At 64.9% G+C, this 49,876-nt stretch carries 41 protein-coding genes; 19 read left to right on the forward strand and 22 right to left on the reverse strand.

Annotated elements, in window-relative coordinates; translation table 11 throughout:
* Positions 1–801: LysR substrate-binding domain-containing protein (locus ISS20_RS06560; protein WP_291434912.1), on the forward strand; the 801-nt coding region annotated here is incomplete at its 5' end.
* Positions 802–919: 118 nt separating this feature from the next.
* On the opposite strand, the gene ISS20_RS06565 is transcribed toward ISS20_RS06560, so the two are convergent.
* Positions 920–1,762: a PhzF family phenazine biosynthesis protein gene (locus tag ISS20_RS06565; protein ID WP_291434914.1), complete on the reverse strand. Its 843-nt coding sequence runs from the start codon at positions 1,760–1,762 to the stop codon at positions 920–922.
* A gap of 52 nt (positions 1,763–1,814) precedes the next feature.
* Positions 1,815–2,441 carry a CDP-diacylglycerol--serine O-phosphatidyltransferase gene (gene pssA, locus ISS20_RS06570; protein ID WP_291434916.1) on the reverse strand — a complete coding sequence of 209 codons (627 nt, stop codon included), beginning with the start codon at positions 2,439–2,441 and terminating at the stop codon, positions 1,815–1,817.
* Positions 2,442–2,698: 257 nt separating this feature from the next.
* On the opposite strand from pssA, the gene ISS20_RS06575 reads away from it, so the two are divergent.
* On the forward strand, positions 2,699–4,654 hold the full coding sequence (locus ISS20_RS06575) for an acyl-CoA synthetase (protein ID WP_291434918.1): 1,956 nt from the start codon (positions 2,699–2,701) through the stop codon (positions 4,652–4,654).
* Between the two features lie 97 nt (positions 4,655–4,751).
* Positions 4,752–5,756 (forward strand): tripartite tricarboxylate transporter substrate binding protein, encoded by a 1,005-nt coding sequence (locus ISS20_RS06580; RefSeq protein WP_291434920.1) that lies wholly within the window; start codon positions 4,752–4,754, stop codon positions 5,754–5,756.
* A 331-nt stretch (positions 5,757–6,087) separates the two neighbouring features.
* Here the strand turns inward: ISS20_RS06580 and ISS20_RS06585 are convergent, their stop codons facing one another.
* Complete coding sequence (locus ISS20_RS06585) at positions 6,088–8,607, reverse strand: EAL domain-containing protein (protein WP_291434922.1); 2,520 nt, start codon at positions 8,605–8,607, stop codon at positions 6,088–6,090.
* Between the two features lie 368 nt (positions 8,608–8,975).
* Here ISS20_RS06585 and ISS20_RS06590 point away from each other — a divergent pair, with 368 nt between their 5' ends.
* Both ISS20_RS06590 and ISS20_RS06595 read left to right on the forward strand, forming a co-directional pair.
* Positions 8,976–13,850, forward strand: a complete 4,875-nt coding sequence (locus ISS20_RS06590) for a PAS domain S-box protein (RefSeq protein ID WP_291434923.1) — start codon at positions 8,976–8,978, stop codon at positions 13,848–13,850.
* Between the two features lie 99 nt (positions 13,851–13,949).
* The gene (locus ISS20_RS06595) at positions 13,950–14,939 is read left to right on the forward strand and encodes a diguanylate cyclase (protein ID WP_291434925.1); all 990 of its coding nucleotides are present in this window, start codon (positions 13,950–13,952) and stop codon (positions 14,937–14,939) included.
* Between the two features lie 81 nt (positions 14,940–15,020).
* On the opposite strand, the gene ISS20_RS06600 is transcribed toward ISS20_RS06595, so the two are convergent.
* The gene (locus tag ISS20_RS06600) at positions 15,021–17,084 is read right to left on the reverse strand and encodes an acetoacetate--CoA ligase (protein ID WP_291434927.1); all 2,064 of its coding nucleotides are present in this window, start codon (positions 17,082–17,084) and stop codon (positions 15,021–15,023) included.
* Positions 17,085–17,314: 230 nt separating this feature from the next.
* Between ISS20_RS06600 and ISS20_RS06605 the strand changes: the two genes are divergently transcribed.
* Together ISS20_RS06605 and ubiM are read left to right on the forward strand one after the other, a co-directional pair.
* Positions 17,315–17,746, forward strand: a complete 432-nt coding sequence (locus tag ISS20_RS06605; protein WP_291434929.1) for a hypothetical protein — start codon at positions 17,315–17,317, stop codon at positions 17,744–17,746.
* 179 nt (positions 17,747–17,925) lie between these two features.
* On the forward strand, positions 17,926–19,206 hold the full coding sequence (ubiM, locus tag ISS20_RS06610; RefSeq protein WP_291434931.1) for a 5-demethoxyubiquinol-8 5-hydroxylase UbiM: 1,281 nt from the start codon (positions 17,926–17,928) through the stop codon (positions 19,204–19,206).
* 100 nt (positions 19,207–19,306) lie between these two features.
* Here ubiM and ISS20_RS06615 read toward each other — a convergent pair whose 3' ends face one another.
* Entirely contained in the window at positions 19,307–20,221 is a 915-nt protein-coding gene (locus ISS20_RS06615) for a class I SAM-dependent methyltransferase (protein ID WP_291434933.1), read from the reverse strand.
* Between the two features lie 459 nt (positions 20,222–20,680).
* Positions 20,681–21,433, reverse strand: a complete 753-nt coding sequence (locus tag ISS20_RS06620) for a zf-TFIIB domain-containing protein (RefSeq protein WP_291434934.1) — start codon at positions 21,431–21,433, stop codon at positions 20,681–20,683.
* A 131-nt stretch (positions 21,434–21,564) separates the two neighbouring features.
* Here ISS20_RS06620 and ISS20_RS06625 point away from each other — a divergent pair, with 131 nt between their 5' ends.
* The 4 genes from ISS20_RS06625 to ISS20_RS06640 all read left to right on the forward strand — a co-directional run bounded on the left by ISS20_RS06625 (position 21,565) and on the right by ISS20_RS06640 (position 26,548).
* Complete coding sequence (locus ISS20_RS06625) at positions 21,565–22,854, forward strand: solute carrier family 23 protein (protein WP_291434936.1); 1,290 nt, start codon at positions 21,565–21,567, stop codon at positions 22,852–22,854.
* A 142-nt stretch (positions 22,855–22,996) separates the two neighbouring features.
* Entirely contained in the window at positions 22,997–24,538 is a 1,542-nt protein-coding gene (locus ISS20_RS06630) for an acetyl-CoA hydrolase/transferase family protein (RefSeq protein ID WP_291434938.1), read from the forward strand.
* A 184-nt stretch (positions 24,539–24,722) separates the two neighbouring features.
* Complete coding sequence (locus ISS20_RS06635; RefSeq protein WP_291434940.1) at positions 24,723–25,874, forward strand: ABC transporter substrate-binding protein; 1,152 nt, start codon at positions 24,723–24,725, stop codon at positions 25,872–25,874.
* A gap of 251 nt (positions 25,875–26,125) precedes the next feature.
* Complete coding sequence (locus tag ISS20_RS06640) at positions 26,126–26,548, forward strand: hotdog fold thioesterase (protein ID WP_291434942.1); 423 nt, start codon at positions 26,126–26,128, stop codon at positions 26,546–26,548.
* Between the two features lie 199 nt (positions 26,549–26,747).
* Here the strand turns inward: ISS20_RS06640 and ISS20_RS06645 are convergent, their stop codons facing one another.
* Positions 26,748–27,317: a cob(I)yrinic acid a,c-diamide adenosyltransferase gene (locus ISS20_RS06645; RefSeq protein ID WP_108500130.1), complete on the reverse strand. Its 570-nt coding sequence runs from the start codon at positions 27,315–27,317 to the stop codon at positions 26,748–26,750.
* 245 nt (positions 27,318–27,562) lie between these two features.
* Entirely contained in the window at positions 27,563–28,003 is a 441-nt protein-coding gene (locus ISS20_RS06650) for a hypothetical protein (RefSeq protein ID WP_291434946.1), read from the reverse strand.
* 316 nt (positions 28,004–28,319) lie between these two features.
* Between ISS20_RS06650 and ISS20_RS06655 the strand changes: the two genes are divergently transcribed.
* Positions 28,320–28,640 (forward strand): EF-hand domain-containing protein, encoded by a 321-nt coding sequence (locus tag ISS20_RS06655; protein WP_291434948.1) that lies wholly within the window; start codon positions 28,320–28,322, stop codon positions 28,638–28,640.
* A 69-nt stretch (positions 28,641–28,709) separates the two neighbouring features.
* Here the strand turns inward: ISS20_RS06655 and ISS20_RS06660 are convergent, their stop codons facing one another.
* From ISS20_RS06660 to ISS20_RS06705, 10 genes are all read right to left on the reverse strand, one after another.
* Complete coding sequence (locus tag ISS20_RS06660) at positions 28,710–29,513, reverse strand: amino acid ABC transporter ATP-binding protein (RefSeq protein WP_291434950.1); 804 nt, start codon at positions 29,511–29,513, stop codon at positions 28,710–28,712.
* Positions 29,497–30,150: an amino acid ABC transporter permease gene (locus ISS20_RS06665; protein ID WP_291434952.1), complete on the reverse strand. Its 654-nt coding sequence runs from the start codon at positions 30,148–30,150 to the stop codon at positions 29,497–29,499. The genes ISS20_RS06660 and ISS20_RS06665 overlap by 17 nt, the downstream gene beginning before the upstream one ends.
* Before the next feature lie 3 nt (positions 30,151–30,153).
* Complete coding sequence (locus ISS20_RS06670) at positions 30,154–30,828, reverse strand: amino acid ABC transporter permease (RefSeq protein WP_291434954.1); 675 nt, start codon at positions 30,826–30,828, stop codon at positions 30,154–30,156.
* A 73-nt stretch (positions 30,829–30,901) separates the two neighbouring features.
* Positions 30,902–31,723, reverse strand: a complete 822-nt coding sequence (locus ISS20_RS06675; RefSeq protein WP_291434956.1) for a transporter substrate-binding domain-containing protein — start codon at positions 31,721–31,723, stop codon at positions 30,902–30,904.
* Entirely contained in the window at positions 31,720–32,517 is a 798-nt protein-coding gene (locus ISS20_RS06680) for a GntR family transcriptional regulator (RefSeq protein ID WP_291434957.1), read from the reverse strand. The genes ISS20_RS06675 and ISS20_RS06680 overlap by 4 nt, the downstream gene beginning before the upstream one ends.
* 266 nt (positions 32,518–32,783) lie before the next feature.
* A complete protein-coding gene (locus ISS20_RS06685) occupies positions 32,784–33,248 on the reverse strand; it encodes a DUF2752 domain-containing protein (protein WP_291434959.1) in 465 nt (154 codons plus the stop codon).
* Positions 33,220–33,792 (reverse strand): hypothetical protein, encoded by a 573-nt coding sequence (locus ISS20_RS06690; RefSeq protein ID WP_291434960.1) that lies wholly within the window; start codon positions 33,790–33,792, stop codon positions 33,220–33,222. Before ISS20_RS06690 ends, ISS20_RS06685 begins: the two co-directional genes overlap by 29 nt.
* A gap of 108 nt (positions 33,793–33,900) precedes the next feature.
* On the reverse strand, positions 33,901–35,409 hold the full coding sequence (locus ISS20_RS06695) for a carboxylesterase family protein (protein ID WP_291434962.1): 1,509 nt from the start codon (positions 35,407–35,409) through the stop codon (positions 33,901–33,903).
* Positions 35,406–36,413, reverse strand: a complete 1,008-nt coding sequence (locus ISS20_RS06700; RefSeq protein WP_291434964.1) for a tripartite tricarboxylate transporter substrate binding protein — start codon at positions 36,411–36,413, stop codon at positions 35,406–35,408. Before ISS20_RS06700 ends, ISS20_RS06695 begins: the two co-directional genes overlap by 4 nt.
* Before the next feature lie 92 nt (positions 36,414–36,505).
* Positions 36,506–37,204, reverse strand: coding sequence for a TetR family transcriptional regulator (locus ISS20_RS06705; protein WP_291434966.1), 699 nt, complete (start codon positions 37,202–37,204; stop codon positions 36,506–36,508).
* Between the two features lie 170 nt (positions 37,205–37,374).
* On the opposite strand from ISS20_RS06705, the gene ISS20_RS06710 reads away from it, so the two are divergent.
* Positions 37,375–38,799, forward strand: coding sequence for an FAD-linked oxidase C-terminal domain-containing protein (locus ISS20_RS06710; protein ID WP_291434968.1), 1,425 nt, complete (start codon positions 37,375–37,377; stop codon positions 38,797–38,799).
* A gap of 119 nt (positions 38,800–38,918) precedes the next feature.
* Positions 38,919–39,710: a hypothetical protein gene (locus ISS20_RS06715; RefSeq protein ID WP_291434970.1), complete on the forward strand. Its 792-nt coding sequence runs from the start codon at positions 38,919–38,921 to the stop codon at positions 39,708–39,710.
* A 192-nt stretch (positions 39,711–39,902) separates the two neighbouring features.
* Here the strand turns inward: ISS20_RS06715 and ISS20_RS06720 are convergent, their stop codons facing one another.
* Positions 39,903–40,259 (reverse strand): antibiotic biosynthesis monooxygenase, encoded by a 357-nt coding sequence (locus ISS20_RS06720; RefSeq protein ID WP_291434972.1) that lies wholly within the window; start codon positions 40,257–40,259, stop codon positions 39,903–39,905.
* Complete coding sequence (locus tag ISS20_RS06725) at positions 40,256–40,600, reverse strand: NIPSNAP family protein (RefSeq protein WP_291434974.1); 345 nt, start codon at positions 40,598–40,600, stop codon at positions 40,256–40,258. The genes ISS20_RS06720 and ISS20_RS06725 overlap by 4 nt, the downstream gene beginning before the upstream one ends.
* 79 nt (positions 40,601–40,679) lie before the next feature.
* Between ISS20_RS06725 and ISS20_RS06730 the strand changes: the two genes are divergently transcribed.
* On the forward strand, positions 40,680–41,408 hold the full coding sequence (locus tag ISS20_RS06730) for a winged helix-turn-helix domain-containing protein (RefSeq protein WP_291434975.1): 729 nt from the start codon (positions 40,680–40,682) through the stop codon (positions 41,406–41,408).
* Entirely contained in the window at positions 41,402–41,728 is a 327-nt protein-coding gene (locus ISS20_RS06735) for a YnfA family protein (protein WP_291434976.1), read from the forward strand. Before ISS20_RS06730 ends, ISS20_RS06735 begins: the two co-directional genes overlap by 7 nt.
* 126 nt (positions 41,729–41,854) lie before the next feature.
* Here the strand turns inward: ISS20_RS06735 and ISS20_RS06740 are convergent, their stop codons facing one another.
* Positions 41,855–43,444 (reverse strand): ABC transporter substrate-binding protein, encoded by a 1,590-nt coding sequence (locus ISS20_RS06740; RefSeq protein WP_291434977.1) that lies wholly within the window; start codon positions 43,442–43,444, stop codon positions 41,855–41,857.
* A 166-nt stretch (positions 43,445–43,610) separates the two neighbouring features.
* A complete protein-coding gene (locus tag ISS20_RS06745; RefSeq protein WP_291434978.1) occupies positions 43,611–44,150 on the reverse strand; it encodes a BON domain-containing protein in 540 nt (179 codons plus the stop codon).
* A gap of 317 nt (positions 44,151–44,467) precedes the next feature.
* Between ISS20_RS06745 and ISS20_RS06750 the strand changes: the two genes are divergently transcribed.
* From ISS20_RS06750 to ISS20_RS06760, 3 genes are all read left to right on the forward strand, one after another.
* The gene (locus ISS20_RS06750) at positions 44,468–45,529 is read left to right on the forward strand and encodes a ligase-associated DNA damage response exonuclease (RefSeq protein ID WP_291434980.1); all 1,062 of its coding nucleotides are present in this window, start codon (positions 44,468–44,470) and stop codon (positions 45,527–45,529) included.
* Positions 45,526–47,223 (forward strand): ATP-dependent DNA ligase, encoded by a 1,698-nt coding sequence (locus tag ISS20_RS06755; protein WP_291434982.1) that lies wholly within the window; start codon positions 45,526–45,528, stop codon positions 47,221–47,223. The genes ISS20_RS06750 and ISS20_RS06755 overlap by 4 nt, the downstream gene beginning before the upstream one ends.
* On the forward strand, positions 47,220–49,876 hold a 2,657-nt coding region (locus ISS20_RS06760; RefSeq protein WP_291434984.1), incomplete at its 3' end, for a ligase-associated DNA damage response DEXH box helicase. The genes ISS20_RS06755 and ISS20_RS06760, both read left to right, overlap by 4 nt.

Below are 49,876 nucleotides of genomic sequence, written 5' to 3' on the forward strand. Positions count from 1 at the left end.
CTGGAGCTGCACGTCACCCACAGCGCCATCAGTCGCCAGATCAAGGCGCTGGAGGCCCACCTGGGCGTGGACCTGTTCGAGCGCAAGACCCGGCAGGTGCTGCTCACCGCGGCAGGCCACCAGTTCCATGCGCAGGTCGGCCCTGCGCTCGCGCAGATCGGCGCCGCCGCAAAGGCGCTGCGGGGCGATGCCGGGCTGCGCAGCGTGAAGATCAATGTGCGGCCCAGCTTTGCGGTGCGGTGGCTGATCCCCCGGCTGCCGGGTTTTGTGGCCCAGCACCCGGACATCGAGCCCCAGGTCATCACCAGCACGCTGGCGCCCGACCACGCGGCCGAGGCTTTCGACCTGGCCCTGCGGCGCGGCCCGCGCGGGTGGCCGCCAGGCATGCAGGTCCACCCGTTCCTGGAGGACGAGGCGCTGGTGGTGGGGTCGCCTTCCCTGTTCGCCCAGCGCCCGGTGGCGCAGCCCGAGGCGCTGTCGGCCCACGTACTGCTGCTGTCCAAGTCGCGCAGCAAAGACTGGGAAAGCTGGAAGAAGCAGGTGAATGCACCAACGCTCCAGCCCGCCAGTTGCCTGCAGTTTGACCATCTGCACTTTGTGCTGCAGGCCGCCCTGGACGGGCTGGGCTTTGCGGTGGCGCCGGTGTCGCTGATCACCCACGACCTGGCCTCAGGACGGCTGGTGTCGCCCCTGCCCACATTGCGGCTGCCGCTCACGCGGCACTACCTGGGCATGGCGCCGGACCCGTCACCGGAGACGCTGCGTTTTGTGCAGTGGCTCCAGGACGAGATCAGCGCCTGAGCGGAAGGCCGGACAGGGCGCACAGAGCCCCACGTGCTCGGTTTGCCAGATTTCTACACCAATCGGGCGGTAGTGCTAGTGAATCATGCGCCAGTAGCTATATTTTCGATAGCAAAACTCATTCGCCATCGCCCATCCACCGTGCCGTGCCCGACACGCGGATGGAGCTGCCAGCCACCGGCCCGATCTCGGCCCGCAGGCGCGAACGCATGCCCATGTCTTCGCCCTGCACCACGTCAATGGCACCGCCGTGCGGCCAGCCCAGGTCGCGCAGGTAGCCCGCCAGCGCGGCCGTGGCGGCACCCGTGGCCGGGTCTTCCAGCACGCCGCCCGACGCAAAGGCATTGCGGGTGTGCAGCTGGCGGTCTGACTCCACCCACACCAGCACGATGGTGACCAGCTTGGCGTTCACCATCAGCGTGCGGCCAACATCCAGCGCGTAGTGCATGGCCGCCAGCGCGGCGCGGCTGTGCAGGGCCAGCACCAGGTGGTCGGCACCGCCATGAATGAGCGCGGGCGGAATCCGCGGGTCCAGATCGGCCGCGCTGAGGCCGAACAAAGCCAGCGCATCGGCCAGCAGCCCAGCAGGCACAGGCCCGCTGCGCGTGGGGGGCGACTGCAACGCCGCCTGCACCAGATCGCCCGCGCGGCGGCCTTCAACCGTGATCTCGGCCTGGCTCAGCGACAGCGCAAACACGCCGTCGCCCTCGCGCTGCGCGAGCGCGGCGCCCAGGGCAATAGTGGCGTGGCCACAAAACGGCACCTCGCTCTCGGGCGCAAAGTAGCGCACCCGCCAGCGGCCATCGCCCAGCGGGGCGGCAAACGCAGTTTCAGAAAAGCCGACTTCAGCGGCGATGCGCTGCATATCAGCGGGGGCGGGCAGCTCGTCACCGACCCACACACCGGCGGGGTTGCCGCCCTGTGTGCCGTCAGAAAACGCTGCGATTTTTTGCAGTGCCATGGTGTTCAACATCCAGAACGACAGGACAGGAGATGACAGGGCAGCCAGTGGCTCAGAGCTTGGGAATGCGAATCCGGCTGATCATCAGCGAGCCCGACACCGCAAACAGCAGCACCAGCGGGTGCAGCGTGAAGCCGCCGATCAGCAACTTGCCGAACCACAGGTTCTCGCGCACCGCGCCCAGCCAGGCGGCCAGGGCCATCAACGCCACCAGCACGATCGAGGTGGGGATGGGCGTGCCCTCGAAGTATTTGACCTTGCCATCGTCTCCCGACAGCGTTTCGGCCGTGACGTTGTAGCGCGCCAGGCGCGACACGCCGCAGGCCACAAAGTAGGCCAGCACGATGCGGTCATACAGGCCCTGCATGCCGCAGCCGTAGGCAATGATGGCCGGGGCCACACCGAACGAGATCACGTCGGCCAGCGAGTCCAGCTCGCGGCCCATGGCCGAGCTTTTCTGGCGCCAGCGGGCGATGCGGCCGTCCAGCACATCAAAGATCAGCGCGGCCAGCACCAGGGCACATGCAAAGTACACATGCACCACATTGCTGGTCTCCAGGTACGACATGACCGAGAACAGCGCACCCACGCCGCAGACCGCATTGCCCAGCGTGAACCAGTCGGCGAGGTGGAACTCACGAATCATCGAAAAACGTTTGGGCTGCTGCGGAGTGTTCATGGAGTGATGGCGCGCGGAGGGGCGCGCAGTGGCAATCAACAAGGTCCATTATGGGTGTGCCGCAGCGCCGCCTGGCGCTGAGAGCCTGTGGACGGCATCGCAGGGGATCGTTAACCCTCTCTGACATCTGCGTGACTGCTTTTGCGCTGGCACACAGACAGACTGTGGCCACGCGGCGGGCGCGGCCGGGTAGGACGAGGCCGCATCCGCCCCCCATCAGTGACCGATCCGCATTCCGACAAGACCCGAGACACTCCATGCGCCTCCCTCAGATGCCCCCGCTCCACAGACCTTTTGCTCCCGGTGCCCCGGTGCGCAGCCTGCAGGACGTGCAGCGGCTCGAAGCCCATCCCCTGGCTGAGGCACTGCCGGTGCAAAGCACGTACGAAATCTTCGTGAACTCGGCCCATGCGTTTGGCGACAAGACGGCGCTGGCCTTTTTGCCCACGGCCGACCCTGCCGCCGAGCCCATCCGCTGGTCGTACACCCAGCTGCTCACCGGCATCCACCAGACGGCCAACCTGCTGCACCACCTGGGCGTGGGCCCGCAGGACGCGGTGGCCGTGCTGCTGCCCGGCTGCCTGGAGTACCACCTGGCCCTGTGGGGCGGCGAGGCGGCGGGCATCGTGCAGCCGCTCAACCCCATGCTCACCGACGAGAAAATCGCGGCCATGATGACCCTGGCGCGTGCCAAGGTGCTGATTGCTTATGGCGCCGAAGGCGATGTGGGCTACTGGAGCAAGGCGCTGCGCCTGCGCGCCCTGGTGCCCACGCTGACCACCGTGCTGCGCGTGGCCCCGCACGATGAAGCCCCCGAGGCGGCGCCTGCCCTGCCCGCCGGCGTGATGGACCTGGCCGAGCGCCACCAGCACCCCGACGACCACCTGGTCAGTGGCCGCCACATTGCGGCCACTGACATCGCCGCGTACTTCCACACCGGTGGCACCACCGGCGCGCCCAAGCTGGCGCGCCACAGCCACGGCGCGCAGGTGTTCACCGCCTGGGGCTGCGTGCAGATGCAAGGCATCCGCCCAGAGGATGTGGGCATCAACGGCTACCCGCTGTTCCACGTGGCGGGCGTGCTGCCGGGCTCGCTGGCGGCGCTGTCTGCGGGGGTGGAAACCATCATCCCCACCACCGGCCTGTTCCGCAACCGCGAGGTGATTGCCAACTACTGGCGGCTGGTGGAGCGCTATCGCTGCACCTACCTGTCGGCCGTGCCCACCGTGCTGGCCGCGCTGGCCAACGTGCCGCTGGGCAGCGCCAATATCTCCACGCTGCGCTACTGCCGCACGGGCGCGGCCATCCTGGCGCCCGAGCTGGCTGCCCGGTTTGAGCGCCTGTTTGGCCTGCACATCCACGAAAGCCTGGGCATGACCGAGATGGCGGGCATCTCCACCATCACGCCCCCCGGCGTCAATGCACCGGCGGGCTGCGTGGGCTGGCGGCTGCCCTACACGCAGCTGCGTGTGGTGGCGCTCGATGCGCAGGGCAATGCGTCCGACCAGGACCTGCCGCACGGCCAGCCGGGCATGGTGCTTTTTCAATCGCCCAACCTGTTCTCCGGTTTCCTCGACGCAGCCGATACCGCAAAGGCCTTCACGCACGATGGCTGGCTGGCCACAGGCGACCTGGGTTTTGTGGACGAGCAGGGCCGCCTGCACCTGAGCGGCCGCTCCAAGGACCTCATCATCCGCAGCGGCCACAACATCGACCCCAAGGTGATCGAAGACGCGCTGGGCGCCCACCCCGCCGTGCAGCTGTGCGCCGCTGTGGGCGCGCCCGACGCCTATGCAGGCGAGCTGCCCGTGGTGTACGCCACGCTGGTGCCCGGCGCACAGGCGACCGAGGCCGAACTGCTGGCCTTCACCGCCGAACGGGTGGACGAGGCCGTGGCCCGCCCGCGCTGGGTGCAGGTGCTGGAGACCATGCCCGTGACCAACGTGGGCAAGATCTACAAGCCCGAGCTGCGCCAGCGCGCGGCCTGCCACACGGTGCAAGCGCTGGTCGATGGGGTGTGCGGCGACAACCCTGTCCAACCCCGCCCCCAGGTGCAGCCCGACGGCGACAACGCGGTGCGCGTGACCGTGACCGTGGCGCCAGGCCCTGATGCCGACACGCTGGCAGTACGACTGCGCGAAGTGACAGCGCCCCTCCCCATCACCGTCCGCACCACCATTGGCCCCGCTGCAGAGAGCCCCCAGACCACATAAGCCCATAAGCCCATGGCGTGACAGCCAGGCCTCGGCCCGCCACCATGCAAGGCGTAGCCCGCTCATGAATTTTGATAACCAAAACAGGAGACAACCCATGCCCTTCCACCCCCTGACAACCCGCCGCACCTGGCTCGGCGCAGCCGCGCTGGCCGCCGCCACCGCCTGCACCGGCACCGCCGCCTGGGCGCAGGCCGCCTACCCCAACAAGCCGATCAAGGTGGTCGTGCCCTTTGCACCCGGCGGCGCCACGGATGTGCTGGCGCGCGTGCTGGCCGAGAAGATGGCGGTGGGCCTGGGCCAGCCCATGGTCATCGACAACAAGCCCGGCGCGGCCGGCATCATCGGCACCGACGCGGTGGCCAAGGCCGCGCCCGATGGCTACACACTGCTGCTGGGGCTGAGCAACTCCATGCTCACCAACCAGTTCCTGTACACCAAGCTGCCCTACAGCCCTGAGCGCGACATCGCGCCCATCTACCAGATCGCCATCGCCCCCCTGGTGCTGGTGGCCCACCCCAGCGTGCCCGTGGCTACCGGCCCCGAGCTGCTGAAATACATCGCCGCCAACAAGAGCAAGGTGGCCTATGGCTCGTATGGCACGGGCGCCTACCCACACCTGGCTGGGGCCTACATGAGCCAGTCGCAAAACGCCGACATGAGCCACGTGGCCTATCGGGGCGAGGCCCCCATGGTGCAGGACCTGCTGGGCGGGCAGATCCAGATTGCTTTTGCCAGCGCACTGCAGGTCAAGGCACACATCGACGCCGGCAAACTCAAGGCCATTGGCGTGAGCGGCGAGCGCCGCATGGGCACGCTGCCCAACGTGCCCAGCCTGGCCGAACAGGGCCTGAACGACGAGGCCTACCGCGTGGCCGGGTGGCTGGCGTTTGGCGCGCCCGCCGGCACGCCCCCTGCCATCCTGGAGCGCATTGCCGCCGAAGTACGCAAGGCCACCGAGCAGCCCGATGTAGCGCAGCGCATTGCGGCCATGGGCTTTGATGTGCAGAACAGCTCACCCGCGCTGTTTGCGGCGGCGATTGCGAAGGAACGGCCGGTGTGGGAGCGGTTGATCAAGGCATCTGGCGCCAAACTGGATTAGTGCGTTGATGGGGAGGGGGCCACCGCGGTGGCATCAGCCACAGAGCCCCCAAACAAACTCTGTCCTCGCAAATAACGGAGGCAGACCGGAATACTGCTGGCTCATAAGGGCGCACTTCAATGAACGAAATAGGTCCTACCGCTTTTCTCGAAAGCACATAAGGCCCTGCACAACCAGCTTGAACTATTCAACCATCGCAGTTCGCCAACTGCTGCACAGGCCATCAAGTGCGGTATCAGCCAAAACTCGGAAATCAGGGTCAGAACTACAAGCTGCCCTGTCTCCCTCCTCTCGAGGCAACACAGCCTACGGACCTTGGCGACAAAATGGCTTACACGCTGGGTTGTGTCTGTTTTCTCTGCTCCAGCCAGACCAGCAATGCGTCTGCAGCCATGGGCTTGCTGTAAAAGTACCCCTGCATGGTGTTGCAACCCATACCCAACAGCTGGTCTACTTGTCCTTGGGTTTCTACTCCTTCAGCAATCAACCCCATCTGCAGGCTCTTGCCCAGCTGAATGATCGCCGACGCTATGGAGACGCTCTGGTGTGATGTCGCAAGCTGCGACACGAATGATTTGTCAATTTTGAGTACATCCACCGGAAGCTGGCTAAGGTAGGCCAAACTGGAGTAACCCGTACCGAAATCATCCAGGGCGACCCGGAACCCATGCTGCCGGAGTCGGTCAAGAAGGTGCTTCATATTATCGGCATCCCGCATCAATTGCCCTTCGGTAATCTCCAGCTCAATGCACTCTGGATTGACGCCATGCGCAGCACATAGCTCGCACAGCGATTCCAAATAATCGGGTTGCGCAAATTGCACGATGGAGACATTGATAGCCACATGAAGGTTGTGACCCAGAGCGCGCGCATTTTTGATCTGCTTGCATGCATCCAGGAGCACTGCGCGGCCCAAGGCAACAATCAGCCCGGTCTCCTCGGCATATGCGATGAACTCTGATGGTGCGATCAATTCACCGGATTCATCTCGAAGCCGAACAAGAGCCTCTACGGTATCCACTCTCAGGCTGGGCACTTCAACTTGTGGTTGGTAATGAACCTCCACCCTGCCATTGTCTATTGCTGCGCGCAGGGTTTTTCCTGTGCGGCTGCGTTGCATGAGCATGTGCTCTATGGATGCCGAGTGAAAGCTGTAGCGATTGCGTCCGTCGGATTTGGCCCGGTACAGCGCTGAATCTGCATGTCGCATGAGATCCTCTCGCGTCAACGCATCGTCAGGATAGACGCTGATACCCACGCTGCAGCCCACATGGAAATCAGTGCCTTCGATCATGATCGTCGAGGACACCACATCAATCGCTGCCTGCGACAGAAGCCGCGCTTGTTCAGGCGATTGAATTTCGGGGAGCAGGATCATGAATTCATCACCCCCTTGCCTGCTGACCGTGGCGTCGCTGGAAAAAGTAGCGGTCAACCGATCAGCCACAGTGCGCAGGATCAGATCCCCAATGTGGTGGCCATGTGAGTCGTTGAAGAATTTGAAGTGATCCAGGTCCAGAATCATTAACGCCAAGGAACTATGCCCAGCCATGGCGGAGCGCATTGCCTGGGATATCCGGTCGGCCAGAAGTAACTGATTCGGCAAGTCGGTGAGTTGGTCATGCTGGACCAGATGGGTCATCTTGATGGCCATCGCCCGCGCCTCACTCACATCGTGGAAAACGACAACTGCACCCGAAATGTTGCCATCAGCATCCCGAATAGGGGAGGCGGAATCTTCCACATTCACTCTGTTGCCGTTGCGTGTCACAAGCACTGTGTCCAGCGCCATGCCCACCGTTCTTTGTTGCCTCAGCGCTATGCGAACAGGGTTCTGAAGAGGAACCTCCTCGCCGTGGGTCACGAGGGGCATGACGCATTCAATCGATTGCCCGACTGCATCTGCCATCCCCCACTCGGTCATGGTCTCCGCAACGGGGTTGATGTAAGTGATACGGCCCACCGCATCTGTCGCAATCACACTGTCGCCGATGGAGCGGAGAATGACCTGGGCACGGGCCCTCTCCTCACTCAGCGCAGCCTCTGCCGCATTGACAGCAGTTACATCCGTCAACAGGAGCAAGGCACCCCAACGGTTCTGCGCATCCATGCGCAAGGCCATCGATGCATGGATATCGCGTTTGTGGCCATCAGCGGCAAGGCAGGCCAGCGCAACACTATCTTCTACTGACGGGATGCCGCTACCGGCCCGCTGCAGCAACCGGATCAACAGGGGCTGAACGCATTCAGCCACTGGATCTCCGAGCACATCGCGAATCGGTTTTCCCTTGAAACCACCTGTGGGGACACGGAACCATCGCCCCTCATGATCGCTGCAAAGTTGGCATATGAGGTCGCTATTCCAGAAAGTGATGTGCCCTGGCACATTTCTGATGACGTGGTCCAGATCCCGCTGCGTGCTCAAAAGCCTTCGCTGCTCCCGACGCAGTGCCAATTGAACCTGCACTCTGGCCCTCACAAGCTGGGGGTTGAAAGGCTTGGGCACGAAATCCGAGGCGCCCACCTCAAACGCTTTCAGTTCTTCATCCAAACCGTCATTGCTGGTAATGAAGATGACGGCAGCATCTCGTGTTTCTGCACAGGCCTTCAAATCCTCGCAAAGCTGATACCCGTTCCGTTCGGGCATGGAGACATCAAGAAGCACAACGCTCGGCAGCACTTGTTTTGCCAAACCGATGGCATTACCTGCCTGCGTTGTGAAAGCGACGTCGCCCAGGTCAGCCACCACGGCATGCAACAGGCGCACACAGCCCACATCATCGTCAACGATGAGTATTTGCTCCCGCTGCTCGTCATAATGATTGCGCAATGCCGCTGCTGCAATGGACATGGCTGTACACCCTTTGGCTCTCGTTAGACTCAATATCCACTCTCTGTCTTTATAGTGTGCACGAGAGACGGAAAAATCGCTGCATGCTATGTGCGCACAGAGAGAGCACAGGCGACGGCAATACACGTATTGGCACACTGTGCAACGCTGGCAGGCTGGCTGGCCAATGGGGATTGGGGGGGCGCTGAGTCAACTCATCACCGGGTGAATGGCCCCACCTTGTGCACATGCCACTGCTCAGCGACAGCCATCATTTGGAGGATGTTCGATCCATGCGTACGAATAAGTTGTGGTCGTCTCCCCTGGCTTGGATGGTTGCTACTTTCCTCATTGGAGCGGTAGCGAGCGGACTTTTCGCTGGCTACCAAATGGCCGCCAACACCCACTCCGCCCAAACTACGTTTGAAGCCCTGGCAGACGATGTTGTTGAGCGCCTTCAGCAGCGCGTGCAACTGTATGAATACGGCCTGCGAGGGGCCAGGGCTGTGGTGGTAACGGCTGGCGAGGGTGGTATCAACCAACGTCTGTTCCGCCAATACTACGAAACGCGGAACTTCGATCAAGAGTTTCCTGGCGCGCGGGGTTTTGGCTTCATTCGAAAAGTACCCAGGCCACAGACAGAACCGTATCTGCAAGCGAGGCGGGCCGGTGGACTCACCGGGTTCTCGATCAAAACACTGAACGAGCACAGCGACGACCGCTTTGTCATCGAATACATAGAGCCTTATGAGCGCAACCGCATGGCTCAAGGACTGGATATTGGGTCTGAGGCCAACCGCCGCCAGGCAGCCATTTCTGCCATGCAAACGGGCAAAGCCACAATTACCGGCCCCATCACCCTGATCCAGGCATCAGGGGACCCCCAGCGCTCAGTGCTATTCCTCCTCCCGATTTACCGCGGCGGGACAACCCCAGAGGGTATTGACAACCGCGAGTCCATGGGCTTTGGATGGGCCTACGCCCCCCTCGCATTGAGCGAAGTACTCGCCGACTTCAACATCACACAGCTGCAGTACGACCTGTCAATCACCGATGTCTCCAACCCCTCGCAGCCAGACCCTGTATTCAACAGTCAGCGCCAACGAACCCCTGTAAAAACCACCTTGCAGCAGACATTGGAGCGCGAAATCTACGGCCGGTTATGGCGCTTCGAGCTATCCGCAAGGCCCGAGTTCACCAAAGGCCTCGATCAGTTGTCGTGGCGTACGGTACTTGCCGTCGGGATGGTGACCAGCCTTTTGATGTCGCTACTGGTGGGGGCTGTGCGGTCGGGCCTCGAACGCAAGCGAAAGATCCTGCAGCAGCAGGCTCAGCTGGCGACGATTATGGAAAGCTCTGCGGATGCCATTGTGGGGGAATCAACGCAAGGCAAGGTCATCATCTGGAACCCTGCGGCAGAGCGCCTGTTCGGCTACACCAGGGATGAGGCCATGGGACAACCCATGATCGAGCGCATGACGGCTGTTGATGAAAAGGGCAAGGAAGAGCAGCTGGTAATGAAGGTCATGTCCAAAGGCGACGCAGACCCTGTGGACATGACACTGTTGGCAAAGGACGGCGTGCTCGCACCGGTTTCTGTCACGGCCAGTGCAATACGCAGTGAACGGGGCCAAATCATCGGTATCGCCCGCTTCATGCGAGATATTCGAGACCGTCAGCGTGCAGAAAAAGCGATGGCAGACCTGGCCTCCAGTCTCGAAAAACAGGTTGCAAGCCGCACTGCGGACTTGGAAAGCGCGCGCCATGACCTGCAAACAGTGCTCGATTCCGTGCCATCCATGATCGGCTACTGGGACAAGGACCTCCGTAACCGCGTTGCCAACAAGGCCTACAGCGATTGGTTTGGTGTTGAGCCCTCCAGCTTGCTTGGCATACCCATGGTCCAGCTGCTAGGGGCCGATATGTTCGAGCGCAACCGCCCTTACATAGAGGGGGCCTTGCGCGGCGAAAGGCAAAAATTCGAGCGCTCCATCCCTCGTCCTGATGGCATGGGAAGCCGCCACTCACTGGCCAACTACCTGCCTGACATCGTGAACGGGGAGGTCCGAGGTTTTTACGTGATCGTGCACGACATCACGGACATTGTGGCAAGCCGCCAGGCCTTTGCCAGGGAGCGTGAACGACTGGCGCACATCATCGAGGGCACGAATGTCGGCACCTGGGAGTGGAACGTCCAGACCGGCGAGATCACCGTCAACGAGCGCTGGGCAGACATCATTGGTTATACCCTTGCGGAGCTGCAGCCCACCAGTATCGATACCTGGAAAACCCGTTGCCACCCGGACGACCTTCCCGTAGCGCAGGGTCTGCTGGATACCCATTTCCGTGGAGAACTGCCGCACTACCAGAGCGTCGTGCGAATGCGCCACAAAACGGGTCATTGGGTCTGGGTTCAATCCCGCGGACAGGTTATTACGCGCACTCCAGAGGGTGCGCCGCAATGGATGTCTGGCACACACCAAGACATCTCTGCCACGAAGAAGGCTGAGGAACACCTGCAGCAAGTGGTCGCCACCCTCGAGGGTGTTCTGGGCGCTGCTACCCAGCAGTCCATCATTGCCACCGACCTTGAGGGAACCATTACCCTCTTCAATACCGGTGCCGAGAAAATGCTGGGGTACAAGGCACAAGAAATGGTGGGGATCAGCTCTCCAGCGCCCCTGCACTTGGCAGAAGAGGTCAACACCTACGGGCAAGAGCTTTCGTTAAGGTATGGATACCCGGTTCAGGGTTTCCGAGTCTTTGTGCACGAGGCTGAACGGCTAGGTTTTGAAAGCCGTGAATGGACCTACGTACACAAGGACGGGCACCATCTGCCTGTTCAACTGTCAGTCAACACGGTCCGGGACACGCAGGGTGGAATTATTGGGTATCTCGGTATCGCGCAGGACATGACGGAGCACCACCTGCAAGAGCAAAGCCTGCGCCACGCGAAGGCCGAAGCAGAAGCGGCGAGTGCCGCCAAGAGCATATTTCTGGCCAACATGAGCCATGAAATCCGGACTCCCATGAACGCCGTGCTCGGCGTGTCCCACTTGCTGGCAGACACCCCTTTGAACGATGACCAGCGCCAACTCCTGGCCAAGATGCAAATTGCCAGCAGATCCTTGATGGGCATCATCAATGATGTGCTGGATATATCGAAGATTGAAGCTGGGGAAATGACCACAGAGTCAGTCGTATTCAGCCCTGCCGAATTGCTGACGGAATTGTTTCAGCTTTACTCGCCCCAAGCTTCTAACAAGGGTGTGAGCATCGAACTGAAAGGCGTGAATGTATTGCCCGCAGCTTTGCTGGGAGATCCAACGCGTCTGCGGCAAGTGCTGTCCAATCTTCTGAGCAATGCCATCAAATTCACCTCCCAAGGCAGCGTGTCCCTGCGGGTCGCACGGGAACAGAATCCGGGCAATGCCGACCCGCATGTCTGGCTGGAATTTTCGGTGGTGGATACCGGTGAAGGTATTTCTGAAACGGCACTGAAGGGCCTCTTCACCCCGTTTGCGCAGGCCGATGCTTCCACCACACGGCGGTTTGGTGGAACGGGGCTGGGGCTGTCCATCGTCAAACGCTTGTGCGAACTCATGGGGGGAGAAGTCGGTGCGCACAGCACGGTGGGCGCCGGCAGTACGTTCCGGGTGCGGCTGCCGTTCGCCGTCGCCGATGAAGAGGACCTGTCCGGGCAATCAGTATCCAGCCAAAGACGCTTGAGCATATTCATCGTTGACGACAACGAGCTCGACAGAGTGAATCTGGTGCAAATGGGTGAGGCTTTTGGCTGGCGTACTACAGCGCTGAACTCTGGTACCGAATTGGTTCACCGAATGCAGGAACTGGCGGACGCGCACCAACCGCTGCCGGATGCGTTGGTCGTGGACTGGAAGATGCCGGGTTTGGACGGTATACAGGCATTGATCATGCTCACGGAGCGCATAGGCAACAAGGACTTGCCGGCCACGCTGGTCGTATCTGCCCAAGAAAGAGATCATGTTGCCAGCCACGACCCCACGGGGGTGGTAAACCGCATCCTGACTAAGCCAGTGAATCCATCTTCCCTGTTCAATGCCATCAACGCCAGTGTGGCGGAACGCACGGGGCGGCAAGATCATGTCGTGCAGTTCACCCGACTGGAGGCCATACAAGGCCAATGGCTGCAAGGCATGCGCATTCTGCTGGTGGACGACAGCGATATCAATCTGGAAGTGGCCAGCCAGATGCTCAAGAAAGAAGGCGCAACCGTGGAAGTCTGCGTCAACGGCCAGGATGCCTTACTGGCTCTCACTGCCATGAAGGGCAGCGGCACCAGTTTTGATGCCGTTCTGATGGACATCCAAATGCCTGTCATGGATGGCTACGAAGCAACGAGACGTGCGCGCCACCAACTCGGCTTGATCAAGCTGCCCATCATTGCGTTGACAGCCGGGGCACTGACCGAGGAACGGCGCCGCGCAGAGGCTGCTGGCATGGACGCGTTTCTGACCAAGCCACTGGACCCCGCGCTGTTGGTGCGCACTGTGCACGCGCAGGTAACCAGAGCGCGCGGGACTACTGCAGCCGTTGCACTCGCCGAACCGGCGGGCTACCAGTCCACATCGGCCCACTGGCCCGACATTGAGGGCATTCGCGCCGAGGATGCAAAACGCTTGATGCAAGGCGACGTTGGGCTGTTCACCAACTTGCTTCAACGCTTTTTGCGCGACTACAGCGACGGTTTTCCGCCAACGACCGACAGCGCCAACACGCAGGAACATGACGCTTTGGTCTCTCGTGTGCACAAGCTGCGAGGCTCCTCTGGCATGTTGGGTGCCACCAGGCTGCATGCAATTGCGTCCCAGCTGGAAACTTTGCTGCGCGAGGGAGACGGGCATCAAGCCGCTGACGCTGACGAGACCACGGACGCTGCGGCCTTGCTCGCTTCGCTGAACGATGCGCTCAGACAACTGAGCGCTGCGGCTGAAGCAGCACTTGCGAGTGATGCAAGGCCCCCCACAGCACCGGGCAATGTGGGCAGCGCGGAACGCACTGCGAACCATGTGTCGGAATCCACGCTGCAAGCGGTACAAGATCTGAGACGGCTTCTTGACCGGCAGGACTTGGCGGCGATCAAAAGCTTTGAGAATCTCGCCCCAGACTTGCTTTCTCTCATGGGTCCGCAAGCCATGGAGTCTCTGAGCCATGCCGTTCACTCGCTGGACTTTGCAGCTGCCGCCTGCACGCTATCGAACGTATTGACCGACGAGGCCTAGTGCTTTTGTGCCTGAGACACAATCTGCGCCACGGGCTTGCTGCGCTCGACACCACACGATGTCGGCAAGACATGCGCTCTGCGAAAGAGACTACCAACCATGCCCAATTTGATTGACCCGACCAGCGCCAATATTTTGATCGTCGATGACGACATTACGGTGATCCAGGTGCTGGCCAAGACACTGACTGCCATCGGCCGTGTGCGCTACGCGCTCAATGGTGCTGACGCTCTTCGGCTGGCCCTGCAGGAGCCGCCAGATGTCATCTTGCTGGACGCCGACATGCCGGGCATGTCGGGCTTTGAAGTGCTGAGTGCTATGCGCTTACAACCGTCGCTTGAACAAGTGCCCACCATTTTCATCACCAGCCACAATAGCGAAGAGATGGAAGAAAAAGGGCTGGCCAGCGGAGCGGCAGATTTCATCGGAAAGCCATTTCGGCCCGCCATAGTGGCTGCGCGGGTAAGAACCCAGTTGCGGCTGAAGCTGGCAGTAGACCGTCTGCGCACACTCTCTGCCATCGACGCGCTAACTGGGATTGCCAACCGTCGCACGCTGGATGAAGCGCTGATGATGGAATGCAAGCGCACCCAGCGCAGCCATACACCGCTGTCCGTGCTGATGCTGGACGTGGACCATTTCAAATGTTTTAACGACACCTACGGGCACGGTGCAGGAGACGATGCGCTGATTGGCATCGCTCGTGCCATGCGTGCCTGTACAAATCGCCCTGCAGACCTTCCTGCCCGTTACGGTGGAGAAGAGTTTGCGTTGATTCTGCCGGATACCGATGGCGCCGGGGCAATGACCGTCGCGAGTTCACTGATGGCGAATGTGGCACGGCTCAAAATCCCGCACACGGCTTCGGGGACAGGATTTCTTACCGTCTCTATCGGTGTCGGTTGCTTTGACAAGGAGTCAGCCCGCTGGGCAGACTGCCGTGAAGGCTTGCGGGACGTTTCCGCAAGCAGCCCCTCTGCATGTGCAAGCGCTCTATTGACCACAGCCGATCAGGCACTGTATGCCGCCAAATCAAACGGCCGCGCCAACGCCGTGCTCAAACGGTTTGACGGGTTCATGCCCGAATAGCCCCACCGCTGACGGCCCGCCCAGCGTTGGCGCTGCAGGCATTCTGCGCTCCGGTTGCAAGGGGCCACCGGTTCGGCGTGGCTATGCAACCTTGCGCTCTGCAGCAAACGCCACATACCAGTCCAGGCACCCCGGGTTCGCCATGGCGTCCTTGTTGACCACCTTCTCGATCGGCTGGCCCAGCAGCAGTTTCTTGATGGGCAGCTCCTGCTTCTTGCCGCTCAGGGTGCGTGGCACCTCCGCCACCACAAAGATGTCGTCGGGCACAAAACGCGGGCTCAGGGCCGTGCGCACCGCGCCGTTGATGCGCGCGCGCAGGGCCTCGTCCAGCACGTTGCCGGGGCGCAGCACCACAAACAGCGGCATGTAGCTTTCGCGGCCCAGGTACTCCAGGTCCACCACCAGACTGTCGAGCACTTCGGGCAAGGATTCGACAGCGCTGTAGATCTCGCTCGTGCCCATGCGCAGGCCGTGACGGTTGATGGTGGCGTCGCTGCGGCCGTAGATCACGCAGCCGCCGTTGGCGCCGATCTTGAGCCAGTCACCATGGCGCCACACCGCGCCCATGCCCGCGGGGCCATCGCCACCGCCGGGCTGACGGCCGTGGCCTGCGGGGTACATGTCGAAGTAGCTCGACAGGTAGCGGCTGCCGTCCTTGTCACCCCACAGGTAGAGCGGCATCGATGGAATCGGCTGCGCGCAGACCAGCTCGCCCACCGCGTCCTGCACAGGGCGGCCCTCGGCATCCCATGACTCCACGGCCGCGCCCAGCATGCGGCACTGCATCTCGCCCGGCACCTGGGGCATCTCGCGGTGGCCGCCGATGAAGGCACCGCAAAAGTCGGTGCCGCCCGAGATGTTGTTCCACCAGATATCGGATGTGCCCAGCGCTTCGAACTGCGCCGTACCCCACTGCTGCACCTCGGGCGACAGCGGTGAGCCGGTGGTGCCCAGCGCGCGGATGCGCGTGAGGTCGCCATAGTCGGCCAGCGTGATACCCGCCTTCATGCAGTTGGCAAAAAACGCCGCGCCCGCGCCGAAGAAGGTCACGCCCGTCTCGGCGGCAAAGCGCCACAGCACGCCCCAGTCGGGGTGGTCCTTGCTGCCGCCGGGGTTGCCGTCGTAGATCACGCAGGTGGTGCCCGACAGCAGGCCCGAGAGCTGCGCGTTCCACATCACCCAGCCCGTGGAGCTGTACCAGTGGTAGCGCTCGCCAAAGCTGTTGGGCTCGTAGCTGCAGCCGATGTCGTTGTGCAGCACTTTGAGCTGCAGCGCCACCAGCACCGTGCCGCCGTGGCCGTGCACGATGGGCTTGGGCAAACCGGTGGTGCCGCTGGAATAGACGATCCACAGGGGGTGGTCAAACGGCAGCCACATCGGCTCGAAGGCAGCCGTTTCTGCATCGTTTTGGGCGGTAGCGCTAGTCCAATCTGTCCAGTCTGCTATAGAAATAGAAGCATCCAGATTGCCCAGCAGCACGGCATGCTGCACGCTGGGCAGGGCCTCGCGCAGCTCGGCGAGCACGGGGCGGCGGTCGTGGTCGCGGCCGCCGTAGCTCACGCCATCCACGCCGATCAGCACCTTGGGTTCGATCTGGCGGAAGCGGTCGAGCACCGCATGCGTACCCATGTCGGGCGCGCAGATGCTCCACACGCCGCCGATGCTCACCGTGGCCAGGAAGGCGATCATGGCCTCGGGCACGTTGGGCAGGTAGGCGGCCACGCGGTCGCCGGGCTGGACGCCCTGGGCCTTGAGGTGCAGCGCGAGCGACGCGACCTGGCGCCGCAACTCGGGCCAGCTCAGCTCGCGGTGGTGACCTTTTTCATTGCGGCTGATGATGGCGGGCAGGCCTGCGGCGTGGGCCGCATCCACATGCCTCAGCGCCTGGCGCGCGTAGTTGACCTGGGCGCCGGGAAACCATTGCGCGCCGGGCATGGTGTTCTTGGCCAGCACGGCCGTGTGGGGGGTGGGCGACTCCAGTTGGAAGTAGTCCCACACGCTTTGCCAGAAGGCATCGAGCTCGGTGGTGGACCAGCGCCACAGTGCGTCGTAGCTGTCGAACTGCAGGCCACGGGCGTCGCGCAGCCAGTTCTGGTACAGGCGGATCTGGGGAATGAAAGGCGGGGTGTTTTGTTTTGTCTCCATGGCGACGCAGCGTACCAGCGCGCTGCGGCATTGACCATGCTGCGCGGTCTCCGAATTGACATGCCAAAACCGGGCCTGCGGGTGCTGCGCGGCCGGGTGCGGCGACCCCACCAGCGGGATACCTATACTTTGCGCATGGTTTGGCGGGCACATGCCCCTGGGCCGTTTCTGGGCGCCTGTGCGCCAGTTGTTGCCGAAATTTCCCCCGGGGGCCCTGGCCCGTCGCTCTGATGCAAATGCTCCTTTCCGCCTGGCCCGCCGTGGCCCTGTTGTTGCCCGTGCTGTGGCTGGTGTCGGTCATCGTGTTCCTGGCCAAGGGCAACCGGCGGGCGTTTGCACAGCTGATGGCCCTGCTGGCCTGCTTTCTGATCGGCGCGCTGCTGATGGAGTTCTTCACCTTCATGGGCGCCCTCATGGCCCGCTCGGGCAGCCAGCACGCCACGCCTACGCTGGGTACCGGCACGCGCCAGTTGCTGGAGACCATTGCCAACCCGCGCTCCGTCACCGCGCCGCCGCTGTCGCTGGCGGCCTTTGCGGCGTACAGCATCGCTGCAGGCTACCTGTGGCTGCTGGTCACCTGGGTACTGCACCTGCGCGGTAAAAAGGCGGGCCCGGCCAGGAAGAAGTCCACCAAAACCCCGCGCAAGGCGGCCAAGGACTGACATATGGGTGTTTTAGCCACCAAGCGCTAGAACCATATGCACAAGCAGCTATCGATTGGATAGCATCGCCACACCATGGCTTGACGCAGGGCAAAGCCCGCCAAAGCCCGCCCGCCCACAATGGCGCGCTGCCTCCCCACGCCGGGGCGGGCGCCTTGTCACCTTGCATCCCTCCCGCCATGACCACCCACCACAGCGACGTGCTCATCGTCGGCGCAGGCCCGGCGGGCCTGTCGCTGGCCATCTCCCTGGCGCAGGCCGGGTTCACCACCACCGTGGTGGAACAGCAGAGCGACAGCGTGCTGGCCGCGCCTGCGCCCGACGGCCGCGAGATCGCCCTCACCCACCCCAGCCAGGCAACGTTGCAGCGGCTGGGCAGCTGGGCGCACCTGGCCGACCACGAGGTGGGCCAGATTGCCGAGGCCCAGGTGCACGACGGCCCGCTGGGCCGCCACAGCGCGCTACAACTGAACGCGGCCAGCGGCACCCACAGCGATGTGTCAGCTCCCGACGCCCTGGGCTTCATCGTGCCCAACCACGCGCTGCGGCGCACGGCCCACGCGGTGGCTGCGAGCACCCCGGGCGTGCGCCTGCTCACTGGCACCCAGGTCACCCGCGTGGCCACGCTGCCCGGCCATGCCGAGCTGGACTGCGTGCCCACCGCACCCGACAACAACGCCACGCCCCAGCGCCTGACCGCCCCGCTGCTGGTGGCCGCCGACAGCCGCTTTTCGGCCACGCGCCGCCAGCTGGGCATGGGCGCGCAGATGACCGACTTTGGCCGCACCGTCATCGTCTGCCGCATGCGCCACACATTGCCCCACGGCAACGTGGCCCACGAGTGTTTTGGCTACGACCGCACACTGGCCGTGCTGCCCCTGCCGGACGACCCCCAAGAGGGGCATGCGCTGTGCTCGGTGGTGGTCACCGCGGGTGCGGCCGATGCGGCGGCGCTGATAGCCAAAGGCCCCGAGGCCTTTGCCGCCCAGGTGCAGGCCCAGTTCAACGACCGGCTGGGCCCCATGGCGCTGGTGGGCGAACGCCACGCCTACCCGCTGGTGGCCGTGTATGCGCAGCGTTTTGCGGGCCACCGCTGCGCGCTGCTGGGCGACGCTGCCGTGGGCATGCACCCGGTCACGGCCCATGGCTACAACCTGGGCCTGGCCGGTGTGGAGCGGCTCACCGCCGCGCTGGTCAGCGCCCGCCAGCGCGGGCAGGACATTGGCAGCGCCGACGCACTCACCCCCTACGCCCAGGGCCACCACCGCCACGCCTGGCCCATCTACCAGGGCACCAACGCCATCGTGCGCCTGTACACCGACGCCCGCCCGGTGCCCCGCCTGCTGCGGCAACTGGTGCTGCAGGGCGCGCGGCGCCTGCCACCGCTGCAGGCGGCCATCGTGGGGCAGCTGACGGGCAAGGCACCCCAATGGATGCGCGCACTGACGCTCAGGCCGTAGCCAACCTCTGCAACGGGCGCGCCCCACGCCAGCGCCACCGTGCAACTGGCTGTGCCAGGCCACCGGTGGCGTCCCCCTCAGGGGGACGACGCGAAGCGGCTCAGGGGGGGCTGTCACTTACCCCCAGCGTGGCCAGGCCATACAGCGGCGCACCGAGCCAGGGGCGCCACCACATGTCCATGGCAATACCGGCCCAGCCGTAGCCCTCCGCCACGCTTTGCTCGCGCAGCAACTGCAGGCGCGGGTGCACGGCCGCCAGCTCTGCCATGCGGCCGACCCCCCACCGAAACTCCGCGCCCGTAGGCCCCACGCTGGCGTGGCGGGCCGCGCAACCCACGGCCTGGCGCGTCATCACATCCAGCACCATGCGCGAGCCCGGTGGCGCGTGCTGCGCAAACTCGGCCAGCACGGCGTGCACCTGCGCGGGTGGCAGGTACATCAACACGCCCTCACACACCAGCAGCACCGGGGGTGCGGTGCGCTGCGCGGGCAGCCCGAGCCGCTGCCACCAGCCGGGTTGCGACAGGTCCAGATCGGCATGGCGCATGCGCGGGCACTGCGGCGGCAACAGGGGCTTGCGCAGCGCCATCACCGCAGGCAGGTCCGCATCAAGCCACTGGTTGGCCCCCGTGTCCAGCCACTGAAAGTGGTGCGTGAGGCCACACCCCAGGTTGACGCCCAGGGCCTGCGGGTGCTCGGCAAAAAAGGCGCGCCCCGCCTCCTTGATGGCGCGGGTGCGCCACAGCACATGCAGCACCGTGGGCAGGTCGTCCAGGGTGCTGTTCTCATCGGCACCCAGCTGGGTCAGCAAGGCCTGGGCCACCGCATCGTGGCAGTCGAGCCAGGGGAAATAGCGGCCGCCGTGGGCACGCGCGGCCAAAGGGATGAGCAGGGTGCTGGGCACGGGCGGCAGCTGTGCGCGCTGCAGCAGGCTGCCGGTGGGGCGGGGCACACGCGCCGGTGGCGCAGGGCTGCGCGGCGGTCGGGCTGGACGTCGGGTGGGGGACTGCGGCACGGGGCGCTCCTCCAGTGGCTGCGAGCGCCACGGTTGCGTGGGATGCGGTGTGGCCCAGGGCAAGGGCCTTAGAGCCTGTTCAAAGTCTTTTTGGAGATCGCATTGGAGTGCCATCGGGATGAGTGGATGCTTCGGATGCGCCGCATGGGCTCATGCCCATGCAAGCAGCCGGGGCGTTCAATCACCCGATTTCACTTCAACCCTTCGGGCAAGTGCCTTGCCGGGCGGTCTGCGGCGTTGCGGCGCTTGTGGATAGCACGGGCTATTGGCTGCGCCCCGCGCCTTGCATTCCATCCCGGCAAGGTACTTGTGCGACTTCAAAAAGACTTTGAACAGGCTCCTCAACAGGTTCTGGGACCATTCTGAACGGTCTGCCCCAACCTGTCGTGAATGACCGCAGCGCATGCTGCGGTATGTCAATGTGCTGGCGGGGCTTGCCGCCAGCGCGACACTGAATCTCTAGTCCTTGACCAGCGCCCACACCAGCGCCACCCCGGCGGCCAGCAAATCCCCGGTGAAAGAGTTGTCATCCACATCGCTGCTGCTGGTGAACGCGCGCTTTTGGCGCTCGCGCTCGGCGCGGGTGCGGTCCCGCTCCAGGGCCACCAGGGCATCGCCGATGTCCACGGGCGATACAGGCGCTGCCGCAGAGACCTTGGCGCGGGCCCCCGCCTGGGCATAGCCCTCCATGGCGCGCACCACGGCCTGGGGGTCGATGAGGGAGAACGCAGCGCGGCAGTAGGGGCAGGCGTGGTCCTTGCGGATGTCCACAGGGGCACCGCAACTGGTGCAGTAGATGGCGCCCACGCGTTGGGCCAGGTCGTCGATCTCGGGGCGCGTCATGTGGCGCACAAAGCCTTTTTCGACCATGAAGGACGAAAAGGTGCTGAACCGCCCATGCTGGCGCCCACAGCGGTACACCATGTAACGGCCGCTGCGCACCACGTCATAACCCTTGGCCAGGCTGGTGTTGCAGCGCGGGCAGGCCATGCTCTCGGCCAGGGGCTGATGCTGGTCCACACGGTGTTCGTGCAGCAGCCGGAACAGCTCGACCACTGACTGCGGCGTGAGCTTGAGGTTCTCGTGCCGGTCAAACCACAGGCCCTGGCAGGCAAAGCAGATGTCCAGCTCCAGCGAATCGCCCAGGTTGCTGGCAAAGCGGTGTGCCTGCATGGGTTGGCGGCACGAGGGGCAAGTGGGTGCAGGAAACATGGCAGTGAGGGTCTGGGCAGCGGTGCGGGGCGCCTCGCGGGGGCGGGGGCATCGTAACCCGCCCGGGATGCTCGTCCCCCACCCTGGCCGCATCCACTAGCATTCGCGCCTCAACCACAAGGAACAACCACATGGGATTCATGAACTGGCGTGTGAAAAGCGCTGATGTGTTGCAACAAGGCGGCGTGATCGCGCCGGACGAGCGGCTGCCCTGGCCGCAGACGGCGGTGATGGGCGTGCAGCACGTGATTGCGATGTTTGGCGCCACGGTGCTGGCGCCCATCCTGATGGGCTTTGACCCGAACGTGGCCATCCTGATGAGCGGCATCGGCACGCTGATCTTCTTCCTCGTCACCGGCGGCAAGGTGCCCAGCTACCTGGGCTCCAGCTTTGCGTTCATTGGCGTGGTGATTGCGGCCACGGGCTATGCGGGCCAAGGGGCCAATGCCAACATCGGCGTGGCGCTGGGCGGCATCATTGCGTGTGGCCTGGTCTACACGCTCATCGGCGCGCTGGTGCAGGCCATTGGCACGGGCTGGATCGAGCGCTTCATGCCGCCCGTGGTCACCGGCTCGGTGGTGGCGGTGATCGGGCTGAACCTCGCGGGCATTCCCATCAAGAACATGGCGGCCAGCAACTTTGACAGCTGGATGCAGGTGGTGACTTTTGTGAGCGTGGGCCTGGTGGCCGTGCTCACGCGCGGCATGGTGCAGCGCCTGTTGATCCTGGTGGGGCTGATCGTGGCCAGCATCATCTATGCAGTGCTGACCAACGGCCTGGGCCTGGGCAAGCCGATGGACCTGGCTGCACTGGCCAACGCTGCGTGGTTTGGCCTGCCGAACTTTGCGGCCCCGCAGTTCAGCGGCAATGCCATGCTGCTGATTGCGCCCGTGGCCATCATCCTGGTGGCCGAGAACCTGGGCCACGTGAAGGCCGTGACGGCCATGACCGGCCAGAACCTGGACCGCTACATGGGCCGCGCGTTCATCGGTGACGGCATTGCCACCATGGTCAGTGGCAGCGCAGGCGGCACGGGCGTGACCACCTATGCCGAGAACATCGGCGTGATGGCGGCGACCAAGATCTATTCCACCGCCGTGTTCCTGCTGGCGGGTGTGTTTGCGCTGGTGCTGGGCTTTTCCCCCAAGTTCGGCGCACTGATCCAGACCATTCCGCTGCCGGTGATGGGTGGTGTGTCCATCGTGGTGTTTGGCCTGATCGCGGTGGCGGGCGCCAAGATCTGGGTGGACAACAAGGTGGACTTTTCGCAGAACAAGAACCTCATCGTGGCGGCCATCACCCTCATCCTGGGCACGGGCGACTTCACGCTCAAGTTCGGCCAGTTCGCGCTGGGCGGCATCGGCACCGCCACGTTCGGGGCGATCCTGCTGTACGCGCTGCTCAACCGCAAAGCGGCGTAATCTGTGGATGTGGCTGGGCTGAACCGCATTTGTAAGGGTTAACCCCTAATTTGTAAGGAACGAAGGCTAGCATCCTGGGTTTTGTCCACAGGGCCATCCGCTCACCGGGCGGGTGGCCTTTTTCTTTTTGCGGAGTTTGTTCATGTCCCTGGCCGATCGGGTGCTGTACCCCGACTTTCTCTCCCGCACCATGACCGCCGACGAGGCGGCCGCCCTGATCCCCGCCGGTGCCCATGTGGGCATGAGCGGCTTTACCGGCGCGGGCTACCCCAAGGCCGTGCCGGGTGCGCTGGCGCGCCGCATCGAGAGCCTGAACGCACAAGGTCATGGTTTCAAGATCGGGCTGTGGACAGGCGCCAGCACCGCACCCGAATTGGACGGCGCACTGGCCCAGGTGGACGGCATCGAGATGCGCCTGCCCTACCAGTCCGACCCCACGGTGCGCCGCCAGATCAATGCGGGGCAGATGCAGTATGTGGACATCCACCTGTCGCACGTGGCGCAGTTCGTGTGGTTCGGCTTTCTGGGCAAGCTCGATGTAGCCGTGGTCGAAGTGGCAGGCGTGTTGCCCGACGGGCGGCTGATCCCGTCGTCCTCGGTGGGCAACAACAAGACCTGGCTGGACCAGGCCGACAAGGTCATCCTGGAAGTGAATGCCTGGCACAACCCGCAGCTCGAAGGCATGCACGACATCTACTACGGCACCGACCGGCCGCCGCACCGCAAGCCCATCCCCATGACGCGGCCCGATGAGCGCATTGGCGAGCCATACCTGCGCTGCGACCCGAGCAAGGTCATCGCCGTGGTGATGACCAACCAGCCCGACCGCAACAGCGTCTACGCCGCACCCGACGACACCTCCAACCGCATTGCGGGCCACATCATCGAGTTCTTGCAGCACGAGGTGAAAAAGGGTCGCCTGCCCCAGGACCTGCTGCCGCTGCAGTCGGGCGTGGGCAACATCGCCAACGCGGTGCTCGCGGGCCTGAACAACGGGCCTTTCGAGAACCTCACGGCCTACACCGAGGTGCTGCAGGACGGTATGCTGGACATGCTGCGCTCGGGCAAGCTGGCCAGCGCCTCGGCCACAGCGCTGTCGCTGAGCCCGGCGGCCATGCAGGACTTCAACGACCGCATCGACTACTACAAGCAGCGCATCGTGCTGCGCCCGCAGGAGATCAGCAACCACCCCGAGCTGATCCGCCGCATGGGCCTGATTGCGATGAACGGCATGATCGAGGCCGACATTTACGGCAACGTGAACAGCACGCACATCATGGGCTCGGCCATCATGAACGGCATTGGCGGTTCGGGCGACTTTGCGCGCAACGCCTACCTGTCGATCTTCATGACGCCCTCGCTGGCCAAGAACGGCAGCATCTCGTGCATCGTGCCCATGGCCTCGCATGTGGACCACACGGAACACGACGTGCAGATCCTTGTCACCGAACAGGGGTTGGCTGACTTACGCGGGCACTCGCCCACGCAGCGTGCGCAGATCATCATCGACCGCTGCGCGCACCCGGACTTCCGGCCCGCGCTGCACGACTACGTGGCCCGCGCCAAGCGTGGCGCCGTGGGCCAGCACACGCCGCACCTGCTGAACGAGGCGCTGTCGTGGCACCAGCGGTATGTGGAGACGGGCAGCATGCGCCGGCCCACAGACCCGGCCAGCGCAGCGTAGGGGCGCGGCGCCCGCTTCTCGACATGGTCCGCAGGGCCATAGGGCCATAGCGCTTCTGACAGCCAATTGCCAGCCTGGCCCGATAAAATAAGGGTTAACCCTAGGTCTATCGACCTTCCCCCGTCCACCCTCCACCAGCCCCCATCCGGGGCTGGTGGCTTTTTTGCCTGCGAGTATTTTGACCATGCAACGCCGTCAGTTCACCCAATCCCTTGTGGCCGCCAGCACCGGCCTGCTGCTTGCCACCTCGTCGCGCGCCGTGGGCGTGCAAGACCCGATGGACGCCAAGAGCGTGACCATTGGCTGCTCCATCGGCATGACCGGCGCACTGGCCAGCCTGGGCAAGGAACTCAAGCAGGGGCTGGACGCTGGTTTTGCCCAGGCCAACGCCAAGGGCATCCATGGCCGCGAGATCAAGCTGCTGGCACTGGACGACGGCTACGACGCCGCGCGCTCCGAAGAGAACGTGCGCAAGCTGATTGCCGATGCCAACGTGGTGTCGCTGATCTCCTGCATGGGCACGGCCAACAACCAGCGCATCCTGCCGCTGGTGGACGAGGCGCAGATCCCGTATGTGGCCCCGCAAAGCGGCGCCACCTCGCTGCGCAAGGCCGAGTACCGCTCGGTGTTCCACGTGCGCGCCAGCTACACCGATGAGGCCCAGCGCCTGGCGCAGAAGCTGGTGTCCATGGGCATCACCGAGCTGGCTGTCGTGTACCAGGACACGGCCTTTGGCCGCGAGTTTCTGGCCGATGTGACCAAGGCCATGGCCGCCGCCAAACAGCCCGCGCCCAAGGCATTCAAGCTGGATGCACAAGGTGCGCAGGTGGCCGACGTGGTGGGCAAGGCCGTGGCCGCCAAGCCCAACGCCGTGCTGCTGGGCACGGCGGGCGACATCACCGCCACGCTGGTCAACGAGTTCAAGAAGGTCTCTCCCAGCACGCCGCTGGCCGCCACCAGCGTGGCGCTGTCGGGCGACAACCTGCGCCAGCTGGGGGGCAAGGCCTCGGGCATTGCACTGTCGATGGTGTTGCCCGACGCCGCCCGCACCAGCTACGCCGTGGTGCGCGACTACCAGAAAGCCATGCGCGCGCTGGGCTACCAGGAGTTTTCGGCCCGCAGCTTTGAAGGCTACGTGAACGCCCGTGTGCTGGCCGAGGGCCTGGAGCGCGCTGGCCGCGACCTGACCCGCGCCAAGCTGCGCAATGCGCTGGCAGGCATCCGCAGCAACGACCTGGGTGGCCTGTCCATCGACTACGCCAGCGGCGCGCCGTATGTGGGCTCGCGCTTTCTGGACCTGGGGGTGATGGGCGCCAACGGAAAGTTTGTGGGCTGAGGCTAGGAGCCTGTCGGACTTGGAGCGTCGATAGCGAGAATCGGCCCCAGCGAGGACAGTTTTTGCCGGATTTGCAGACCCATAGCCCGGCTATGGGGCAAAAAGACGGTAAAAAATGGACCGCTGCGGCCGATTTGCAGCCGACGACTTCCAAGTCCGACAGGCTCCTAGGCACCTGCGGCACAGGGCGGGGCCACGGGCATTGGCACAATCAGCGGCTTGCACTGACTTGGCCCTGACCCGTGAACACCATGCCCATCTGGAAAAAACCCATCGACCTGGCCCTGCTGAAGGCCGCCAACCGCAATACCGCCGTAGAGTACCTGGGCATTGAGTTTGTCGAGGTGGGTGACGACTTTCTGCGCGCCCGCGTGCCGGTAGACCACCGCACCATCCAGCCCTTTGGCCTGCTGCACGGCGGTGTCAGCGTGGTGCTGGCCGAGTCCATGGGCTCCACCGGCGCCTACTACACCCTGCCCGAGGGCTACCGCGCCGTGGGCCTGGATATCAACGCCAACCACCTGCGCTCTGCCACCAGCGGCTGGGTGACCGGGACGGCGAAGCCCGTGCACATTGGCCGCACCACGCATGTGTGGCACATCGATCTGCACAACGAAGCGGGTGAGCTGACCTGCGTGTCGCGGCTGACGATGGCGATCCTCGCACCGAGATAAGGTGCATCCCCCTGAGCGGCTTCGCTGCTTCCCCCTTCTCTCGAATCGCTAGCGCGATCCGGGAAGGGGGACACCGCCAGCGCGGCGGGGCGGCCCTTGCGCGGCGGTCCTGGTCTGGGGCTCGCCCCTCGCAAAGGCTGGAGGGTGATTTTTAATGAAAACATCCCCAAGCGCTAGATGAATATGCGCTAGATGCTATTTATTCAGTAGCATTCTGCTGCGCCAGGCGCTCACTTTTCCAGTACACGTCATCACCGCCATCCATGCGGTTGAGCACGCGGGCGAGCACGAACATCAGGTCGGAGAGGCGGTTGAGGTACTGGCGCGGCGCGTCGTTCAGGGCCTCTTCATTGCCCAGGGCGACTACCGCGCGTTCGGCGCGGCGGGCCACGGTGCGGCACACGTGGGCCTGTGAAGCGGCGCGGGTGCCTGCGGGCAAGATGAACTCCTGCAGGCGCGGCAGCGCTGCGTTGTGGTGAGCCAGGGCTTCGTCCAATGCCAAGACAGCGTCGGCCTTGAGCAGCTCGAAGCCCGGGATCGACAGCTCGCCTCCCAGGTTGAACAACTGGTGCTGCACCTCGACCAGCAGGGTGCGGACTTCATCGGGCAGTGGCTCGCACAGCAACAGGCCGATGTGCGAGTTGAGTTCATCCACATCGCCCATGGCATGGATGCGCAGGCTGTTTTTGGAGACGCGCTGGTTGTTGCCCAGGCCGGTGGTGCCTGCGTCGCCGGTGCGCGTGGCGATTTCTGTGAGTCGGTTGCCCATGGGGGTGCCTTGAAGAGGTAACGGGAAGATGGACGGCAGCTTCTGCACAGCACATGCCACCGCAGTGAATCTGCCCCGGATTCTCCGCCACCGCCATACGGGTGCAAACGTCTCACCCCCAATTCCCCTACCCACGGCGCACCACGCACTTCATGCGCGGCACGCGAACCAACGCCCTGTGGCACACAGGATGGTGCACCAAAGGGCGCAAGCACAGCGCTGTCAATGCGCTGCTTGAGGATAGATCAATGCGTAGCGGGGGTGCGGTTGAGCTTGTCGATGTCTGCCGTGGATACGCCAGCGTTGGTGGGCTTCATGGTGTCCCATGCATGTGCGTGGTAGGCGTCCCATTCCTGGCGCGACACCATGCCGTCGCCGTTGGTGTCCATCAAACGCGCATTGACCCGTGCATCGGCCTTGGCTGCGGCCTTGCCGCCTGAAGCGCTGGGGTTGATCTCGGCTACCGGCGCTGCGCGTCCGTCGCCCGCTGCGGGGTTGGCAGGCATGGCGCTGCTGTTGGCGCTGCGCGTGTCCACCTTGTTCTGTGCCTTGGACGCCGCCGGGCCACCGGATGCAGAAGGGTTCACTTCGGACGGAGGGCGCACACTGCTGTTGGCGGGGGCCTGGGCCAGCGCAGCGGTGCATGCCAGGGCGGCCAGGGCGGCGAAGACGGTTTGCTTTTGCATGGAGAACTCCTTCAGGAAAACGTGCGATCAAGCGAAATGCTTGGATGCATTGTTTTGCCGCAACCGGCCCCTGCCTGTAGGACGGCCACGGGCCTGCGGGTCAGGCCATACGCCTGAGAAGGTGAGGTGTAAACGCACATCCAGGGATGTTTGCGTCTGGCTACAAGCTGCGCGGACATCTACACACAACAGGCGTGCCGCGTTACACCACGCTGGCAAATGTTGAGTGAGGCAACAGCAGGCAAGAGTGCTGGCGCGGCACGCCATGCTGCGGTGCAATGCAAGCCTGTTCAACTTCCAAGGAGCCAGGCTCACCATGAAAGCACAGCAACGACGCAAGTACTCGTTCGACACACGCAGCGTGATGCTCTTCGCCGCACTCTCTCTGGGTGGTGTGGGTGCCTTGCAGGCACAGACCCCAAGCCAGGACAAGGCGTACTCATACGGACCAGGAACCGGCAATCCGTCCAAGGCGGCGACAACGGCATTCAATCGCGCAGACACGGACAAGGACGGTAAGTTGACCGAGAAGGAGGCTGCACTCTTGCCAGCCATCAGCCAACGCTTCAAAGAGCTTGACGCCAACAACAACGGCACTCTTTCTGCGGTGGAATTTGAGAAAGGCATGCACTTTTAAGTGACAGTGACCATGGAGAAGGCCCGGGCACGCGCCGAGAAGGGCTTTCTCCTGACAGAATTGCTACGACTAATCGTGCAGCGAGGACAAAAACTGCTGCAGCTCAGGCGTCTGCGGGCTGCCGAACAGCTGGGCAGGCGTGCCCTGCTCATGCACCCGCCCCTGGTGCATGAAGATCACCCGGTCGCTTACCTTGCGGGCAAACGCCATTTCGTGCGTGACCATCATCAGCGTCATGCCTTCTTGCGCCAGCGACTCCACCACGCGCAGCACCTCGCCCACCAGTTCGGGGTCCAGCGCCGAGGTGATCTCATCGCACAGCAGCACCTGCGGCTCCATGGCCAGCGCACGCGCAATGGCTACACGCTGCTGTTGGCCGCCCGAGAGCTGGTCGGGCATGGCATCAAACTTTTCGGCGAGGCCCACACGGGCCAGCAACTGGCGCGCCTGCGCCTCTGCAGCCCTGCCATCACGCGCCTTGACCAGGGTGGGCGCCAGCATGATGTTGCGGCCCACAGAGAGGTGCGGAAACAGGTTGAAGCTCTGGAAGATCATGCCCACCTGCTGGCGCAGCGCGCGCATGGCGGCGGGGCTGTCGTGCAACAGCCTCTGGCCGTTGACGCTGAGCGCGCCTTCCTGGAACTCCTCCAGCCCATTCACGCAGCGCAGCAACGTGCTCTTGCCCGAGCCACTCTTGCCGATGATGGCGATAACCTCGCCCCGCTGCACTTTCAGGTCAATGCCCTTGAGCACTTCGTTACTGCCGTAGGACTTGCGCAGCGCGGTGATGTCCACGATGGGGGGCTCGCCCACCACGATGCCGTCGTGAGCAGGGGTGGGGTTGGTCTTGGGGGCTTCAGCGGCGATGGCCATGGAGTTTCCTTTCAAGGGACTGCGCCACCAGGCTCACCGGGAAGCACAAAACAAAATACAGCAGCGCTACGCAGGCGTAGACGAGGAAGGGCTTGTAGGTGGCGTTGGAGATCATGCTGCCCGCCTTGGTCAGCTCCACAAAGCCGATGACCGAAGCTAGCGCCGTGCCCTTGATCACCTGCACCAGAAAGCCCACCGTGGGCGGCACCGCGATGCGCAGCGCCTGCGGCAGCACCACATGGCGCAGCTGCTCGCCAAAGTTGAGCGCCAGGCTTTGCGCCGCCTCCCACTGCCCCTTGGGGATGGAGGCCACACAGCCGCGCCAGATCTCTGTGAGGTAGGCACTGGTGTAGAGCGTGAGCGCCACAGCTGCGGCCGTCCACGGCGAGGTCTTGATGCCAAACAGCGCAATGCCGAAGTACGCCAGGAACAGCTGCATGAGCAGCGGCGTGCCCTGGAACACCTGCACATAGGTGCCGATCAAACGCTCGGTGCCACGCACCTTGGACAGGCGCAGCACCAGGAGCAGCAGGCCCACCAGGCCGCCACCGATGAAGGCGATGAGAGACAACGAGACGGTCCAACGCGCCGCCAGCAAAAGGTTACGCAGGATGTCCCACAGAGAAAATTCCACCATGGCTTATCTCCCCACCAAAAATCGGGCGCCCACCCACATGAGCAGGCGGCGGGTCAACATCGACAGAGCCAGGTACACCAGCGTGGCGAGGATGAAGGCCTCGAACGCGCGGAAGGTGTTGCTGGAGATCAGGTTGGCGGCATAGCTCAGTTCAGGCGTGGAGATCTGCCCGCACACGGCCGAGCCCAGCATCACGATGATGATCTGGCTGACCATGGCGGGCCACACCTTTTGCAGCGCGGGCGGCAGCACCACGCGGCGGAAGGTCTGGCCTGGCGTGAGGGCAAGACTGTGCGCCGCCTCGATCTGACCGCGCGGGGTGGCCTCGATGCCAGCGCGGATGATCTCGGCCGAATACGCGCCCAGGTTGATCACCATGGCCAGCACGGAGGCGAACTCGGGCGAGAGCTTGAGCCCCAGCGCAGGCAGCCCAAAGAACAGGAAGAACAGCTGCACGATGAAGGGCGTGTTGCGCACCAGCTCCACATAGCTGGCGACCGCCCAGCGCAGTGGCAGCGCACGCGGCCCGAGGTTGCGGGCGCGTGCCCAGGCACAGGCCGTGCCCAGCAGCAGGCCCAGCACGGTGCCCACGATGGTCAGGCCGATGGTCGAGAGCACGCCGCGCACCAGCAACGGCCAAGAGGACAGCACGGCAGAAAAATCAAGCGCAATCAGCATGGTGCGAATGCCCCGTGGCGCTTGTCACGCCACGGTCCTGTTCGGTTCTTTCAGCGGGGGGCGAAAACAGCGATCACAGGGGCAGGTCGCCCGCAGGGCGGCCCAGCCACTTGCTGGACATCTTGTCGATGTCGCCCGCCTTCTTGGCCTCGGCAATGATCTCGTTCACGCGCAGGCGCAGCTTGTCTTCACCCTTGGCCACGCCGATGAAGTTGGGGCTGTCTTTCAGCAGCAGCTTGTATTCGGTCTGCAGGTTGGGGTTCTTGACCATGATGGTGCCCGCCGTGGAGGCGCTGGTGGCAATGGCCTGCGTCTGGCCCGACACGAAGGCCGAGATGCTGGCGGCATGGTCTTCAAAACGCTTCACGTCCACACCGGGAGGCGCGACCTTGGCCAGTTCCTGGTCTTCCATGGCGCCGCGCGTCACGGCCACCGACTTGCCGGTCAGTTCGGCAAAACTCTTGATGTTCAGGCTCTTGCTCGCGAACACGGCCTGGAAGAACGGTGCGTAGGCCGCCGTGAAGTCAATCACCTTCTCGCGCTCGGGGTTCTTGCCCAGCGTGGAGATGACGAGGTCGGCCTTCTGCGTCTGCAGATACGGGATGCGGTTGGCACTGGTCACGGGGATCAGCTCGACCTTCACGCCCAGCTTGGTGCCGATGTAGTTGGCCATCTCCACGTCCAGCCCCTGGGGCTTGAGGTCCGTGCCGACGAAACCGTACGGCGGGTAGTCGGTGGGGATGGCGATCTTGATTTCCTTGGCCTTGAGGATGTTGTCCAGTGCGTTCTGCGCGTGGGCGGCGGGCGCCATCAGTGCCGCTGCAAGACCAGTGGCAGCGAGCACGCCCAGGGTCAGGCGGCGAGTGGACGAGGTGACAGTGCGGGCGGTGGTCATAGCAGGGCTCCTAGGTAGGTGGATGCGTCGGCAGGTGCGTCTGGGTCAGACGCTGGGGGGATGGAACTCTGGGTAGCGGCCCGGGGCTTGCGCGCGCGGGCCGGTGGGGTGGTTGGTGCGGGGCTCTTGCGCACGGGCGCCAGCGCGTCGCGCAGCCCCGCCAGCGGGTCGCTGCTGGCCTGCAGACGCAGGGCCGACTGCACGGTGCCGATGTGTTCCGACATGAGCGACTCGGCGCGCGCAATGTCACCTGCCTCCAGCGCCTCGACGATGCGCACATGATCGGCACACGACTGTGCGGCGTCGTGCGACGATTGGTAAAGCATGGCGATCAACGTGGTGCGCGCCGTGAAGTCGCGCAGCGTATCGGCCAGCAGGCTGTTGCCCAGGCACTCAGCCAGGCACACATGGAAGTCGCCGAGCAGAAAGCTGCGCACGCCCACATCGGAGCCTGCCAGCGCCGCCTTTTCCCGCTGCAGGTGGCTCTTGAGCTGGCGCAGAGCGGCCTTGTCCACCACCTTGAGCTGGTGCAGCAGGCCCAATTCGATCACGCGGCGCGCCTCGAAGGCCTCGCGCGCTTCGTCCTGCGACGGCTCGATCACATACCAGCCGCGCCGGGCACTGACGGTGACGATGCCCCGCGTGGACAAGCGCGTAAGTGCCTCGCGCACGATGGTGCGGCTGCAGTCGAACAGCATGGCCAGCTGCTGCTCGCCCAGGCGGGAGCCAGGCGCGAGCTTTTGCGCCATTACGGCTTCGATGATGCGATTGCTGATCTCGGTGGCGGTGGTCATTGCCTGCGGTATCGCAGGTTCCGTGCCAACTGGTATACAAGCTGAATGCACCAGCCTGGCGCACGGAGGCTGTGCACCAAGGGGCAGCCTGCCCCGCAACGATGCAGCGGGGCTGCGCTAATTTGACCCAAGGGGATGCTGGTGCATGGATGTGGTGCAGGCGCTGGCTTTGGCGGGCCACCGGCTGCGCAGGGTACTCAGACGGCCATAGAAGGCGGTCACCTCACGAAGAGGTAAGTACCAAGACCCAAGGACCGAACGAGCGGCTACACCAGCCCGGCCTGGCGCGAGAGCCAGGACAGCACCAACCCGCTGCCCAACACGGCAAACACCGCCGGGTGCCACCACGGCCATCGTGCGAAGCGGCGGCGGCCCAAGGCGCCTTCGACCACCGCCTGGCCCGCCAGCAGCGCCAGCCACAGCAGCAGCACCAGCGCGCCCGGATTGGCCGCCCAGGCGGCAGCCCAATCGCCCTGGACCAGGGCCGCACACGCATGGGTGCCACCGCACAGCGGGCAGGGCATGCCAGTCAGCGCCCGAAACCCGCAGCCCAGACCCAGCCCGCCCTGCCCCAGCCACCAGGGTGTGGCGGCCATGGCCAGCGGCCAGCCCAGGCCGAGCACCAGCCGCAACCGCCGCGCCCCTCCATCGAGCGGTTGCCAAGCAGGCGTTGTGCCTGCAGGCGCCGCCGCAGGGCCGGGCTCAGAGCGGAGGGAGGGCCAACGGCTCATCGCCCACCAGCTGGCGTGCCATGTAGTAGGAGCCGATGGTGGACAGCGGCAGCGTTACCAGCGCGCCCACCCAACACAGCAGGAAGCCCAGCGAGCCCACGATGCCCAGCACCAGCGAACAGAAAAACGCCGATCCCAGGTTCTTGGTCACGATGCTCCAGGCCTGGCTGAAGGCGGCCACACCATCGCGCTCGCCGCGCGCCACGAGGAACAGCGCGACCGGGGGCAGCGCCATGACCAGCAGGCCGGGAATGAAGCACAGCATGAAGCCCAGCGACACCACCAGCGAGCTGATGAGCCCCGCCACAAAGGCGGGCACAAAGTCGTCAAAGCCCCGAAAGACGTCGCCGATCTGCACCACTTCTCCGCGTGTCTCACGCTCGATCATGCGCATGTAGCCCACCACCATGGGTCCGGCCAGCAGGCCGGCGCTGATGCCGGCGACCACCATCACCAGCAAGGTGCATACCACGTGGGTGATGGCATTTTTCTTGAAGGTGCCCCAGGCACCGGACAGGCAATCTCCCACACTGGCTGAAGCCATGGCAATCCCTCTATCTGTAGTTGGTTGGTCGCGCACAAGCGCCGGTTCAGTGTAGCGAGCCAACGGCCGCTGTGGTACCCCCGACGAGTGAGTCCTGAGAGCGGATCGCTACAGAACTCCCTCCCAAAGCGCAAACCGCTCAGGCCGCGGGTGGGGTGCACAAAACAGCGTCTCACCCAAGTGCTGGACCGGCGCCTGTGCACCGATGTACGGCGCCCATCCGGGGTTGCCATCCCGCGCAAACGCCACCCAGCGCTGCTGAAGTGCCTCGGCCAGCACAATGGGCGGCGTGGGCCCTGCAAGTTCCTGCGCCGTGGGCGTGTGGAGATTGCCAAATACAAACGGCAGCTCCACCCCATGCGCTGCGCCCAGGCGCCCACGCCACTGCGGCGAGGGCCAGGTGAACTCATATCCATGGGCGCAGCGGGCAAAGCGGCTGGCCAGCGCGGCAATGCGCTGCGCGGGCACACGATAGTAGTAATCGGACTGCAGCGCACACAGCCACTCCCCAGGCGTTTGCTGCGCGGACGGCAGCATGTTGCGCAGGGCCTGTGCGGCGGGAGCATTCAAGCCCACATCCTGCGCAAAGGCATGGACCTGCGCCTCCGTCACCCGGTCAATGGCACCGCCAGGCACGTGGTACAGGCGCATCTCCTGCGCATTGCTGCCCACCAGCACCTGCAGGTCCGGCGGCTGGTCGGCCCACTGATGCGCCAGCGACTCCAACGGCGGTGCGGTGAGCACCTGTCCATCGACCACGGGCCGCAAGGGAAAGAAGTTGCGCCCGCCCAGTCTGTACTGCTGCCGCAAGGCGGGCTCGGAAGCCAGCCGGTGTACGGCGTGCAGCACAGCAGCCTGCGGCGCCGCACCCAGTGCGGCCAGGGTGGGCTCCACATCCGCCACCACGGCCACTGCATGGCGCGCGGCAGCGGCCTCCTGCAAGGTCTGGCAGGCGACGCTGGGGCTTTGCAAAATGGCGCGCTGGAACAACCCACGCGACGCGGGCCTGCCCATCAGACAGGCCAAGGCCCCGGCACCGGCCGACTGGCCGAACACCGTGGTGCGCGCCGCATCCCCGCCCCAGGCATGAATATGGTCGCGCACCCACTGCAATGCCAGCAGCAAGTCCAGCAGGCCGCGATTGGCGGGTGCAGCATGCTCCTCGCCTTCGAAGTGCAAAAACCCGTCAATGCCCAAACGGTACTGCACCGACACCAGCACCACGCCCCGTCGCGCCAGCGACGCGCCGTCGTACAGCGGCTCGCTGGCCGCGCCGCGAAAGAATCCGCCGCCATGCACCCAGACCATGACGGGCAGGTGGGCGCCGGGTTCGGCGGTTGGCGCCCACACATTGACTGCCAGGCAGTCGTCGCCCCCCAGCATGGGCGCATCGGCACGCGCGGTGCGGGCCAGCTGCGGTGCCATGGGCGCAAACGCGGTGGCATCGCGCACACCGGACCACGGCAATGTGGGCAACGGCGCCGCAAACCGTAGCGCACCGCGTGGCGCTTGCGCGTACGGCATGCCACGAAACACACGCACGCCCTCCTCCCACAGGCCGCGCAGTTGCCCACCGTGGGCCAGCGTGACCTGAGGCTCCGTAGTGCCCGCCGTCATTCCGTGGCCAGGCCCAGCTTGTCGATCAGCGGGCGCCACACGGCCGCATCACGCGCCGCCCAGGTGCGCGCATCGGCAGGTGCGGTGGCAGTGAGCGTGACATTCATGGCCTCAAGGCGGGCCTTGTACTGCGCATCACCGCCACGGCACTTCTCTGTGACCGCATTGAGCCGGTTCAGCAACTCGGGGGGCGTGCCGGCCTTGGCCACCACGGCAATCCACGCGGGCCGCGCCAGGTCGCTGGCAGCGGGCAAGGCTTCAGCGATGGTGGGCACATCGGGCAGCAACGGCGAGCGCTGCGCACCAAACAGCGCCAGCGGCACCAGCTTGCCCGCCTTGACCTGTGCTGCTGCCGTGCCAATCACCAGCGTCATCGCGTGGATCTGCTGGCCCATGAGCGCGGTGAGGCCTGCGCCCTCACCCACAAAAGGCACATGGGTGCCGGGCACGCCCAGCTTGTCCACCAGTGCCGATGTCAACAGGTGCGCTGGGCTGCCCTTGCCCGGCGAGCCGAAGTTGACCCCGCCGGGCGTGGACCGCGCCAGCTTTTGCAGATCAGCCAGGCTGGAAATGCCCTGCCCTGCCGGCACTGCCAGCACCAGCGGTGATGTTCCGAGCACAGCCACGCCGTCAAAGTCGCGCAGCGGGTCGTAGGGCTGCTGTTTGTAGACATACGGTGTGATCGTCATCTGCGACATGCCAATGCTCAGAAGGTTGTAGCCATCCGCTGGCTGTGATTTCAAGTAGTTGACCGCCAGGATGCCGTTGGCCCCGGGCTTGTTCTGCACCACCACCGCCTGTCCAAGTTCACGCGCGGCGCAGTCGGCCCACACCCGGGTCATGGCGTCCGAACCGCTGCCAGGCGGCTGCTGGGCGATGAGCTGAATGGGCTTGGTGGGGTAGGCTGCGGGCTGCTGCGCCAGCGCGCTGCCGGCCACGCAGGCAAGTGCCGCCAACCTGCCAAGCGCGACCATGCGCCGGGCGCGCGAAAAAGCAGAGGTCATGGTGTTGTCTCCTGGTGAATGGTTTGAATGAGGGATAGCGGCTGCGAGCACCGCGTGAAGCGTGGGGGGCGCGCCTTGCCGCCAGCCAAACGTCAACCTGCGCTTTTGGGGCGGCGGCGCCGGGGCGTCTTGGCCGGCACAGCCGCCCCCGTTGCCACAGCAGCTTCACAACGGCTGGCAATCCAGTCCGCCAGGCAGGCCAGCTGGGCCTGCTGCGCAGCATCCGGCGCCTGCGCAGGCGCAAACAGCTGCAGCAGCCCCAGCCCGCGCAGCGACGACAGCACCAGGCCCAGCAGGCCGTCGCGGTCGGGTTCTGCTGCCAGCTCGGGGAAGGCGCTGAAGAAGCCTTCGTGCATGCGGGCCTGGACGCTCTGGCGCAGCTGGGCAATGTGGCCCAGCACCTCGGGCTGATTGCGGCAGCCCAGGTAGATGTTCCAGGCCACGATGAAGCGCGGCTGGGCATACACCAGGCTCCACACCGCCCGCACAAAGTGCGCTGCCCGTTCGCGTGCTGGCAGAGCGCGGCTGGGCCAGAGTTCGCCCGACCGCACGGTGGACTCGATCAGCTCGCTGAGCACGTTCATCATCAGCACCGCCTTGGATTCGAAGTGGTGCTGCACCGCACCCGATGTCATGCCTGCCGACTTGGCCAGCTCGTGGATGGACATGTCCTCCAGGCTGCGGTGCTGGATCACGTCGATGGCCGTGGCAATCAGGTGCTGGCGCGTGGCGGCGCTGCGCTCGGCATGGGTGCGGCGCACCCCGGCTTTCGGGGAAACACGGTGGTTCATGGCGCTTTCACAATATACATTTCGAACGTAATGTATTTATACGGATGATCACCAACAAGCCCGTGAATACCCGCATCCCCATGCGGGCCCCTCGCCAGTTAACTGGTGCCCGGCAACGGGGCCGTATCTAGAATGCTTCTCACTGACCGCCCTCACCGGAGACACACACCATGAACGCACCCACCGCTGCCGTCCACCTGCTGCCTGAAATCAAAATGCGCGACGTGCCCCAGGCACTCATTGATGCGCTGCAGGCCCGCTTTGGCGCGCAGTGCTCGCTGGCCCAGGCCGTGCGCGAGCAGCACGGGCGCGACGAAGGCTCGCTGCAGGCGCCCCCACCCAGCGCCGTGGTGTTTGCTGAAAGCACACAGGACGTGGCAGACGCGGTAAAGCTGGCCAGCCAGTACGAAGTGCCAGTGATCCCCTACGGCGCAGGCTCGTCGCTGGAAGGCCACCTGCTGGCCGTGCAAGGTGGCATCAGCATCGACGTGAGCCGCATGAACCAGGTGCTGAGCATCAACGCCGAAGACCTCACGGTGACGGTGCAGCCTGGCATCACGCGCAAGGCTTTGAACGAAGCCATCAAGGACACCGGCCTGTTCTTCCCCATCGACCCCGGTGCCGACGCCAGCATCGGCGGCATGAGCGCCACGCGCGCCAGCGGCACCAACGCCGTGCGCTACGGCACCATGCGCGAGAACGTGCTGGCATTGGAGGTGGTGACCGCCAGCGGCGAGGTCATACACACCGGCACCCGCGCCAAAAAGAGCAGCGCGGGCTACGACCTGACGCGCCTGATGGTGGGCAGCGAAGGCACGCTGGGCATCATGACCGAGATCACCGTGCGCCTGTACCCGCTGCCCGAGGCTGTGAGCGCCGCCATCTGCTCCTTCCCCAGCATCGAAGCCGCCGTGCGCACCACCATTCAGATCATCCAGATCGGCGTGCCGATTGCGCGCGTGGAACTCATCGACCACCACACGGTGCGCATGGTGAACGCACACAGCAAGCTGACCCTGCGCGAGGAACCCATGCTGCTGATGGAGTTCCACGGCTCCCCCGCCAGCGTGAAGGAACAGGCCGAGATGGTGCAAGACATTGCCAGCGAATTCGGCGGCCAGGCTTTTGAATGGGCCAGCACGCCCGAAGAGCGCACCCGCCTGTGGACCGCACGGCACAACGCCTACTTTGCTGCGGTGCAAAGCCGCCCCGGCTGCCGCGCCATCAGCACCGACACCTGCGTACCCATCAGCCGCCTGGCCGACTGCCTGCTCGAATCGGTGGACGAGGTGGAGGCCAGCGGCATCCCCTACTTTCTCGTCGGCCACGTGGGCGACGGCAACTTCCACTTCGGCTATCTCATCGACCCGAACAGCGCGGAAGAACGCACCCAAGCCGAAGCCATGAACCACACCCTGGTCGCCCGCGCCCTCTCCATGGGCGGCACCTGCACGGGTGAGCACGGGGTAGGCATCCACAAAATCGGCTTCTTGTTGGACGAAACCGGCACCGGCGCGGTGGACATGATGCGTGCCATCAAGCGCGCGCTGGACCCGAAGAACATCCTGAATCCCGGCAAGATTTTTGCGATGTGAGGGCATGGGGCCGTACCCCAGGACGGGGGAGACCGATGGCCGATTGGGCCGAAAAGCCATGGCGGGACGGAAAACGTGTGTGTCTCCATCCACGCCAATGAAGAGCAAGAGAGGTCAACGTGAGTGCTTGGGGAACAGGTCTCTTTTCCAACGACACAAGCTGTGATGTTCGCGACGACTATGTCCAGAACTTAAAGCACGGACTCTCTGCCGAGGAGGCTTGCCAGAAGGTCCTCGCCCGCTACGGCGACCTGCTCGCACACACGGAAATCGCCTGCCTCGTGTACCTTGCCCTGGCCGACACCGCGTGGCGCTATGGGCGACTGGATCAGGCACTGAAAGACAAGGCCCTTTCGCTGCTGCAGTCGGGTGGGGATGTCGATGTGTGGGAGCGGGATGCACCCGACCACGTCGCATCGCGCCGCAAAGCCCTTCAGGCACTGGAGGCCCGCCTCCACACGCCCCAAACGCCTGAAAAACCTGTCCAGGTTTCACGACCCAAACCCCAAAAGATCCGGACCACGGCGCCTGTGGGAACTGTTTTGTCCTTGGACCTGCCCCAGGGAGGCTCGGCCTTGCTGGTGCTGGTGGGGTTTGCGGAGCTGGAGAAGAGTGTTGACCCCGTCTTTTCGGTCCTCGGCCAGCGCTTCGCTTCGCCGCCGGATATGCCCGTGCAGATCACTGAGACCGATACAACGCTGGTGCTTTCAAAGACGTCTTTTCGACCCTATCTGCACGTCGCCATTCTTCCCAAGGATGAAAGAAGAAACATTCTCTCCGGGCTGGCGCAAACCAATATCCCGGTGGCTGGTGCCATGCCTTACCAACGCGACAGCACGGTGTGGCTTGCTCTGGGACGCATTGCCAAAGAAATCGACTCGCACCTGGATACTTGGTCTGCACATCCATAGCCTCGTAGCCCATCAGATACGGCCTCTGGCTCCAACACGAGCGGATTCTCTCGGTGCACCATACACCCGTGCCACTTGAGTTGAACGCCAACGGCATGCAAGAAGCCATCCCACACCAAGACAATTCCATCTTTGCACGGGGCGCCTGAAGATCACAAGGCAAAGCACGTACTTTCGGCCCACTGCAAAGACTTATGACATACCGGTTTCCAGCATGGCGCGCGAATCCGGCGGCGCCCCTTCTCGGTCGCGCATGCCGTAGTCCCGCACCACCGCCGCCACACGCAAACGGTAGTCATAGAAAATGCTGGCGCGGCCCAGCCGCTGAGTGTGGCGGTGGGCTTCCATCTGCCGCCAACGGGCCACAGCCTCTTCGTCGCGCCAAAAGGACAGCGACAGCAAACGGCCTGGCTCGGTCAGGCTCTGAAAGCGCTCAATGGAAATGAAGCCATCCACTTGCTCCAGCAGTGGACGCAGCGCTGCAGCAGCTTGAAGGTAGGCGTCCTGCTGACCGGGCGCTGGTTGAACTTCAAAGATCACGGCCATCATGCGGAAGGCTCCTGGCGATTGGCGGGCAAGCCCAACGTGCCTTCCACACCGTGGGTAAATGTGCGCTCCTCGCGCAGGATGAACCGGTTCTCCTGTGCCATCGCAAAGTTGGCGCGGCCTTCCGGGTCGGCGCGCAGGCGCGCGCGGTAGGCCTCGTAGGCGGCCAGGGAGTCAAAGCCGATCAAGCCCCAGGCCTCGTAGTTGCTGCCCTCATGCGGCAAAAAGTAGCCCAGCAGATGGCCGCCGCAGCGAGGAATGATCTGGCCCCAGCGGCGCGCGTATTCGGCAAACAGCTCGCGCTGAAAGGGATCGATTTCGTAGCGAATGAAGCAGGTGATCATGGAGTTCAGGAGTGGTTGGTGGACAAGGGCTTCACGATAGGCGGTTGACGGACCTCGATGGTTCGCCCAAGATCGAACCATGAAAGACGGCCCCCACATCGCGCGCATTGCCGCGCTCATCGGAGACAGCGCACGCGCCGAAGTCCTCACGGCCTTGATGACCGACCGTGCACTGACCGCCACCGAGCTCGCCGACATTGCGTGCGTGACCAAGCAGACCATCAGCGCCCATCTGGCCAAGCTGCTGGATGCCGGTCTGGTCTCCGTGGAAAGCCAGGGCCGGCACCGCTACTTCCGGCTGGCGGACCGCGATGTGGCGCACGTGCTGGAGTCACTGATGAACGTGGCGTTTCGCGCAGGTGCCGTGCGGCTGCGCGCCAGCCCCCGGGAGCCTGCGCTACGCCGCGCGCGCATGTGCTACGACCACTTGGCGGGCGAGGTGGGTGTGCGGTTCTATGAAGCGCTGGTGCGCCAGGGCATGCTGCAGGCCACGCCCCAAGGCGCGGCCATTACGCCCGCTGGTACAAGATGGTTTGCACACGTGGGTATCGACACGTCCACGCTGGCACAGCAGCGGCGCATGCTGTGCCGCCCTTGCCTGGACTGGAGCGAACGCCGGCATCATCTGGGCGGCGCACTGGGCGCTGCGCTGCTGCAACGCCTCTTCGAAGGGGGATGGGCACATCGCGCGCAAGGCTCGCGCGTGGTGCACTTCACGCCCAAGGGTGAGCTTGCACTGCGCCAGTGGCTGGCCACCCAGCCGGACGCCTCCCGGGCGGCAACCACACACGACGCCACGCCATGCTGAAGACCGTGCTGCTCTTCATCGTCACCGCCCTCGCCGAAGTCGTGGGCTGCTACCTGCCCTGGCTATGGATCAAGCAGGGCCAGCCCGCGTGGCTCCTGTTGCCTGCTGCCGCGAGCCTGGCGCTGTTCGCATGGCTCTTGACGCTGCACGACACCGCAGGCGCAGGCCGCGTGTATGCGGCCTACGGCGGGGTCTACATCGGGGTGGCACTGGCCTGGCTGTGGGCGGTGGATGGCATCCGCCCCACACCGTGGGATGTGGCGGGCGTGCTGGTCGCGCTGGCGGGCATGGCGATCATCATGCTGCAGCCCGAGCACTGAATGCCCCCCTGAGTCGCCTTCGGCGCCTTCCCCCATGGGGGACGCACCCGGTGGCCCGGCAAAGCCGGTTCCACGGGTGCACTGGCATGGGCTGCGCCCGCCTCAAAGGCTGCGGAGCCCAAGGCCTCAGTTCACTTTGATCAACCGCCAGTCAATCCGGTTGTCCGGCCGCTGCACCAGGTCCACGTTTTTCTTCATGGCCCAGGCCAGCATCTGGTTGTGCAGCGGGATGTGCGCCACGGTGTCGTTCTGCAGTTGCAAACCCTCCGTCAGCAGACGGTTGCGCACGGGCAGGTCGATCTCGGTCTTCACACGGTCCACGATGTAGTCCATGCGTTCATTGCTGTAGCGGCCGAGGTTGTAGTTGCCGTCGCCCCCCGTGGTCTTGGTGCGGGTGAGCGACTGCAGCGTGTACAGCGCATCAAACGTAGGCACACCCCAGCTCAGCATGGCAATGCTGGCCTCGTGCCGCTGCGCCATGGGGTAGTAGCTGACGGCTGGCTGCGTGCGCAGTTTGGCCCTGACGCCGATGCGCGACCACATGGCGGTAATGGCCTGGCACAGTTGTTCGTCCTGCACGATGGCGTTGTTGCTGCAGGCGAAGTCCACCTCAAAGCCATCGCTGTACCCCGCTTGCGCCAGCAGGTCTTTGGCAATGTTGACGTCATATGGCAAGCGCTTGTCCACCGCCTCGGTCCAGCCGTTGACCAGGGGCGACACGATGGCGCCCGTGGGCTTGGACATGCCGCGCATGGTCACACGCTGCAGGGTGGCGCCATCGATGGCCTGGTACAGCGCCTTGCGCACACGCAGGTCCTTGAGCGGATTCCTGCCCTTGATGTTGCTACCCGGCAGTTCGTCACGGAACTGGTCCATGGCAAGGTACACGGTGCGGTTCTCCACCATCTCCAGCACCTTGAGGTTCGGATTGGCCTTGACGCGGGCCAGGTCCTGGATGCTGGTGTCGCGCACCATGTCCACCTCGCCCGACAGCAGCGCGGCAATGCGCGTGGCCTCGGACTTGATGGGCAGGTAGCTGATCTCGGTCACGTTGCCCTCCACCTTACCCGCATTCCACCAGTTGGGGTTGGCGGCAAAAACAATCTTCTGGTCGGGCACCCACTCCTTGAGCACGAACGGGCCAGTGCCCATGGCATTGCGGTGGGAGAAGGTCTCGTCCTTGGCCTTGATGTCCTTGGGCTCCACTGAATTGTTCTTTTCGGCCCAGGCCTTGCTCATCACGCGCAGCTCGGTCAGCTGGTTGAGCAGCACGGGGTTGGGGTTCTTCAAGAAGATGTCAATGGTCTCGCCATCCACCTTGGCGATGCGGTCCATGCCCTGGGTATAGATGGCATAGGTGGAGGTCTTGCTCATGGCGCGCTGCAGCGAATACACCACATCGTCCGCCGTCATGGCAGAACCATCGCTGAACTTCACGCCCTGGCGCAGCTTGAAGCGCATCTGCGTGGGGCTGACCTGCTGCCACGACGTTGCCAGCAAAGGCTCCACCCTGAGGGTGCGGCTGTTGAACATCACCAGCGACTCGTACACCGCCGCGTGGATACCGTTACCCAGGGCGCTGTTTTGCGAATGGATATCCATGGTCTGAATGTCGCTGGAGCCGGACCACTTGAACGGTTTGGCCGACACGGTGGGTGATGCAACAACTGCCAGGGTCAGAGTGGCAGCCACCAGCATGGAAAACTTGAATGGCATGAAGAAGTCCTTCGTGAATGAAGAATGACGAACCAGCAATATGCAGCAGGACACGCGCTAGCCCAAGCACTCCAACCGCAGTGTGGTGCCAGTGAGTCATCGCTGCCGCAAAGACCACTGCGCAATCACTGTGCCCGCGATCTGCGCAGCCATCTGGCCCCGCACATCAGGGCTTGTGCGGCAGGGCCAGCAGGTACGGTGTAGCCGCCGCATCCGTCCCGAGCTGCATCAAATTGATCACCCCCATCACATCGTCCACCAGCCACACAGCCTTCTCCAGCGCGTCGGACTGCGCTTGCGACTGCACGCAGCCCTTGAGCGTCACCAGCCGCCGCTCGCCCAGCACCCACACGCTGGTGTCGCCAAAGCGGCCGTCCTGCTGGATGTAGCGCTGCACGCGCGGGATGATCTCGGCGTCGTACAGGTAGGAGTTGGGCAGGCGACAGCGCCCCACGCGGTGGCAGCTGCCGCCATGCTGAGAGCGCACATGCGCCAGTTCGCGCACCTCTGCCTCGGTGTACAGAGGCCCTTCGGGCACGGGGCATTGCGGGATGGCGCGGGTGACTTGGACGAAGGGGTCGTTGAAGGCGTTGGTGCGCGGCGCGGCGCCGGGAGGGACCTGGGCGCCGGCTGATGCGGCCACGAGGCCCAAAACCGGGCCGTAGAGCAAGGCAAAAAGCGACCGATACGACGGATACAAGCGCATGGATGAGTCCCTGGCTGCGGGTCAGCGCCGCAGGCGACCGCCATCGTACGGGCATGGTTTTCTGCCGTAAAGACAGCCGCCCGTGCGCAGAACGCGGCGCAGTCCTGCAGACGGCGCAATCGATGGCGGGATGATGGAGAGGGACGCGCCTTCAGCGGCACGGCCCAGCAGGCCAATATGCTTCACTATTGATAGCAACTGAGACATACAATATCGGCGCTTGCGGCAGATTGAACGTCAAAAGCGCCTGCAACCCCCTACCGGGCAAACCCGGGCAACCCCACCGGCTTTGCCTTGCCGCCTACGATGCCACACGCATGTGCAGCAACGAACTGATCGTCCACCGCCCCGAAGGCCTGTACTGCCCGCCCGGCGACTTCTACATCGACCCCTGGCGGCCCGTGGAGCGTGCCGTGATCACGCACGCCCATTCAGACCACGCACGCATGGGATCGGCCCACTACCTGGCGCACCACGACAGCGCGGGCACGCTGCGCAACAGGCTGGGGGCGGACATCGCGCTGCAGACGCTGGCCTATGGCGAGGTCATCGACCACCATGGCGTGCGCGTGTCGCTGCACCCGGCCGGGCATGTGCTGGGCTCGGCCCAGGTGCGCATCGAACACGGTGGCCAAGTGTGGGTGGCCTCGGGCGACTACAAGCTGGAGGACGATGGCACCTGCCTGCCCTTCGAGCCGGTGCGCTGCCACACCTTCATCACCGAATCCACCTTTGGCCTGCCCATCTACCGCTGGCCTTCGCAGCCCGTGCTGTTCGCCGACATCAACGCCTGGTGGGCCGCGAATGTTGCTGCGGGCAAGGCCAGCGTGTTGTATGCCTACGCCTTCGGCAAGGCGCAGCGGCTGCTGCACGGGGTGGATGCCAGCATCGGGCCCATCGTGGTGCATGGCGCGGTGGAGCCGCTCAACGCCGTGTACCGCGCGGCCGGTGTAGACCTGCCGCCCACGCTGCGTGTGACGGACCCGGGCCTGACCCAGGCGGACCTGAAACGCGCGCTGGTGCTGGCCCCGCCCTCGGCAGCGGGCACACCGTGGCTCAAGCGGTTTGGAGAACACTCCGACGCATTTGCCAGCGGCTGGATGCTGGTGCGCGGCGCACGCCGCCGCCGGGGTGTGGACCGGGGCTTTGTGATGAGCGACCACGCTGACTGGCCGAGCCTGCAGAAAGCCATTGGTGCCACGGGCGCGGAGCGCGTCATCGTGACGCACGGCAGCACGGCGGTAATGGTGCGCTGGCTGTGCGAGCAGGGGCTGGACGCCCAGGTGTTCGCCACAGAATACGGCGCCGATGACAACGAGGACGATGCAGGCGCTGTGCCCGAACCAAGCAGCCAACCCGCACCCGAGGGGACGGCATGAAGGCCTTTGCCCAGCTGTTCCAGGCGCTCGACGCGACTACAGCGCAGTCGGCCAAACTCGCGGCGCTGGTGGCGTACCTGCGTGCTGCGCCGCCCGCGGATGCGGCCTGGGCCACGTACTTTCTCGCAGGCGGCAAGCCCCGCCAGATGGTGCCCACCAAGCGCCTGAAAGCGCTCGCGCAAGAGGCAGCGGGCCTGCCCGAATGGCTGTTCGAAGAAAGCTACCAGGCCGTGGGCGACCTGGCCGAAACGCTGGCGCTGCTGCTGCTCCCGCCCACCCAACCCACCGAACTGACACTGGCCGAATGGATGGCCCAGCTGCTGCCCCTGCGCGCCCTGCTGCAGGGTGATGCAGACGCCCGCCTGCGCACGCAATGGGACAGGCTGGCGCCCGAACAGCGCTTTGTGTACTTCAAGCTCATCACCGGCAACTTCCGCGTGGGCGTGTCGCGCCTGCAGGTCACGCAGGCGCTGGCCACGGTGAGCGCGCTGGACCCCAAGCGCATCGCGCACCGGCTCATGGGCTACACGCAGATCGGCCGGCAGCCCCAGGCCAGCGACTACCAGGCGCTGATCGCGCCGGTGGACGACGATGCCAGTACTCAGGATGCTGCCGATGCAGGCCAGCCCTACCCGTTCTTTTTGGCGCACCCGTTCAACCAGCCCGTGGCCGAGATGCCCGCACTGCTGGGCACACCCGGCGACTGGCTGGTGGAGTGGAAGTGGGACGGCATCCGCGCGCAGATCGTGCGGCGTGCGGGCGCGGTGTGGGTCTGGTCGCGCGGGGAGGAGCTGGTGACCGACCGCTTCCCCGAACTGGCCGAGGCCGCACTGGCGGCTCTGCCCGACGGCACGGTGGTCGATGGCGAGATTCTGGTGTGGCTGCCCAATGAGCCCCAGCCCCGCCCCTTTGCCGACCTGCAAAAGCGCCTGGGCCGCAAGACGCTGACCCCCAAGCTGCTGCGCGATCTGCCCGTGGTGCTGGTGGCCTACGACCTGCTGGAGCACGCAGGGCAGGACCTGCGCCAGCAGCCCCAACAGGCACGCCGCGCGCTGCTGGAGACCACGCTGCAACGGACTGATGACGCAGCCATCGCTCCCCCGCCCCACAAGGCCCTGCGCCTGAGCGCGCTGCTACATGGCAGCGACTGGCAAGACCTCGCACGCCAGCGCGAGGACGCGCGCAGCATGGGCACCGAGGGCTTCATGCTCAAGCACCGCAGCGCACAGTACGGCGTGGGCCGCACCAAGGATGTGGGTGTGTGGTGGAAGTGGAAGATCGACCCGATGAGCGTGGATGCGGTGCTCATCTACGCCCAGCGCGGACACGGGCGCCGCGCAAGCCTCTACACCGACTACACCTTTGCCGTGTGGACCGGGCCGCAGGACGCCCCGGAGCGGCAACTGGTGCCCTTTGCCAAGGCGTATTCCGGCCTGACCGACGCCGAGATTGCGCAGGTGGACGCCATCATCCGCAAGACCACGCGCGAGAGCTTTGGACCCGTGCGCAGCGTGGACGCGACGCTGGTGTTTGAGCTGGGCTTTGAGGGCATTGCGCGCAGCCCACGCCACAAGAGCGGCATTGCGGTGCGCTTTCCGCGCATGCTGCGCTGGCGCCAGGACAAACCCGTGGCCGAGGCCGATACCTTGCAAACGCTGATGGCGCTGCTGCCAGGGCAGGACGCGGCCGCATGAGCACGACACGCCGACCGCGCAAGCCCCTGCCCCCGGTGGCACCGAGTGCCGCTGCCGCCTGGGTGGCGGCGCGCGGGTGGCAGCCGTTCGGCTTCCAGCAAGACGTGTGGCGCGCGATGGGTGAGGGCCGCTCGGGCCTGCTGCACGCCACCACGGGCGCGGGCAAGACCTATGCGGTATGGCTGGGCGCGCTGCAGCATCTGGCGCGGGCCGATGCTGCACCGGCGCCAGAAGAAGCCCACAAAGTCCCCAACGCCCGTACCGCCCTGCGCACGCGCCGCGCTGCGGCACCGCCCCTCACCGTGCTGTGGATCACGCCCATGCGCGCATTGGCTGCTGATTCGCTGCGCGCCCTGCAAGTACCCCTGCCCGGCCTCGCGCCCAACTGGACCAGCGGGCTTCGCACGGGCGACACGGCCAGCGGCGAGCGCGCTGCGCAAGACCGACGCCTGCCCACGCTGCTGGTGACCACGCCCGAAAGCGTGTCGCTGCTGCTGGCCCGCGCCGATGCGCGTGAGCGCCTGGCCAGCGTGCGCCTGGTGGTGGTGGACGAATGGCACGAACTGGTGGGCAACAAGCGCGGCGTGCAGGTGCAGCTGGCGCTGGCGCGCCTGTCGGGCTGGAACCCGGCGCTACAGGTGTGGGGCATGTCGGCCACGTTGGGCAACCTGGAAGAGGCCCTGCACACCTTGCTGCCGCAGCCCGTGCCCAGCACGGCGGAAGCGCCGCAGCCACCGCCCGCCGTGCTGGTGCAGGGCCGCATCGACAAGCGGCTGGAGGTGCAGGTGATGCTGCCCGCGCGTGCCGACCGCTTTGCGTGGGCGGGCCACATGGGGCTGAGCCTGCTGCCGCAGGTGGTGCAGTCGGTCGAAGCGGCGGCGTCCACCTTGGTGTTCACCAACACCCGGTCGCAAGCAGAGCGCTGGTACCAGGCGCTGCTGGAGGCACGGCCCGACTGGGCCGGCACCATCGCACTGCACCATGGGTCGCTGGGGCATGAGGTGCGCGACTGGGTGGAGCAAGGCCTCAAGGCCGGGCAGCTCAAGGCCGTGGTGTGCACATCGAGCCTGGACCTGGGCGTGGACTTTTTGCCGGTAGAGCAGGTACTGCAGATCGGCTCGGCCAAGGGCGTGGCGCGGCTGGTGCAGCGCGCGGGCCGCTCGGGCCATGCGCCGGGGCGCAGCTCCAGCATCACGCTGGTGCCGACGCACAGCCTGGAACTGGTGGAGGCCGCCGCCACGCGCCATGCGCTGGCACAGGGCCGCATTGAAGACCGGCACACGCCGCGTGCGCCGCTCGATGTGCTGGTGCAGCACCTGGTCACCATCGCGCTGGGCGGCGGCTTTGTGCCCGATGCGCTGTTGGCCGAGGTGCGCCGCGCACCGGCTTACGCCGCCTTGACCGACAACGACTGGCAGTGGGCGCTGCAGTTCGTGCGCCAGGGCGGCGCATCGCTGGCCACCTACCCGGACTTTCACCGCGTAGTGCCCGACGACGAAGGTATCTGTCGCGTGCCCGATGCCCGCCTGGCGCGCCGCCACCGCAGCAACATCGGCACCATCGTGAGCGACGCCAGCATGCAGGTGCAGTTCGTGACCGGCGGGCGCCTGGGGTCGGTGGAAGAGAGCTTTATCGCCCGGCTGCGCAAGGGCGATGTGTTCATGTTTGCAGGCCGACTGCTGGAGCTGGTGCGCACCCAGCAGATGACGGCGTATGTGCGTATCGCCCCCAGGGGCAGCGCCGCACTGCCGCGCTGGAGTGGCGGGCGCATGCCGCTGTCGAACACGCTGGCCGATGCGATGCTGGAACAGCTGGCGCAGGCGGAGCGCGGCCAGTTCACCACGCCCGAGATGCGCTGCGTCCGGCCGCTGCTGGAGCTGCAGCAGGCCTGGTCGGCCCTGCCCACCCCGGGCCGCCTGGTGGCCGAAACCCTGCACACGCGCGAGGGCTGGCACCTGTACCTGTACCCGCTGGCGGGGCGTCTGGTGCACCTGGGCCTGGCCGGGCTGCTGGGCTGGCGCGCATCGCAGCAGGTGGTCAACACCTTCTCCATCGCGGTCAACGACTATGGGCTGGAGCTGCTGTCGGCCAAGCCGGTGGACTGGGCCACACTGCTGCCGCGGCTGATTGGCGAAGGCACGCACACCACCATCGGTCGCGGGCTCGAAGACGAAGTGCTGGCCAGCCTGAACGCCACCGAGATGGCGCGCAGGCGCTTTCGCGAGATCGCGCGCATCGCGGGCCTCATCTTCCAGAGCCACCCGGGCGAGCAGCGCAGCAGCCGCCAGCTGCAGGCGTCGTCATCGCTGTACTACGACGTGTTTGCGCAGTACGACCCCGGCAATCTGCTGCTGGCGCAGGCGCGTGCCGAGCTGCTGACGAACGAGCTGGACATGGACCGCCTGGCGCGCACGCTGCGCAGCATGCAGGCGCAGCCCCTGTCCATACACGCCTTGGATCGCCCCACCCCGTTTGCCCTGCCGCTGATGGTGGAGCGCTTTCGCGAGCGCCTGAGCACCGAGACCCTGGCCGACCGGCTGGCGCGCATGGTGCAGGCGCTGGAGCTGGCGGCCGACGCCACCACGGGCACCCACCTTGCGCAGCACCCAGTCCATTCCACGGACATGGCGTGGGACATCCCTGAAGGCTCTGC

Source organism: Acidovorax sp., from assembly GCF_016783915.1.
Classification (GTDB): domain Bacteria; phylum Pseudomonadota; class Gammaproteobacteria; order Burkholderiales; family Burkholderiaceae_C; genus Acidovorax.

Excerpts from the sequence above, each read along its gene's own strand:
- ISS20_RS06565 (WP_291434914.1), bottom strand. The coding sequence starts at position 1,762 with ATGGCACTGCAAAAAATCGCAGCGTTTTCTGACGGCACACAGGGCGGC.
- pssA (WP_291434916.1), bottom strand. The coding sequence starts at position 2,441 with ATGAACACTCCGCAGCAGCCCAAACGTTTTTCGATGATTCGTGAGTTC.
- ISS20_RS06575 (WP_291434918.1), top strand. The coding sequence starts at position 2,699 with ATGCGCCTCCCTCAGATGCCCCCGCTCCACAGACCTTTTGCTCCCGGT.
- ISS20_RS06580 (WP_291434920.1), top strand. The coding sequence starts at position 4,752 with ATGCCCTTCCACCCCCTGACAACCCGCCGCACCTGGCTCGGCGCAGCC.
- ISS20_RS06585 (WP_291434922.1), bottom strand. The coding sequence starts at position 8,607 with ATGTCCATTGCAGCAGCGGCATTGCGCAATCATTATGACGAGCAGCGG.
- ISS20_RS06590 (WP_291434923.1), top strand. The coding sequence starts at position 8,976 with ATGGCCGCCAACACCCACTCCGCCCAAACTACGTTTGAAGCCCTGGCA.
- ISS20_RS06595 (WP_291434925.1), top strand. The coding sequence starts at position 13,950 with ATGCCCAATTTGATTGACCCGACCAGCGCCAATATTTTGATCGTCGAT.
- ISS20_RS06600 (WP_291434927.1), bottom strand. The coding sequence starts at position 17,084 with ATGGAGACAAAACAAAACACCCCGCCTTTCATTCCCCAGATCCGCCTG.
- ISS20_RS06605 (WP_291434929.1), top strand. The coding sequence starts at position 17,315 with ATGCAAATGCTCCTTTCCGCCTGGCCCGCCGTGGCCCTGTTGTTGCCC.
- ubiM (WP_291434931.1), top strand. The coding sequence starts at position 17,926 with ATGACCACCCACCACAGCGACGTGCTCATCGTCGGCGCAGGCCCGGCG.
- ISS20_RS06620 (WP_291434934.1), bottom strand. The coding sequence starts at position 21,433 with ATGTTTCCTGCACCCACTTGCCCCTCGTGCCGCCAACCCATGCAGGCA.
- ISS20_RS06625 (WP_291434936.1), top strand. The coding sequence starts at position 21,565 with ATGGGATTCATGAACTGGCGTGTGAAAAGCGCTGATGTGTTGCAACAA.
- ISS20_RS06630 (WP_291434938.1), top strand. The coding sequence starts at position 22,997 with ATGTCCCTGGCCGATCGGGTGCTGTACCCCGACTTTCTCTCCCGCACC.
- ISS20_RS06635 (WP_291434940.1), top strand. The coding sequence starts at position 24,723 with ATGCAACGCCGTCAGTTCACCCAATCCCTTGTGGCCGCCAGCACCGGC.
- ISS20_RS06640 (WP_291434942.1), top strand. The coding sequence starts at position 26,126 with ATGCCCATCTGGAAAAAACCCATCGACCTGGCCCTGCTGAAGGCCGCC.
- ISS20_RS06645 (WP_108500130.1), bottom strand. The coding sequence starts at position 27,317 with ATGGGCAACCGACTCACAGAAATCGCCACGCGCACCGGCGACGCAGGC.
- ISS20_RS06650 (WP_291434946.1), bottom strand. The coding sequence starts at position 28,003 with ATGCAAAAGCAAACCGTCTTCGCCGCCCTGGCCGCCCTGGCATGCACC.
- ISS20_RS06655 (WP_291434948.1), top strand. The coding sequence starts at position 28,320 with ATGAAAGCACAGCAACGACGCAAGTACTCGTTCGACACACGCAGCGTG.
- ISS20_RS06660 (WP_291434950.1), bottom strand. The coding sequence starts at position 29,513 with ATGGCCATCGCCGCTGAAGCCCCCAAGACCAACCCCACCCCTGCTCAC.
- ISS20_RS06665 (WP_291434952.1), bottom strand. The coding sequence starts at position 30,150 with ATGGTGGAATTTTCTCTGTGGGACATCCTGCGTAACCTTTTGCTGGCG.
- ISS20_RS06670 (WP_291434954.1), bottom strand. The coding sequence starts at position 30,828 with ATGCTGATTGCGCTTGATTTTTCTGCCGTGCTGTCCTCTTGGCCGTTG.
- ISS20_RS06675 (WP_291434956.1), bottom strand. The coding sequence starts at position 31,723 with ATGACCACCGCCCGCACTGTCACCTCGTCCACTCGCCGCCTGACCCTG.
- ISS20_RS06680 (WP_291434957.1), bottom strand. The coding sequence starts at position 32,517 with ATGACCACCGCCACCGAGATCAGCAATCGCATCATCGAAGCCGTAATG.
- ISS20_RS06685 (WP_291434959.1), bottom strand. The coding sequence starts at position 33,248 with ATGAGCCGTTGGCCCTCCCTCCGCTCTGAGCCCGGCCCTGCGGCGGCG.
- ISS20_RS06690 (WP_291434960.1), bottom strand. The coding sequence starts at position 33,792 with ATGGCTTCAGCCAGTGTGGGAGATTGCCTGTCCGGTGCCTGGGGCACC.
- ISS20_RS06695 (WP_291434962.1), bottom strand. The coding sequence starts at position 35,409 with ATGACGGCGGGCACTACGGAGCCTCAGGTCACGCTGGCCCACGGTGGG.
- ISS20_RS06700 (WP_291434964.1), bottom strand. The coding sequence starts at position 36,413 with ATGACCTCTGCTTTTTCGCGCGCCCGGCGCATGGTCGCGCTTGGCAGG.
- ISS20_RS06705 (WP_291434966.1), bottom strand. The coding sequence starts at position 37,204 with ATGAACCACCGTGTTTCCCCGAAAGCCGGGGTGCGCCGCACCCATGCC.
- ISS20_RS06710 (WP_291434968.1), top strand. The coding sequence starts at position 37,375 with ATGAACGCACCCACCGCTGCCGTCCACCTGCTGCCTGAAATCAAAATG.
- ISS20_RS06720 (WP_291434972.1), bottom strand. The coding sequence starts at position 40,259 with ATGATGGCCGTGATCTTTGAAGTTCAACCAGCGCCCGGTCAGCAGGAC.
- ISS20_RS06725 (WP_291434974.1), bottom strand. The coding sequence starts at position 40,600 with ATGATCACCTGCTTCATTCGCTACGAAATCGATCCCTTTCAGCGCGAG.
- ISS20_RS06730 (WP_291434975.1), top strand. The coding sequence starts at position 40,680 with ATGAAAGACGGCCCCCACATCGCGCGCATTGCCGCGCTCATCGGAGAC.
- ISS20_RS06735 (WP_291434976.1), top strand. The coding sequence starts at position 41,402 with ATGCTGAAGACCGTGCTGCTCTTCATCGTCACCGCCCTCGCCGAAGTC.
- ISS20_RS06740 (WP_291434977.1), bottom strand. The coding sequence starts at position 43,444 with ATGCCATTCAAGTTTTCCATGCTGGTGGCTGCCACTCTGACCCTGGCA.
- ISS20_RS06745 (WP_291434978.1), bottom strand. The coding sequence starts at position 44,150 with ATGCGCTTGTATCCGTCGTATCGGTCGCTTTTTGCCTTGCTCTACGGC.
- ISS20_RS06750 (WP_291434980.1), top strand. The coding sequence starts at position 44,468 with ATGTGCAGCAACGAACTGATCGTCCACCGCCCCGAAGGCCTGTACTGC.
- ISS20_RS06755 (WP_291434982.1), top strand. The coding sequence starts at position 45,526 with ATGAAGGCCTTTGCCCAGCTGTTCCAGGCGCTCGACGCGACTACAGCG.